Source organism: Nocardia cyriacigeorgica, assembly GCF_010868145.1.
Classification (GTDB): Bacteria; Actinomycetota; Actinomycetes; order Mycobacteriales; family Mycobacteriaceae; genus Nocardia; species Nocardia cyriacigeorgica_D.
Map to the genome: position 1 here is coordinate 266,245 of NZ_JAAGUY010000002.1, position 57,671 is coordinate 323,915.

The following is a 57,671-nucleotide window of genomic DNA, read 5'->3' on the forward strand; positions in this document are numbered from 1 at the left end:
GTCCTGGATGGACGCCCCGCCGCTGTGCTGACTCGGGAAGGTCAGTTCCAGTCGCCGAGGCCGTCACCCTTGTTCAGGGTGCCGCCCGCGGTGTTCTGCACGACCACCGCATCGCCCTTCTTCACGTTCTCGAAGAACCACTTGGCGTCCTCGGTGCTGACGTTGAGGCAGCCGTGGCTGACATTCGCCACGCCCTGCTGCCCCACGGACCACGGCGCGGCGTGCACGAAGATGCCGCTGTAGGAGATACGGGTGGCGTACTCGACGTCGAGCTTGTAGCCCTCGGGATCGTCGATCGGCACACCGTAGGTGGAGGAGTCCATCACCATCTCGCGACGCTTCTCGCCGACGATGTAGGTGCCGTTGGGGGTCTCGTGATCGGTCTTGCCCATCGACGTCGGCATGGTCTTGACCACCTCGCCGTTGCGGGTGACCGTGATGGTCTTGGTGTTGTCGTCGGCGGTGGCGATCAGCGACTCACCGATCCGGAAGGCGCTGCGGCTGCCGCCCGCCTCCACCACCACGTCGGTTTCGGCCGGCCAGAACTCGTTGGGCCGCCAGCGCACCTGCTTGTCGTTGATCCAGTAGAAGTGGCCGTCGGCCGGGTTGGACGAGGTGATCTTGATGGCCCGCTCGGCGGCTGCCCGATCGCCCACCGGCTCCTTGAAGTTGATGATGATCGGCTGCGCGACACCAACGACCTCACCCTCACCGGGGTTGAGGCTCGGCGGCGCGAAGTTCGCCTGCGGCGGCACCGGCTCGGTGGCCATCTCCGCCGAACCCGAGGGCAGGTGGGGCGCGGCCTGGGCAGGAGCGACGAGCAACGCACCCGCGGCGGCGATCGCCGCGGTCAACAGGACGCCCTGGCGGAGCCGGTGCGCGCCACGGCGGCGCGCTGTCATCGACTCGGTGGTCTTGGCGGCATACATATGTTCTTCGTCCATTCCATCTCTCGGTCGCACCTGACGCACCGTGGATTGCACGGCACGGTCGTGCGCGACCTGCGGAGCGGCCCGGCGACTACTCACCGAACCTGCGGAGCACCCCACGGATCGGCATCGAACATGCGCGGCACCCGCGGCGAGCGCATCGATCTCGGCGCACCGACGGGTTCGTGGAGCCCGGAGCGGCCCCGACCGGGTATCCGCGGATCCGCTGTCGATGATGACGGCGACCCTGGCGGCTACACCTACCGCTCCGCCGACCATTCCTACCGTCCACGCGCCGACGTTTCCAGCCGGGTCCGCCGGTCATAGGCAGTCGCCACCGGTTGTTCGATGGCGCATGCCGTGCGACGACCGAAAGGCCCACCGCGAAACGCCCCGCTCACAACGGTGAGTCGCGCCCGGTGCGGAAATCCTGCCGCGCGGTCGGAGATCGGTGACGCCAAACATGTTGGTGAGCTAAATCACGCGAGGACCTCGAACCGAACCCGACGGCCGGGTCCGGTCGCGATTCCGCGCGGGACGGCGCGGGGCAGTCCACCGCGGCGCAGCGGGGGCGTGAGTCGCAGTTCGGTCCGGGCAACGATCGTCGCCACGGCGATGCGCAGTTCGAGTTCGGCCAGGGCGGCGCCGACACAGCGGCGATGGCCGCCGCCGAACGGCGCGAACTCGAACGGGGTGTAGCGACGCTCGATGAAGCGTTCGGGCTGGAACCGGTCCGGCTCGACCCATACCGCTGGATCCGAATGCAGCAGCGGCACCGCGATACCCATGATGGCTTCGGAGTCCAGCCGCACACCGCGCAATGTGAACGGTCCGGTCAGCCTGCGCAGCACGATCGGCACCGCCGGATGCAGGCGCAGAGTCTCCTGGCAGACCGCGTCGAGGTAGGGCAGCCGCGTCGGATTCTCCCCATCCGCCGCCCGCAGTTCGGTGCGCAGCCGCTCCAGCACAGCAGGTTCGCGGTGTAGCCGTAACAGTGCCCACACCAGCGTGTTCGCCGTTGTCTCATGTCCCGCGACGAGCAAGGTCCGCAGTTGATCGCACAGATCGCTGTCGGAGATCGCGCTGCCGTCCTCGTAACGGGTGTCGAGCAGAGTCGAGAGGATATCCGCGCCGCCGCCACCGTCGCGTCGCTCTGCGATATCGGTGAGCAGCAGCCGATCCAGTTGTTCGCGCGCCGCGACGAATCGGTCCCACGGCGCCTGGCCGAACAGGCCGTGACGGAGTGCTGGTAGCAGCATGAGCGGCCCGGAGAAGCTACCGAGGAACGCGCCGATCGCGGCGGCGTACGCGGCGCGACGTTCGCCCCCGACCCCGAATACGGCGTCCAGGATCACCCGCAGCGTGATGGCGGTGGCGGCCGAGCGTGCATCGATCACGGTTCCCTGGCGCCATCGGTCGACCTCGAACCGCACCGATTCCTCGATGAGCTCGCTGTATGCGCGCACCCGCGACCCGTGTAATGCCGGTGCGAGCAGGGCGCGGTCACGGCGGTGCCGTTCACCGCCGGTGAGGATGAGCGATGCGGTGCCGACCAGCGGTTCGATCGGATTGGGCCGCGGCGGCACCAGCGCGGGGACCGGGGCGCGGAACAGTTCCCGCGCGCCCTCCGGGGTACCGGTGAACACCGCTTCCCCGAGTCCGGGGAAACGCAGCAGGAACGGATCGCCGTCCCGCTCGCGCCGCCTGCGGAAGTACCACTGGAAATCGATGCCCGCGGCCGCGGCATGCGCCAGCGCCGGGCGTGGGCGCCGTAATGCGACCGCGCCGCCGCGGGAGGTCGAGTCCATACCGCTGGATACGGACCGTGGCCGGTGGCGGTTCAGTGTTCGTGGATCGCGTCGAGGTCGTCGACCGGTCGTTCCTTACGGACCGTATTGCGTGCCATCGCCGCCAGCCGTGCCAGCCGTGCGTCGCCGAGTGCGGTGACCGCGTTGCCGAGCCGGTTGGTGACGAAGGCGACCGACATCCCGAGCAGCGGATCCGCGTAGGCGCCGGAACCACCGATGCCATAGTGCCCGAACGCCTTTCGTGGCTGCTGTTTGGTCATCAGCACGGGACGGTGATAGCCGAGGGTGAAGCGCAACGGAAACCCGAGCACGTAATCCCGGCTCTCGGTCGGCTGCACCTGATTGACCTTCTCGATGGTCTCCGGTTTCAGAAAGCTGATCATGCGCCCGCTGTCCGCGCCGAGCCCGGCGACCTGCCCGCCATTGGCGAGCGCGCCGTACATCCTGGCCAGGGCCCGCGCCGAGAACACCCCATTCCAGCCCGGCATCACCGCATCGTGCACGCGCGGATCGCGCACCAGTTCATCGAAACTCTCCGGCATTCCGGCCTCGGCCAGCCCGCGCACCGGCCGCACCCAGGACAGCACCGACGACGCGGTGTTCCAGCGGATGCCGGGCGGCGCAAGATGGGGGAAGGTCTTGGCGATTCGATAGCGCTCGGATTCCGGCACCCGGAACCAGAATTCGTCCATCCCGAGCGGGACCGCGATCTCACGCCGCAGCACATCGGTGAACGGATCGCCGGTCACCCGCTGCACCAGTTCGGCGACCAACCAGCCGAATGTGATCGCGTGATAGCCCGACGTGCGGATCCGTCGCGGATCCGGCGGGCTGTCGGCGAGGGCGCGCACCACCGACCCGTAGTCGAGGATGCCCTCGCGTCCGGGCACCAGCCCGCGCACCCGGTGCAGGCCCGCGCGATGGGAGAGCACATCGCGGACAGTGATGTCTTCCTTGCCATGGGCGGCGAACTCCGGCCAGTACTCGGCTACCGGCGTCTCGTAGTCGATGAGGCCGCGTTCGGCCACCCGGTGCAGCACCGTCGAGGCGACACCCTTGCCGGTGGAGAACGCCAGCGCCACGTTCTCGCCGTTCCAGCGCTTGTCCTTGGCGGCCCAGCCTGCCCAGATATCGACGACCGGTTCGCCGTCGAGATAGATCGCGAGCGCGCCGCCACCCCGGCTCGGCTGGGTGAACATGGCGAAGAAGTGGTCGGCCAACCGGATGAAGCGAGGGTCGACGAGCATCTCGCGCGGTGCCGAGAAACCGCGCGCCGGTTCTGCCGTGCTCACGATCGCTGCCAGCGGCCCACCGGAGTCGCCACACAGGCATCCCCCGTACCGGCATTCCAGGCGAACGCCGCGACACCGAGGCACACCACGGCATCCTCACCGGAGAGGACTTGCGCGCGCGATCCGTCCAGCGCCAGCGAGACCGCCACCGCCGAGGAACTCGGCGCATCGCCAACCGGCAGCACCGACGTCAGCGCGACAGCATCGGGTCCGAGGCCGACCGCGATCGGCACGCCGCCGACCCCTTCACTCGCGCCGAGGCCACCGTTCGCGCCGATCCCGACGGCCGTGGCACCGGAGGACGCTATGGCGTAACCGATGCCGTCCACTCCGGCCGATCTGGCCTTGCCGACCTCACCGGTGCGCGCGCGACAGCCGTGGTCGCCGTCGAGGATCATGATGTCGGCGCCGTTGTCCGCAGCACATTGCACAGTATTTGCCGAGGCGACCGTCGGTGCCGCGAGGCAGGCTCCGGCTGTCGCGGTGGCGCAGACGATCGCACTGATCAGCTTCATGTCCGACTCCTCTCGCACCGGCCTTCTCACCATAGGCGAGATTGTTGCTGCGGGGGCGGTTCCCGCGCTCTCGGCGACGCGCGCCGCGCCGTCCGACTCGACCTCGTCGAAGCTGTGGTGTATTCATTTCGAGGTATTTCATGCACAGTTGTGGACTTCGGATTCTGCGGGGGTATGAGTTCGGCGTTGCTGCTCGGGAGGACTTTTCGTGTCAGGTCGATCGAACCTTGCCCATCGCGCGCTCGCGGCCTGTGCCGTCGCGGCGACGCTCGTCGTACCCTTTGCCGCCGGGTGTAGCAACTCGATCTCCGGCACGGCACAGCCCGCGCTCGACAACGCGGTCTCGACCACGAGTAGCCCCGAATCGTCCTCCGATTCGGAGCCGACGAGTACCCGCACCCCCCGCTCGACCACGAGTACCGCACCCACCGGCGGCACCACCTCGTTCGAAGCCGAGATCGGCGATTGCGTGACCCTTGGCGGCACCACCACCGACGCCGAGATCGACAAGGCCTCCTGCGGCAGCCGCGCGGCCAACTACAAGGTCATCGGCAAGGTCGCCAAGCGATCCGAATGCGTCACCGACGCCGACAGCTACTACGCCGAGACCGTCAACGGCGTCGAGCAGGGCGCGCTGTGCCTGGATATCGACTGGGTCGTCGGGGGATGCATGGATGTCGGTGGCGAGGACCCCAAGCGCGTGGACTGCACCGAAGCGACCATCGACGGGGTGAAGGTGCTCTCGATCGAAAAGGACGCCGACGACGCCAACGCCTGTGGTGACGGCGGCAGCGGCTACGTCTATCCGGAACGCCGTTTCGTGGTGTGCGTCGAGGAGCTGTAGAACAGCCGTATCTTGGGTGCGGTGAGCACCACTGAGCTGCCACGTCTGAGTTCGGGTACCGGCCGCTGGATTCTGCTGGCCACCGTGCTCGGGTCGTCGGTGGCGTCGCTGGACGCGACCGTGGTCAATATCGCGCTGCCGCGCATCGGCACCTCCCTCGACACCGATGTCGCTGGCCTGCAGTGGACGCTCAACGGCTACACGCTGACCCTGGCCTCGTTCATCCTGCTCGGCGGTTCGCTCGGGGACCGGTTCGGCCGGCGCAAGGTATTCGTGTGGGGCGTCATCGGATTCGCGATCACCTCGGTGCTGTGCGGTGCGGCGGTGAACATCGAAATGCTGGTCGCCGCGCGAGTCCTGCAGGGGGTCGCCGGCGCGATGCTCACCCCTGGCAGCCTGGCGTTGATCTCCTCATCCATCGATTCCCGTGATCAGGGTGCGGCGATCGGGCTGTGGTCCGGTTTCGGTGGGGTGGCCGGTGCGTTCGGACCGCTGTTGGGTGGGTGGTTGATCGAGCTGGCCGGATGGCGATCGATCTTCTTCCTCAATGTCCCGCTGACGGTGATCGTGGTGCTGGTGGCCCTGCGGCATGTACCGGAGAGCCGCGACCCACAGGCCGACACCAGGCTCGACATTCCCGGTGCGTTCGTCGTCGCGGTGGCCCTCGCCGCGCTCACGCTCGGTTTGATCGATGCCATGCCGTGGCTGGTGGTCGCCGGTGCGGTACTGCTCGGCGTGTTCGTGGTGATCGAAATGCGCAGCGACCATCCGCTGGTGCCGCCCACCTTGTTCGCCTCGCGGGTGTTCACCGCGGCGAATCTGGTGACACTGGTCGTCTATGCCGCGCTGGGCGGCGTGTTCTTCCTGCTCGTGCTGGAACTGCAGGTGGTCGCGGGATATTCGCCGTTGCAGGCTGGGATGGCGACGGTACCGGTCACCATTCTGATGCTGCTGTTGTCCGCGCCCGCGGGCCGGTGGGCGCAGCGGCACGGTCCACGGTTGCCGATGACGGTCGGGCCGATACTGGCCGCGCTCGGGCTGGTGCTGCTGATCGGCATCGGCTCAGGCACCAAGTACCTGGTGGATGTGCTGCCCGGCGTGCTGCTGTTCGGTCTCGGTCTCGCGGTGCTGGTCGCCCCGCTCACCGGCGCGGTGCTCGGTGCCGTCGCACCGAGTGAGGCGGGCATCGCCTCCGGGGTCAACAACGCCGTCGCCCGCACCGCGCAATTGCTCGCGGTGGCCGCGCTGCCCGGTCTGGCCGGAATCTCCGGAGCCCTCGGCGATCCCGCGGAGTTCGACTCTGGTTTCGGGGTCGCCATGTGGATCTGTGCGGGCTTGCTGCTCATCGGCGCGCTGCTCGCCGCGGTGCTGCTGCGCGAGCCGAGCAAGCGCGCGCCGACGTTGGACAATGTCGATTGCATGCCGCAGTGCGGTGTGTCCGCCCCCGCGCTGGCTCCGGCCGTCGATCGCAGCGGGTAGCCACGCTGGTCGCGGGAGCACTCCCCCTGAAATGCCGAATGAGCGGGCATTTCTGCCCGCTCATTCGTCAACGATCTCGAGTCCGAAGGACTAGATCGGCCGGAAACCCGCTCCCGCCCCGCCACGCGCGTTGACGTCGTCCATGATCGCGGTCAGGTTGGTGCCGACCTCGGGACCGAAGCAGGCGATGGCGAGGTAGGCGTTCACCATGCCGACCAGGGTGGACCCGACGACGACCGGTGCGCCGGAATCGCCCTCGACCACGCACATCTGGGCCCAGGTCTCGTAATTGGTCTGGAAGATATCGCCCCAGGTGACGCCGCAGGTATTGCCGGTGGTGCGGCCTTCCTTGCAGACGATTGTCGGGAACTGCGGCGGCGCGCCGATCCCGGTGATGGTGACGTTGCCGATCCGGTTGACCGGGGTGATGCGGTTCGGGTCGAACTGGATGACGGCGTAATCGAGTTCGCGGTTGGAGAAGACGAACTTGCCGATCGGGCCGTAGCCGCGGTCAACCTCGGCGTATACCTGTGCGCCCGCGTCGCCGCAGTGCCCTGCGGTCAGCCCGACCAGGCGTCCCGCCGCATCGTGGCCGACCGTGGTCACCGTGCACTCGAACTGATTGTCGATGACGATTCCAGATCCACCGCCGATGACCGGCGCGCCTGGTGCGGCGCCGGCGGCGCCCGCGCCGGTCCCGAGCAGCGCCGCTCCGATGGCGACGGCGAGGACGGCGTTGGCCGCCTTGGCGAGTTTGCTGAACATGTCCCTCCAGACGTCGGAAGCCCGCACGATATCAATCTGTGGCACCCATCGTGTCAGTATTTGCGCTCGGGCGCGTCACCGGCTTCGCGGTGCCCGCCGAGACGTCGATTTCAATACATCGCGATTGATTTGTCTCATTCTAATGAAATAGCGATTAGCTATCAATGCTCGCATTATTTCCATCGAACTTTACAAACCGGGTGCGATCATGGTCGGTCGTCCAGAATTGAATCCGCGCAATTTGGATGAATGGTTTCCCTATTAATAAGGAACAACCCTCCGCGCCGGGTCCGGCGTTCGCGCAGGTGAACTGTAACTCGTTCCAGTTCTTTTCCATGAAAGATTGGGATCAATACCAACCCGAGATCGATAACTCAGTGGTCGCGGTGGATAGTGACAACGGTCTATGACCGCAATCACATGTCTATGGTGTGTTCTGCGCTACTCCGTAGTAAGGTGCGTCAAGCAAACAAGTCGTCGGGGCAGGTAAACCGACGTCGAGAGGGGTTAGTCAGTGCAGTCGACCAAGAGTCCACCAGCAGGTTCGCGGTTAAGCGATGCGGTCGAGTGGACGAAGGACTACTGGCGCGACCATCCCAAAAAGTCGCTGGAAACGCTCGGCCGGCAGATGACCATGGGCGCGCAGGCGATCACGGAACTCGTCGTCGCCATCTTTCGTCGCCGGTTTCCCTTCGGTGAGTTCATTCGACAGTGCGCGTTCATGGCCAGTGTCGCCGCGGCGCCCACGTTGCTCGTTGCCATCCCGATCGGTGTCATCGTTTCGATTCAGGTCGGTGCGGTTGCCAGCCAGGTCGGTGCCACCTCCTTCATCGGTGCGGCCAATGGTCTCGGCATCATCCAGCAGGGCGCGCCACTGGTCACCGTGCTGATGATCGCCGGCGCCGTCGGTTCGGCAATCTGCGCCGACCTCGGATCCCGGACCATCCGTGAGGAAATCGACGCCATGAAGGTGATGGGCGTCGATCCGATGCGTCGGCTGGTCGCCCCCCGGCTCGGCGCCGCGATGATCGTCAGCGTGCTGCTGTGCGGCTTCGTCGTCTTCGTCGGCTTCCTGACCGGCTACATCTTCAATATCTTCGCCCAGGGCGGCACACCGGGCTCCTATATCGCGACCTTCTCCTCGTTCGCGGTCACCCTGGATCTGCTGGTGGCACTGATCAAGTCGCTTCTGTTCGGTCTGCTCGCCGCGATCATCGCCTGCGACACCGGGCTCAACACCCGCGGTGGTCCCGGCGGTGTCGCGAACTCGGTCAACACGGCCGTCGTCATGTCCGCGGTGATGTTGTTCGGCGTGAACGTGATCTTCACGCAGGTCTACAACACCCTCTTCCCCCCGACGGTGGTGTAGCCGGTGTCAGCAACCTATGTGCCGCCCCTGCTGCGGCCCTTCCAGAAGCTCAAGTCCGCGGCGAATGCGCCAAAGGACATGCTGGCCCGCCTCGGCCACCAGGTGTTCTTCTTCCTGCGCTCGCTCGGCTCGATGCCGTTGGCGTTCAAGCAGTACCCGAAGGAAGTCTGGCGGCTGCTCTCCGATGTCACCTGGGGCAACGGCAATCTCGTCGTCGGTGGCGGCACCATCGGCGTCATCCTGATCCTGTCCGCCTTCGGCGGTATGACCGTCGGTATCCAGGGCCACACCTCGCTCAACCTGCTCGGTCTGAGCCCGATCACCGGCGCCATCTCGGCCTTCGCGACCACCCGTGAGCTCGGCCCGCTGCTGGCGGCGCTGGCCTTCGCGGCACAGGCAGGCTGCCGCTTCACCGCGCAGCTCGGCGCCATGCGTATCTCGGAAGAGATCGACGCGCTCGAATCGGTCGCGATCCGCCCGCTGCCCTACCTGGTCAGCACCCGGATGATCGCGGCGATGATCACCATTGTCCCGCTGTACTGCCTTGGCCTGGCCATGGCCTACATCTCCTGCGCGGTCACCGTGCAGTTGATCGGCGGCACCGACAGCGGTACCTACATGCACTACTTCTACCAATTCCTGATACCGACCGACGTGCTGTATTCGCTGCTCAAAGCGATCATCTTCGTCGCGATCACCACGTTCATCCAGTGCTACTACGGCTTCTTCGCCTCGGGCGGACCCGAGGGTGTCGGTGTGGCAGCGGGTCGCGCGATCAAGATGTGCATCATCGTCGTCGTGTTCGCCGACCTGTTCATGACCTTGGCCATCTGGGGTGTCAACCCCGGCATCAGGATCTCGGGGTAGGCAATGATCATCGATCCGAGTGGGCGCGGGCCCACCATGCGGCAGCTGCTCATCGCCGGCGTGTGCGGGCTCATCGTCTTCGCGGTCATCCTCGGCTTCCTGATGGCGCGCTATCAGGGCTACTTCGTACCCAAGGTGCTGGTCACCGCGAACCTGACCACCACAGGTGACGGGCTGCCCCAGGACGCCGACGTCAAGTTCCGCGGTGTCCTGGTCGGCGCCGTCGACAGTGTCTCGGTCGCCGCCAAGGGTGAACTGCAGGAAGTCCATATCGAGCTGAAGCCGGAGTTCGTCGACGGCATCCCGGACACCGTCACCGCGCGCGTGGTACCGAGCAACCTGTTCGCGGTGACCTCGGTCGAGCTCGTCTTCAACGGCACCTCCGACGGGCACCTCGAAGAGGGCTCGGTCATCGAGGAAGACACCAGCAAGGGCACCGTCGCGCTACAGGACACCCTCACCACGGTGCAGAACATCCTCGACCAGATCGACCCGATGCAGTTCGGCCGCGTGCTCGGCACCCTTTCCTACGCGCTCGACGGCAGCGGCAGGGTCCCCGGCTCCACCATCGAACGCCTCGATCGCTGGCTGCTCACGGTCGACGAGTCCATTCCCGATCTCGGTGCGCTGCTGGGTGATTTCTCCGCCTCGGCGCACGCGCTGAACCAGTCCGCGCCCGAACTGATGGACGTGCTGGCCAGCTCGGTCACCACCGCACGCACCATCTCCGACCGCCGGTCCGATCTCGCTGCGCTGATCAGCGGGGCCTCGGCCACGATGGACAAGGTCAACGGACTGTTCGCGGCCAACCCGAACTCGGGTAAGGAAGTCACCGCGGGTCTGAACGCCACCATCGGCGCGCTCGCCTCGGACCCCGCCGCGATCACCAACTCGATCGCCAACCTGAACAGCTCCACCCGGAAGCTGAACACGGTCTTCACCTGGGGCCCGCAGCGGCAGATGGTGTGGAATGCCGGCGTGACCTTCACGCCGTGGAAGCCGAACACCGTTGCGGACTGCCCGCGCTACGGTGATCTCGCAGGCCCGAGCTGTGCCACCGCGCCCGTCGTCGCCGATCCCGGTGTGCTGCCGGAATCGATGCGGCCCGGCCGGTTGAAGTCGGCCGACGGACTGCCCGTGCTGCCGCCGCTTCCTGGTATGCCCGCCATCCCCGGGGTGACCACGCAGGCCACCGCGCCCGCACCGGCCGCACCGACGGCGGCCATTCCGAATCCGTTCGCGGGCACCCCGCTCGAGGGCCTGTTCCCGAACCTGCTGCCGCCCGGTGCGCCCGCGCCTGCCGCGCCGCAGCCGGATACCGCACCCGCGGCACAGTCCGAGCAGGACACACCGGCACCCGAGGGTGACACCCAGCGTCCCGGTGTGAAGCCCGCAGCCAGGCCGATCGCCTACACCGACGATCCGGCGCTGACCGCGATGCTCGGCCGGCGGGCCTCCACCCTCGAGTACATGATGTTGAGCACGATCCTGGAAGGCGGCACTGTGCAGGTCACCGGAGAGGGGGCCGGCCGATGAGTATCCGCAAACCGCTGATCGGCTTCAGCCTCTTCGCCCTGGTATCGGTTCTGGTCACCGTGGTCATCTGGAACACGCTGGCCCGCACCGTCGACGGCGATACCAACACCTACTCGGCGACCTTCACCGATGTACTCGGCCTGCGTGAGGGCGACGACGTCCGCATGGCGGGCGTGCGGGTCGGCAAGGTCGAGAAGATCGAACTCGACGACAACAACGATGCCCATGTCTCGTTCATCGTGCAGGACGAACAGACCCTGTACGGCAACACCAAGGCCCTGGTCCGCTACCAGAACCTGATCGGTCAGCGTTACATCGCGCTGGCGCCGGGTACCGGCGGAGACGCGATCCCGTTGGAGAACAACGCGACCATCCCGTTGGAGCGCACCGAGCCGTCATTCGATATCTCGGCGCTGCTCAACGGATTCCAGCCGTTGTTCCAGGCGCTCGAGCCCGAGCAGGTCAACCGCCTGTCGGAGACGTTCGTGTTGGCATTGCAGGGTGATCGGCTCTCGCTGAGTGCGTTCATCACCCAGGCGGCGACGCTGGCCACCGATTTCGAGCGCAGGGACGCGATTCTCAGCGATGTGATCACCAACCTCAGCGGCATCATGTCGGGGTTGGCAAAACGAGGGGACGAATTGGAGACGCTGATAACCCAGACCCGGGCGCTGATCGGCGGGCTCTACGAACAGGGCCAGTCGCTGCAGCAGTCCACCGTGCAGATCGCCGACGCCACCACAGCTCTGGTCGACATGGTCGGCACCATCCAGCCGAAGCTGGACGCCGCGCAGAAGTCGACCACTGACGCGCTGACGCTGCTGCTGGCCAACGGTGCCAAGCTCGACCAGGCCGCAATCGACCTGCCGTCGGTGCTCGCCGATGTGGGCCGGTTCACCTCTGAGGGTGCCTACGCCAACGCCTACATCTGCCGCCTCGATGTGTCCCTCTACGGAATCCTCTTCCCGCGCGGGCTGTTCTCGCAGATCGGCGGCAACGGACAGTCGGCGGTGTGCCGCCCATGACCAAGCTCAAAACCTGGTTCAACGCCAACCGGTACTTCGGGCTCGGCATCATCGGTGCCGCGCTGGTAGCGCTGCTGGTGATCGTGTCCTCGGGCTTCCAGAGCCTCGGCCTCGGTGAGCAGAAGATCAAGGCCGAGTTCGTGCAGGCCGCCGGTATCAAGGTCGGCGACAAGGTCGACGTCGCCGGTGTTCCGGTCGGCCGGGTCGCAGGCGCCGAGCTCGAGGGCGACCACGTCGTGATCACCCTGCAGATCAACGACGATGTGAAGCTCGGCCCGGACGCGCACGCCTCCATCAAGATGGCGACGCTGCTCGGTGCCCGCTATGTGGCTCTGGAGCCGGGCGACGGCTCCGGCCTCGAGGGTGACCGGATCCCCAAGTCCAACACCACCGTTCCCTACAACCTCGCCGATGTCGTGCAGCGCGGCACCCCGAAGTTCGAGGAACTCGATACCGCCAAGCTGGCCGAATCGCTGAATCTGTTCAACCAGCAGCTCGGTGGTTCGCCGGAACTGATCTCGCAGGCGCTCAACAGCGTCGGCGCGCTGGCCAAGACCATCGACTCCCGCAAGACCCAGGTCGACACGCTGCTCAAGGATCTGGATCGGGTCACCACCATCCTGGCCGACAACCGCAACAGTGTGCTGCTGGTGGTCACCCAGGGTGAGGCGATCGCCAGCCGGGTGATGGAACGGCAGAACTTGCTGCGCCAGCTGCTCGACAACGTCGCCACACTGACCGCGCAGCTGCAGCAGATCGGTGCGCAGAACGACAACCAGTTCTCGGGCACCCTCGACCAGCTCAACACCATGGCCGCGGGCTTGCAGAAGAACAAGGACAACCTGGACCGGCTGCTGTCGATCATGCCGCCGGCGGTGCGTTACCTGGCCAATGCCTGGGGTAACGGCAACTACGCCGAGGTCGGCATCCCGTGGCTGTTCCCGGACAACTGGTTGTGCTTCGCCCAAGTCGCCGAGGGGTGCGCGTGATGAGACTCAAAACGATCGCCCAGTCGATGTTCGTCGGTGCCACAGCGCTTCTGGTCGGCAGTTGCTCACTGCTGCCCGGCCCGTTGAACAACGACATCAAGATCACCGCGGACTTCGAGAACATCGCGGGTATGTACGAGGGCAACAGCATCCAGGTACTCGGCATCGATGTCGGCAAGGTCGACAAGATCGTGCCGCGCGGCACCTTCGTCGAGGTGCATATGACCCTCGACGGTGATGTGAAGTTCCCCAAGGACGCCATGGCCGTGGTGATCTCGCCGTCGATCGTCACCGATCGGCATATCGAGATCACCCCGCCCTTCACCGAGGGCGAGACACTGTCCGACGGCGATCATCTGCCGCTGGACCGCACCGATGTCCCGGTCGAACTCGACACGATGATCAAGACCATCGATCAGTTCGCCGCCGCGCTCAAGCCGGAAGAGGGCCAGGAGGGGCTCGGCCCGCTCTCGGGCCGCGTGCTGTACCCGATGCTCGACGGCAACGGTGGGAACATCCGCGACACCTTGAACGCATTGTCGAGTGCGCTCAAGGTCGGTCTGGACAACAAGGACGCGATCTCGACCATCATCATCAAGCTCAACGAGCTGACCACGATGCTGGCCGAAAACGATCAGTCGGTACGGGATTTCAGTAACCAGGCCACCCAGATGACGACGCTGCTCGCCGAGCAGGCGCCGGGTCTGCAGGCCACGCTGAACCAGCTCAACAGCTTCCTGACCAACACAAGCTCGATCTTCGCCGAGCATCAGGACCAGATCTCCGACACTCTGACCAGGATGACCGCGGTCACCGATCAGCTGCGTCAGAACGCGCGCGGGCTCACCGAAGTCATCGACGTCGCGCCGATGCTGTTGCAGAGCATCGACAAGTCGATGAACAAGGAGCTCGGCTACATCCGGCTGCACGGCCTCGTCGGCACCACCCTCGCAGGCGAGCAGATCAGCCTGTTCTGTGAGCGGATCCAGATGCGAGCCGACGGATGCCGCACCGGCCGCATGGAGGACTTCGGCCCCGATTTCGGACTCACCGCCGCACTGCTTGGACTGACGAAATGATGAATCGAATCAGCAGACGAGCCCGCCGCAGCATGGTCGCGGTCGCGGCGGTCGGGGCCATGTCGGTGACCTCCGGCTGTGGCCTCACCGTGGAGAAGCTGCCGCTGCCCAAGCCGGGCGCCTCCGGCGACACCTACTCCCTGACCGCCGTGTTCGACAATGCGCTGAACCTGCCCGACCAGGCGAAGGTCAAGGTCGGTGGCTCCGACGTCGGTGTGGTCACCGGGATCAAGACCTCGAACTTCCAGGCGATCGTCGATATGGATATCAGCACCGATATCCAGCTCCCGGTCGGCAGCACCGCGGAACTGCGCCAGGCCACCCCGCTCGGTGACGTGTTCGTCGCGCTGTCCATGCCGCCTTCCGAACCCGGCACGCAGATGATGCAGAGCGGTGACACACTGCCGTTGGAGCAGACCTCGGCGGGTGCCACCGTCGAGGAACTGCTGCTGTCGGTGTCGCTGATGTTCAACGGCGGCGGTATCGCCCATCTCGCCAGGCTGGGCGCGGAACTCGACTCCATCGTCGGCGGGCGCAGCGATCAGGTGGTGCATCTGATCAACGAGATGACCGGCGTCGTTACGAGCCTGAACGATAATTCCGCCCATATCGACAGCGTGTTGTCCGAATTCGGCGCGCTGGCCACCACTCTGGAGTCCAGGCGCTCGGATCTCGGTCAGGTCGCCGACACCCTGCCGAACATGATCGGCGCGGTCGCGGAGAACAACAAGGCCATCGGCGATCTGCTCACCAAGATCAGCACCGCCAGCGCTGCCCTCGGCGACTACGCCAACACCTCGGGTGGCGATCTGGCCGGCCTGCTCGACAACCTGGACAAGTTGATGGGGGCGCTGGCCGCCACCGGTGACAATTTCGGCGCGGTGCTCGACGCATTGCACGAGATCAAACCCGGAGTCAACTCGACCTTCCGCGGCAACAGCCTCGCCGCGCAGGTCAACGTCACCAACCTCGACATCGCCTTGCTCACCGCCCCCGGCACCAGCAAGTTCTTCGATCTCAACGATCTGAACGACTTCGCAGGCAGCCTGGTCCAGGTGCTCCAGGTCGTTTACGGCCGGGTGACGGGAGGCCACCGGTGAAAAACCACAAGATCCTCTACTCGACCGCGGGCCTGGTACTCGTCCTGATCATCGGTGTGGCATACCTGATGGTCAACGTCATGCGGATCAACCCTTTCCGCGGGACCTACTCGGTCACGGTGACGCTGGACCGCTCCGGCGGTTTGCAGCCGGGCAACGATGTCACCCTGCGTGGTTTCCGGGTCGGTAAGGTCGATTCGATCAAGCTGATCAACGGCGGCTCGGCCATCGCGGCCACCGCCGAGATCGACGACCGCTACGACATCGCGGTGGACACCATCGTCGCGGTGCAGGCGCTGTCGGCGGCCGGTGAGCAGTACATCGACTTCCGTCCCGATACCGATCAGGCGCCGTTCCTGACCGACGGTTCGGTGATCGAGTACAACCCGGAGACCGTGCACACCCCCACCCCGGTGTGGGCGGTGCTCGATGACACCAGCGCGCTGATCGCGCAGGTCGATCCGAAGCATTTCGATGTCATCCTGAATGAGCTCGATATCGCGCTCAGCGGTGGCCCGGATCAGCTGCGTTCGCTCATCGACGGTGTCAGCCTGGTGGTTGCGGGCCTGGATTCGTTGCTGCCGCAGACCGCGAACCTGATCGCGAACTTGCGGACCATCGCGGCGACGACGTCGAATGCCCAGCCCGACCTCGGGACGCTGACCCGCAACTCGGGTGTGCTGTTCGAGCAGTTCAACAATGCCAACGCCGAGCTGCAGTCGGTGCTCTCGCAGGCGCCCGCGCAGTTCGCCAGCCTCGGCGCGGTGCTCGATACGACCACCGATCCGATCACCGGGCTGGTCAACAACTTCGTCGCCATCACCAAGGCGGCGCAGCTGCGCACCCCCGCCATGCAGGCGCTGTTCCCGTCGCTCGAACTCGGCGGTGCGGCGCTCGGCGTGCCCGCGCACGACAACGAATTCCACACCATCCTCGACATCTGGTTGCGGCCCTACTGCCAGTACCAGTCCATTCCGGCCAGCCCGCAGGTCGTCTCCGACGGGACCATGCCGATGTGGAACTACTGCGAGAACCCGGCGCCGGGACAGCAGATTCGGGGCGCGGTGAACGCACCGCGGCCGAACATTCCGAACAACGGCTCGCATATGCCGCCGGGTGTGGATCCGAACGAACGGACCATGCCGCCGGTGCGGTAACCCCGACCGGCTGATCGGTATCGCGTGCGCCGGGGCATACTCGCAGTTGAATGCCTGCGGCCCGGCGCGCGTGGCCGGACGAAATACACGGCGCACTCGAATGTGCGCCGGGAAGGTGTGAACAGTACTCATGTCCAAAGATGACGCCGCTTCCGACGCGGACGCCGTGAAGGATGGCGCGACGACGGGATCGGCGGGCGACGCCGAACCCGCCGAGGCGACCACACCGGCCGCGGACGTCGACGCCGAGTCCACGGACGCTACTGAGAGTGGTGCCGACAAAGCCGAGGATTCCGGCCAGGACGAGGGCGACGCGGCGGCCGAGAACGCCGAGTCCGGCGCCGACGAGACCGTGAAGGCCGACACCGCCGCTGCCGAGTCGAAGACCGAGGCGGCGGACGCGGATGACACCGTGAAGACCGACAAGGCCTCGGACGCCGACGCGACGGTCGAGACCGGCAAGTCGGACGCGGATGCCGCCGACGACGCCGACAAGACCGTCAAGGTCACCAAGGCGGCCAAGAAGGACAAGGCCGCAAAGGCCGACGACGCCACCACCGTCAAGGTGCGCACCCCCGCCGCCGCCAAGGCCGCCGAAGCCTCCGGCCGCCGCAATCCGATGATCATCGCCGCGGGCGCGGCACTCGTGCTCGCCATCGCCGCCGCGATCGCGGGCGTGGTGTTCTTCTTGCAGTCGGGCAGCCGCGAGGACGAGCTGGACACCCGCGCCGCCGCAACCAAGGCGGCCTGCGATTTCGGTAGCCAGTTCGCCACCTACAGCGGCGACAAGGTCGACGACTATCTCGCCCGGTTGAACGACACCGCCACCGGTGAGTGGAAGCAGATGGTCGGCCAGCTCGGCCCGGATCTGAAGGCCAGGTTCGAGGGCAGGCAGGTCGACTCGAGGGCCGATGAGGTCATGTGCGGTTTCGCCTCGGGTGACGACACCAAGGCGACCGTGGTTCTGGTCATCGACCAGGCCTTCTCCACAGCGGATATTCCGAACTCCCCCCCTGGCAAGGTCCGGGTGGCGGCCAATGTCGAGATGGAAGAGGTCGACGGGCGCTGGCTCGTGGCCAAGTTCGACTTCCCGGCAATGCGATAGCCGACCGGCGTGATGAAAGAGAGTGGGACCGGACCTATGGTCGAAGACGCCAACAACAGCGGCGATGAGCGCGGTCTGCTGCCCGTCGTCCTCGCGTTCGTGGCGGGTGTGGTGCTGGTGGCATTGGTCGTCACCGCCGTCGTGTTCTTCATGCAGTCGAAGGAGCGCGGCGATGAACTGGCGGCGCAGGACGAGTCGAGCCAGGCGGCCTGCGATTTCGCGCGGGTGACCAACACCTACGACTACACGGGCAACCTCGACAGCTTCCTCCCCGAGCTCAAGGGCCGGGCGACCGAGAACGTGGTCTCGGATCTGGAGCAGAACTGGGAAGTGCTGCGCGGGATGCTCGGCGAGAACCAGGTCAAGGCGTGGGTGGACAAGTCGACCTGTGGTTTCCGTTCCGGTGACGCGGAGAACACGCAGGTGCTGGTGAACCTCAGTCTGATGAATACCAACAAGGCCACCCCCGAGCCCAAGCGCCTGGACATCGCGGTCATCGCCGGTATGGAGAAGTCGGGTGACAAGTGGCTGGTCAACAAGTGGGAGCTGGCCATGCTGCCGGGTCTCGATCCGAGTGCCACCGAGCAGCAGCCGGCCCCACCGGCTGATCAGCCCGCGCCGGAGCCCGGTAACTGATCTGAAGAAAGCGACCCCCGGCGGTGGGTCGAGCCACCACCGCCGGAGGTCTATTCAGGTGGTCGGTACGGCGCTCAGAACAGCGTCAGTGCCCCAGCGGCCGGCTGCTTCGCGATTTTTCGCGTGGCGGCCGGCTTTTCGCTTCGCAGGGGCTTGTCCGGCCGTTTCGGCGCAGGGATCGAGGCGCGCATCGCCGGGATCTCGACGGTCGACGGCTCGACGGTGGCGGGATCGACGGTCGCCGGCTCGCCGGTAGTGGGATCCGCTGCGACCCGCCGGGCGGCTTGACCTGCCAGTGTGTCGGCCTGTTCGTTGAAATAGTTGCCGACATGTCCACGCACCCAGCGGAACCGGACGGGGCCCGGCCGGGAGGCGATGGCTCGGTCGATTCGCTGGATGAGCTCGGCGTTCTTGACCGCCCCGCCGGTGGAGGTGCGCCAACCGTTGCGCCGCCAGCCCGCGATCCACTCCGAGGCGCATTTGATGGCGTAGAGCGAATCGCTTTCGATCAGTAGTGGCTCATCGCCGGGGTGGGCGAGGATCGCCTCCAGTAGCGCCCGCAGCTCCGCGATCTGATTCGTGCCCGACGCGGCTCCCCCGCTGTCGGCGGGTCCCTGGTGATTGACCCATGCCCAGCCGATGGCGCCGCCGGGATTGCGCAGGCAGGATCCGTCGGTGCTCACGATGATCATGCCTCGCACCCTACGCAATCCGCCCGACAAGATCGGTACCGTGGAATTGCTCTATCTCCCTTCGTAACCGGGACTCCGTGCGGCGCAGCGCCGAGCGGACACCTGATTCGATGGGGCGCGCGAGCATGCGCCCGGTGATCCCGCGCGGTGGTGCGTACTCGATTTCCGAGGTGAGCACCGAGCGGCCGTAGCCGAGGGGATCGAATCGCAGTGTCAGAGTGCCGGACAAGCGTCCACGCAGCGTATACCCGATCACGATGTTGCGCCGGTACTCGGTGATCTCGCAGGTCAGTGTGGTGCGCAGCAGGCCGAGTCGGGCGCTGGTGTGGAAGCGTGCGCCGAGCCCGCGGTCGACATCACCACTCGGTTCGAACTCGGCGACGCCGAACATCCAGTCCGGTACGAACAGGTGGTTGTCCGTGTAGGTGAAAGCGACCTCGACAGGTGCGCCGACGTCACTGGCATATCTGATGCGGCCCATGGGCCCTCCCTCCACGGCTCCGACAAAAGTACTACAGCTTTCCTCTTTATTGGAGGGTTGTGTCCAGATTTGGCGAGCGGGATTGCCAGATTGCTACCGACTGGTTGCTTGGTCGCCGGGCACCTGGAGCAGGTCGACGATGTGATCAGCGATCGGCAGCGCCGAGGTGGCCGCCGGTGACGGCGCGTTGAGCACATGCACCATTCGCGGTGTCCGTTCGACCAGGAAGTCGTGGATCAGGGTGCCGTCGTGGGCCACGGCCTGCGCACGAATCCCCGCCTCCCGCGGCCGCAGATCGTCCAGGGTCAGCTCCGGGCAGTAGCGACGGCATTCGGCCAGGTAGCCGCGTTTGAACAGTGAGTTGCGCAGCTCTCGCAGCCCGGTGCGGACATTGGCCTTGGCTACCCGGTGGAATCCCGGATAGCCGAGGATCTCGCGGGCGTCGCGCAGGTCGAGGCTGCCCTTGCGATAGCCCTCCCGTGCCAACCCGAGGACCGCGTTCGGGCCGACCGTGAGATCGCCGTCGATGGTCGGGCTCAGGTGTACGCCGAGAAAAGGCAGGTCCGGATCCGGGATCGGATAGATCAGCGTGCGGACCAGCCCGGCGCGCGAGGCAGGCAGCTGGTAATACTCGCCACGGAACGGCACGATCCGGGTATCGATACGTAGGCCCGCAAGCCTGGCCACCCGATCTGCCTGCAAACCGGCACAGGCGACCAGCGCGCGTGCGGTCCAACTGCCTGCCGGACCGGTGGCGGTGACGCCGGAATCGGTCTCGGTGACGGCATCGATCTGCGCGCCGAGCACGATCTCCCCGCCTGCCGCCCGGACCTCATCGGCCATCGCCGCAGTGATCCTGCGGTAATCGACGATTCCGGTGTCCGGGACGAACAGTGCACCGACCCCGCTGATCCGAGGCTCACGCCGGGCAAGCTCCGCGGCGTCGACGAGCTCGACGTCGACCCCGTTCACCGTCGACCGCTCGTGCAGCGCAAGCATTCTCGCGTGTTCGGCGGCGTCGGTGGCCACCAGCAGCTTGCCGCACTCCTCGAATGCGATCCCGTGCGCGGCGGCGAACTCCTTGGTCGCGCGGGCGCCCCGCCTGCACAGCGTCGCCTTCAAACTGCCCGGCGGATAGTAGATGCCCGAATGGATGACGCCACTGTTGTGCCCGGTCTGATGGGTACCGAGCGCATCCGCCTTCTCCAGCAGCACCAGACTCACACCCGGATGCCGCTGAAGAATCCGGTAAGCAGTGGCCACACCGACGATGCCGCCGCCGATCACGCAGTAGTCGTACATGCGGGGCGCTACCAGCCGAACAACAGCAGATGTACCCCGCCGACGAGGAGGCCGAGTAAGCCGCCGTGGACGTAGAGCAGCCAGGCGTCCTGTTCGACGGAGGCGTAGAACATTTCCATGAACTCGCCGGGTGTCAGTTGTTTGAGTTTGCGGGCGGCGAACTCATCGATCTTCTTGGCCTGTTCTTCGGTGAATTCGGCGTCCTGCACCATCGTCGGGGCGAGGCCGACCGCGGCGCCGGCGGCGCCGACCTTGAGATTGTCGAACTGACGTCGGCCGAAGGCCGCGCGCACCATCGAGGTGGTGCGGCCGAGCTGGCGGTGGATCTCGTCGGAGATCAGCCGCTCCAGCAGTTGACGGGTCTTGTCGCCGTTGGGGCCCTCGAGCAGTTCCTTGGACAGGTTGGGCAGGGTGAGCACCTGGTAGGCCAGGATGTGGGCCAGGTCTACGGCCGCCTGCGGCTGGCGTTTGGCCAGTAGGGCCTGCCGCCACAGGTACTTGTACCGCGGCTGTGGTTCACCCGGCTCGAACACCATCTTGATCGCGATCAGGTTGACAAGCACGCCGATGCCCGCCGACACCAGCAACACGATCACCCACGCGGGCACCCAGCCGAGCACCGGGATGCTGCTGTGCACATGCAGATACAGCGCGAGCAGCAGGCCGAAAGGTGCACCGAGCAGGCCGATCCGGACCATGAACTTCAGCTCGGGTGCTGCGATCGTGGTGGTCAGGTCCTTGAGGATGATCGGATTTTCCTGCAGGTACCGGATGACGAAACCCTTGACGTCGATCAGCTGGTCGACGTTGTCGCCGAGGGATTCGAAGGCCCTGCGGCACAGAGTCGGCAGTTCCCGATCGACCCGCTGATAGACCAGCTGCTTCATCGCCCGCGGCAGCGACCCCCACAGTTCCGGATTCTCCCGGTACATCACATCGTCGACGATCGCCCGGACCTGCTTGTGCGCCATCTCGGCGACGTAGTCGGCGATCCCGTCGAGATCCAGTTCATGGATGAAGTCGCGTGGGCTGCCGATCCGCATCAGCGCCTTGTCGACGCAGATGCTGGCCATTTTCTCCGCGCGAGCAGGGATGAACCCTTGGAACCCGAACTGGGAACCGTCCTCGGAGAAGACGGGCAGCACCTGCACCCGGCGCGGCAGATAGGGATAGAGCACCTTCAGGCCGGGGACACGGACGCCGCGGAATTGCAGCGGCCAGAACAGCATCAGCACGCCGGTCCAGTTGGTCAGCCAGCCCGCGATTCCGGCGAAGATCGGAAAGCTGATCAGGTCGACGACGAACTTCGACTGCCCGGTCATCTGCTCCCAGTCGATGAACACACCGGATGCGAGTGTGATCACGCGGGCTCTCCCTAGGCCGGCCGGTACGAGTGCCCGGAATGGTTGTCTGAGACATCGAATGAGACTCGAGGTCCCAACATTCTCATTGCCCCGTAGAGGTGTCAACGATTCGGGGCATCGCCGCGGTAGCGCCTATCGGATCACGATCCCATCGCACTGCGGGCAGGTAGGGCGGCGACCGCATGTTCGGCCGCGACCAGGGCACACGGCCCGGGCATCGACGTCTCTCTGCACAAGGAGAATCCATCGACACGGCCGACAGGCGCTACCGCGAAGACGTTCATTGATCGTCACCGAACGGCAGAAGGGAGAGCCTCGCAAATACAAGCACGCATGCTTGCTTCTTTAATTCGAAGCTGCGATGCTGAAATCGCGACGTCACAGTCCGTGGCGCTCGGCAAAGACGGCGCGGGGCAAGGAAACCATGGCTGACCTCGAAGGACTGCTCGGCGATCTGGCCGATGAGAGCAACGACCTGGAGCAATTGGTCGCCCCGCTGGCCCCCGGGCAATGGACAACGCAGACCCCGGCGGAGGGTTGGTCCATCGCGCATCAGATCGGGCATCTGGCCTGGACCGACGAGATCGCCACCATCTCGGCGAGCGACGGTGAGCGGTTCGCGAAGCTGGTTGCCGAGGCCGGGCCGCGGGTGCTGACCTTTGTCGACGAGGCGGCCGAGGAGGCTGCGGCGGAAGAGCCCGCACAACTGTTGCAGCGGTGGCGGCGCAGCCGGGCCGAATTGTCTGATGCGCTACGTGCGGTGCCCGAGGGCACCAAGGTGCCGTGGTTCGGTCCGCCGATGAGCGTGGCATCGATGGTCACCGCGCGCACCATGGAGACCTGGGCGCACGGTCAAGATGTGGCCGATGCGCTCGGTGTCACCCGCACCCCGACCGCCCGTTTGCGGACCGTCGCGCATATCGGCGCGCGGACCAGGAACTTCGCCTACATGGTTCGCGGCAAGCAGGCGCCGGCCGAGGAGTTCCGGATCGAGCTCACCGCGCCCGACAGCAGCTTGTGGACCTGGGGTCCGGAGGACGCCGCGCAGCGTGTGACCGGACCCGCGCTGGATTTCTGCCTGTTGGTCACTCAGCGCAGGCATCGAGATGATCTGGCGTTGACGGCGGTGGGTGAGGATGCGGCGGAATGGCTGACGATCGCGCAGGCGTTCGCCGGTCCCAGCGGAGAGGGCCGCGCCGCGGGCCAGTTTGCCTGATCCGGCCGGCCCGCGTCGCTACGCAAAGCGGGCGAGCGCCAGTCTTGGGTGCGTCGTGACGACGATCGGACGTCGTTGGCCGGGTGTCTCGATGTGGCAGTCGAGAATGACGCTCGCCAGCCACCTGGGAATACCCAGGCCTCGGTGGCCCGAAACCTCCCGGATGCGGGCGGTTCACCACCGCGTCACGCAGGCGCGGCGATGACGCACAGACCCTGTGACGCTGCTCTCAGCAATGCGGCACGCCAACCTTTCACACCGTAACCTGGACGAGCGTACGGCTTTCAACGATGCGGGCCGTCGACCCCAGGGAAACCAGGGCGGAGGGAAAGGGAACGCATCGTGTCAGTATTCGAGTCTGCCCAGATCGTTCGTCATACCGCGATCGTGCTCGCCGGCGCGGCCAGCCTCAGTCTCACCGTTGTCTCCGGCGCCTATATCGCCACGAACATGCCCAACCTCGAGCGTCCAGGACAACTCGCCGCGCCGTCGGCGCCGATCATCCGGGACGGAACGCCGCGTGTCACCCCTGTGCAGCGCACCGGGGCAGGCCTGCTCGGCGATGGTTCGGGTCAGGCCGCTGTTTACCGTGACCGGCCCGTCGTCACACCCGACAGCATCGCTGATCCCCCGATCACCACATCCGCCGAAACCCGCGCCGCGGATCGTGCCGGCGTCGGTGGCCGCGTAGGTCTCGGCACCACATACGTCGGCGCTCGCGTCGCACCGGTACACACCAACACCGTGTCCATCACCGTCGACACCAACGCGCTGACGGTGCTGAGTGGATTCCTCATGTCGGAACCGGTCCGGGAGCGGCTCGGGGTGTCGACCGATCCGGCCGGCGTCACCCAGATGCGTACCGATGTCGATACCCGCCGCGGCGAGGTGACGTTGATGTTCTCGGATCCGACTCTTGGCGATCACGCGCTCGAACTGGACCGCAACCCGGCACCGGGTGATGCGGGACGGCCCGAGGCCGGCGTTGCCGATTCCAGTGCGCAGCCCTCGGATGGAGAGCGGCCCACACCCGATGCGCGCTTGGTTCCGGCAGCCGGAAGCGACGTCGTCACAACCTGATTCTCCCGACCGGGTTCGGGCGTCGGACCCGTGAGGGCGCGTACTGCGTCGTGCATATGGAGGCGGCATATCGCTGCTGCTGGAAGACGACGGCTGGCGATGACTGTGCAGACCCTCTACCGCAACGCCTCGCCGATATCGGCGGCCGCGGTCATGACGACCAGTAGCGGAACGACCTTCGGGGCCGGGATCCGGTAAGCCCCGCGGGTGTGCTGTTCGATGACCTTCGCCGAGGTGAGGGCTCGGATGTGGTGGTAGAGCTGGCCTGCTGAGGTGAGCGAAACTGCTTCTGCGAGTTCGGTGCCCGTGCGTGGGCCGTCGAGCAGGGTTTCGACCAAGGCTCGGCGGACGGGATGGCCAAGCGCTGCGAGGACATCGACGCGGGCTTGGGCGGGGAGTTGCGGGACGGCGGCGGCGCTGTAGCGGATCGTCCAGTCGATGGGGCCGCCGCCCAAGTCGACGCTGCCGCTGTAGTCGATATAGCCGCGCGCGGAGTCATCGATGTGGCGCCGGCCTTCCAGCTCCTCGATCCGCGCCTCCAGTTCGGCCAGTTTGGCAGCGACATCGGTCATGTGGCGCATGCTAACCGGCGCCACATCGCCGGTTCCGTCATGGCCCTGACCAGTACCTCCTGCTGGCTCAGCGTCGCGAGAGCGGAAGCAAAGGTGGCCTCGGGCATGCGGCGGTTGAGCAGGACGGCGGTCGCGACGGTGCCGTCGGCGCGGCGCAGGTAGATGGCATCGGCCAGGACGCCGGGATAGGAGCCGCCCTTGAATCCGATCGCGGCGAATCCGGCAGGCGGCTGCTGCCATTCCACGTGGGCGCGCGCCACCTCGCTGCCCGGTCCGAAGCTGCCGGTCGCGATGGCGCGATGCATCGACGCCAACTGGCGAGCCGATCCCGTCGCGGTCGTTTCGGCCCACGCCCATTGAATGTCCAACGGCGGCATCGTCTTCGACTGGATGGTTGTGCGGTAGTCGGCGTCGTTCGTATAGCGCTCGGCCAGCGCCCACTCGTCGTCGCTACCGGGATCGAGCAGGCCGATCATCTCGCCGAGCTTGCTGCTCGGGGTGTAGTCGTGCCACCCGCCGGCGGCTGCGGCATCGATGAGCGCCTGGTCGCCGAGGCGGTGGCGCAGGTAGTCGGGGGCGGCATTGTCACTTTCCCGGATCATCGTGCTCACCAGCTGATCGAGCGTGACCGTCTCTCCGGTGAGTCGTGCGCGTGCCGCTGGATGTGCTCCGCCATCGGTCCCTGGCAGGTACCAGCGTTCCCAGTCGCTGACGGGCACCGGTTCGTGTGGGTCGAGCGCGCCTGCCGCGACCGCGCGGGCGTATGCCGCCAGCGACACCACCTTCACCGCCGAGGCGATGGGCTGCTGGTCATCGGCCCGGCGTTCGATCGTGTGCCCCTGCCCGTCGTCGATCGCGAGGGAGATGTTCGCCGGGTCTGCGTGGACCCGGCCCAACCATTCGTCCGCCGTCGCTACCCCTGCCGCCGGCGCCGGCTCGCACGACTCATCGGCAGCGCTCGGGCTCGAGCACCCCGCGATCAGCGGAATCACCGCGGCCACGACCATCGCCAACCTACGTACCACAGCTTCTCCTGAATTCCGTAATTCCGTAAAAACGAACATTCGCAACGTTAGCCGTGGTCGGCGGACCTGTCGAGCCGCTCACTTCGCTGTGAGTGAACGGCGCCACTCGGCTGGAACAAACCCGAATACCCCGGGGTTGAGTAGGCATCGCTCAACTTTGAAAGGGTCGAAGAAGTGACTACAGCTCAGAACTTGCCGGTGCTGTTCCTGACCGATCCGATCGTGCTGCCGGGCATGGTCGTGCCCATCGAACTCGACGAATCGGCGCAGGCGGCCATCGACGCCGCCCGCGCCGCGAACAAGGATCAGGTCCTGGTCGCGCCCCGGCTCGATGAGGGTTACGCCGCCTACGGTGTCGTCGCCACCATCGAACAGGTCGGTCGGATGCGTGGCGGCGCGCCGGCCGCGGTCTTGAAGGCGGAGCGGCGCGCCAAGATCGGTCACGGCGTCACCGGGCCGGGTGCCGCGCTGTGGGTGGAGGCCGAGCCGGTCGACGTCACCCCCGCCGACGGCCGGACCAAGGAACTCGCCGCCGAATACAAGAAGCTGGTCGTCTCTGTGCTGCAACGCCGCGAGGCCTGGCAGGTCATCGACGCGGTCAACCAGCTCAGCGAGCCGTCCGCGATCGCCGATACCGCAGGTTACGCCCCGTACTTGAGCATCGAACAGAAGCGGGAACTGCTGGAAACTCCCGAACCTGCCAAGCGACTGGCCACGCTCATCGAATGGACCAAGGCGCATATCGCCGAGACGGAGGTTTCGGAGAAGATCAGCGAAGACGTCCGCGAGGGCATGGAGAAGAGCCAGCGCGAGTTCTTGCTACGCCAGCAGCTCAACGCCATCCGCAAGGAACTCGGCGAGGACGAGCCCGACGGCGCCGACGATTACCGCACCCGCGTCGAGCAGGCCGACCTGCCCGATTCGGTGCGCGAGGCCGCGCTGCGTGAGGTTGGACGGCTCGAGCGGGCCAGCGATCAGAGTCCGGAATCGGGCTGGATCCGGACCTGGCTCGACACCGTGCTCGAGCTGCCGTGGACGGTGAAAACCACTGACAGCACCGATGTCTCGGCCGCCCGTGCCGTGCTCGACGCCGATCACCACGGTCTGGACGAGGTCAAGGACCGGATGGTCGAGTACCTGGCGGTGCGTTCGCGGCGTGCCTCCCGAGGCCTAGAGGTCGTGGGTGGACGTGGGTCCGGCGCGGTGCTGGTCCTGGTCGGCCCGCCCGGTGTCGGTAAGACATCGCTTGGCGAGAGTGTCGCCAGGGCGCTGGGCCGCGAGTTCGTGCGCGTCGCGCTCGGCGGTGTGCGCGACGAGGCCGAGATCCGAGGTCACCGGCGCACCTACGTCGGCGCGCTGCCCGGACGGATCGTGCGGGCCATGAAGGAAGCCGGATCGATGAATCCGGTGGTGCTGCTGGACGAGATCGACAAGGTCGGCTCCGATTTCCGTGGCGACCCGGCCGCTGCACTGCTCGAGGTGCTCGATCCGGCGCAGAACCACACCTTCCGCGACCACTACCTGGATCTGGATCTGGACCTGTCCGATGTGCTGTTCATCGCCACCGCCAATGTCATGGAGACCATCCCAGGCCCACTGCTGGACCGGATGGAGCTGATCACCGTCGACGGCTACACCGAAGACGACAAGGTCGCCATCGCCCGCGACTTCCTGGTCCCGCGCCAGCTGGAACGCAACGCGTTGACCGCCGAGGAGGTCACCGTCACCGACGGTGCGCTGCGCGAGATCGCGGCGAACTACACCAGGGAAGCCGGTGTCCGGCAGATGGAGCGGTTGATCGCCAAGGCATTACGCAAGGCGGCCACCAAGTTGTCGGAGGGCGGTTCGGTGATTACCGACTCCGTGCCGTCGATCGGTCTCGGCTATGACGCCGAGCTCGGCTATGACGACGTGGTCTTCGAAAAAGATACGGTTGCAGTGCGTTCCGGACAATCACTGACCATCGGCGTCGGCGATCTGAAGGACTACCTCGGCCGTCCGCGGTTCACCCCGGACTCGGTGGAACGCACCGCCGTCCCCGGCGTGGCGACCGGACTGGCGGTGACCGGCCTCGGCGGCGATGTGCTCTACATCGAGACCAACGCCGTCGATGGTGAGCGCGCACTGACCCTGACCGGCCAGCTGGGTGACGTCATGAAGGAATCCGCGCAGATCGCGTTGACCTACGTGCGGTCGCACCTGGAGGAGATCGGCATCGAACCATCGGTGCTGGATCGCAATATCCACGTGCACTTCCCGGCGGGTGCGGTGCCAAAGGACGGCCCGTCGGCCGGTGTCACCATGGTCACCGCACTGGTTTCCTTGGCACTGGGCAGGCAGGTGCGCTCGGATGTCGGGATGACCGGTGAGGTCACGCTGAACGGGCGGGTGCTGCCCATCGGCGGCGTCAAGCAGAAGCTGCTCGCCGCACAACGGGCAGGTCTGAAGACGGTGTTCATCCCGGCCCGCAACGAGCCGGACCTGGACGACGTCCCGGCCGAGGTACTCGCGGCACTGGACGTCCGGCCCGTCACCGATGTGGCCGACATCCTGGCCTACGCCATCGAACCGGTTGTGGAACCGGCATTGGACGGACGGGCGTTGGCGGCTACCGCCTGATAGGTGCGGGGCCGCGCCGGCCGAACGAGCTGTGTCCTGATTCATGGGGCGCAGCTCGTTCGGCTGTTCGGAGTCGCGCGAGGCCCGCTGAAGCGGCCCTGGGACGGGTAACCCGGTAGCGCATCGCACGTGTCAGTGCAGCGTGGCAGGGGCCTATCGCTGTGACAGCGCGTTTTCGAGTTCGGCGAGATACTCATCGACGGGTCCGGCCGTGAGGATCCCGCTGCCGGCACCTGCGATTTCTCCTGCGGCGGGGGCCAATCGGACACGGGCCCGCGTCATCGTCGCCTGGTTGCCCAGCGCGATCGCGGCGCGCGCGATGAGACACCACAGCGCCTCCAACAGCAGATCCGGTGGTGGTTCCGGAGCTCGGCGCAGCGCTTCGGCCGCTTCCTCGCGTCGGCCTTCCGCGATCAGCAGTAGCGGCCGAGCCCACGGCTCATAGGGACCCCACTCGGTATCAGCCGCGAAATCCGCGGGCGCACCATGCCATACCCGCAGGCACAGCAGCGCCAACGGCAGCACACCCCGCTCGAACCCTGGCATGCCGCAGTCTCGGAACCGCTGTGCGACTGTGCGATAACCCGATTCGGCCTGCTCGATCGTTGCGCCGGTCGCGGCGGCCCGCATAGCGCGATACCACTCGGTGAACACCGCTACCAGCGGACGCTCGTGGCGAGCGCCGAGCCGGTCGGCGGTCTCGGCATGAGCATCGGCCGCGCCGGCGTCGCCGAATGCGCTGCGTGCCTGCATACGAACAAGATGGCCGAGGATCTCGAACGGCACCAGGTCGTGACGGCGGGACAGTTCCACCAGTTCCCGCCCGATCTCGTCGCGTTCGTGAGCAAGACCGGTGCGGTGGCAGGTCTGCAGGAACAGGCCGTTCAACGCGAAAGCGAGTAGGGCCGGATCATCCAGTGCGCGTGCGAGTCCGGTGGCCGCGCGGGCAGCCTCGTAGCCTCGGCCGGTGCGGATTCCGCGTGATTCGATGGCGATGGTCGTCAGCAGTCGGGCGCTCAGGCCCGCGGATGCATCCTCGGTCAGCCTGGCGATCGTGCGTTCGGCGGCGGCAACGATCTGCGCCGCCTGGGCGGGATCATCGGAGCGGGTCCAGATCGCCGGCACGTCGTAGCTGCCGATAATCCGTGCGGTGAGCTGCGGATCGTCGTGTTGTTCGGCCGCGGTCACGGTGTCGAGGCGTTGCGCTCGGGCGGCGGCGAGGCCTTCGCTGCCGGTCATGGCGAGACTGTTCAGCAGCCCGACCGTCGATTCGAGCCGGGCGGTGGCGCCCCCGGCGACCGTGCGGTCGTATGCCGCAGTGGCCTCGGCCCACATACGGTCGGCCGCGTCGTCGAACCCGGTATCCCGGCGCAGGATGCCGGACTCGGTGGCGGCAAGCCGCAGGCCGGGATCCAAGCCCAGCTCATCGACGAGAATGCCACGCGCCCTGCGTAGTACCGCGAGAGCATCACCCTGGCGTCCGGACCGGTACAGGGCGAGTGCGAGCAGTCGCCACCCCTCTTCTCGCCATGGATGAGTGCTGACCATGGCATCCAGATCCGGCACCGCGTCGGCGGCGCGGCCGAGCGTCAGCCGCGCCTGCGCCTGACGTTCGGTGGCCATCAGGCGCAACTCCTCCAGCCGGGCGGATTCGGCACGTGCCCAGGCCATATCGGAGAAATCGGCGTAGGCCGGACCGCGCCACCACCCGAGGGCTGCCGACAGCGACTCGAGGGCGCGGGCAGGAGCGAGATCGGCCGCATCGCGCAACACCTGTTCGAAGCGCCACGCGTCGACCGTGTCCCGGTCGGCCCGAAGCGCGTATCCGCTGCCCTCGGTGACCAGCAACCGGGCGGCGGTTCGGGCCGGGCGCTCCGGTTCGAGGGCTCGACGCAATGCGGCGACGAAGGTCCGGACGGCGGCTTTGGCGCCGTCGGCCGGGTGCTCCCACAGATCGTCGACGATGACCTCCACCGGCACGACCCGTCCCCGCGCAACGATCAGCCGCGCGAGGACCGCCCGATGCCGTGGACCCTTCAGCTCGACACGGCCGCCCTCGGCGTCCCAGGCGAGCACGGGTCCGAGCACGCCGAACGAGACAGTCACGCCCTCACGGTATAGCGCACTCATTCGATGCTCATCGGGCCACGCCACGCTGGACACCGTCAGCGAACCGATCAAGGAGAAACCCCAGATGACCTCGACGATCCCCGGATTCGACTACCATCACGTGACCGTCGCCGACGGAGTCGCCCTGAATGTCGCCGTCGGTGGTTCGGGCAGTCCGATCGTGCTGCTGCACGGATTCCCGCAGACCCACCTGATGTGGCGGCATGTGGCCACCGAACTCGCCGATCAGCACACCGTCATCTGCCCCGACCTGCGCGGATACGGCGCCAGCGACAAACCCGCCGAACGTGACCATGAGGTGTACTCGAAGCGGACCATGGCCGCCGATATCGTCACCCTCGCCGAATCGCTCGGTGTCGACCGTTTCGCACTGGCAGGCCACGACCGCGGTGCCCTCGTGGCGATCCGTGCCGGGCTCGACCACCCGGGCCGCATCACCCATCTCGCCTCGCTGGACGTGCTGCCGACCCTCGATATGTGGGAGGTGCTGCACGGTGCCGATGCGGCCGTCGCGTTCCACCTGTATCTGATGGCGCAGCCCGCCGGTCTGCCCGAGCAGATGATCGTGGGCAGCGCGGACGCGTTCTTCGGCTATTTCCTCGACGCCTGGACTCGTGACGCGACGGCCATCCCCGCCGAGGTGCGCGCCGAGTATCTGCGCGCGTCGCGGGAAGCGGTGCCGTCGATCGTTGCGGACTACCGTGCCTCCGCGGGGGTGGATATCGAACACGATCGGAAGGATCGGGCGGCCGGAAACCGGCTGACCATGCCGGTCACTGTTATTCAGCAGGACTGGGGCGCCGCGCTCGGCTTCGACGCAGTTGGCCTATGGCAGAACTGGGCCGTCGACCTCGACCACACCACGCTCGACGCGGGCCACTTCATGGCCGAAGAAGCGCCGGGCGAGATCATCCGCGCGCTGCGCGAACTGCTCGCCCGATAGCTCAGCTTCCGTTGCCGAGCTCTCGGTCGACGGTGCGCGTAGTGCCCTGCGCGACGGCGCACAGCACCGCAGCACCGTCATCGCCTTCGGCATAGATCTCGCAGCTGACCACCGCCTGCCGCCGCGTCGACCCGGTGACCTTCGCCTCGGCCCGCAACAGGTTCCCGCTCGCCGGCCGCAGATAGGTCACCGAAAACCCACCCGTCAGCACATTCGCCCCCAGCACCGTCCCTGCCGCGAAGGTGATCGCATTATCGGCCGCATACGCCAGCACCCCACCGTGCACGAACCCGAATTGCTGTCCCAACTCCGACCGCAAGGCGATCTCCAACGTCGCCGCCCCACCCCCGAACGCGGTCAACTCCGTCCCGACCAACTTCGCAAATGGCTGCGCAGCCAACACCTGCCGCGCTTGCTCGATATCAAGTTCTGGGGTGGTCATCAGCAGTTCTCCTCCGGCCGACAGTGATTACAGCAGACCGAGTTTCAGTATGAGGGTGCCGGTCGGCGGCGTCGAGAGCTCGACCGTGCGCTCACGCAGGAAGCCCAGTCGCGCGTGCCGTTCGACCGCGGCGCGCAACGGCCCCACAGCGGCTCCCCCGCAGCGAATTTCGTCGCTCCGATGTCCAGTGCGAGCATCGTCAACGCCGCCACTCCCTCGTGCCGAGCCGGCGGACGCTCGCTGTGAGACCTCACAGGAATGTGGTACTCGACACTTTTACTACTGATTGGTACGCGCGACCCAGTTTGTTGGATACTTCATCCCGGGTCGGGTCTTGTCAGTTGGGCAGCACAACTCTGATGAAGGATAGCTGTGTCGAAATTTGTTGTACTGGTGGTGAGCTTGCTATCGGTGGGCTTCCTTGCCGCGCCTGCGGGGGCGAACCCGTTGTATCCGACGCCGGACCCCGATCCGTTCTTCGCGGCGCCGAACGACATCGGGGAGTTCTCCCCCGGTGACGTGGTGCGGATCCGGCGCATCGACAGCTCCCTCTACGTCGGCACCGAGGGCTGGCAGGTCGCCTTCCGGTCCACCAACTCGGCGGGCAACCCGATCATGGGCGTCACCACCGTGCTGATGCCGATCGGGGTGAAGAACCCGCCGCTGGTGTCGTACCAGGCGCTGATCAACTCCATCGGCACCCGGTGCAACCCGTCGAAGTCGATGTTCAACGGCGAACTACAGGACGCGGCGGGCGCGATGCTGCCGATCGGCCGCGGCTGGGCCGTCTCGGTGCCCGACTACCTCGGCCCCACCGTGGCCTACGGCGCCGCGAAGATGAGCGGCATGGTCACCCTCGACAGCGTGCGCGCCGTCCGGAAGGTCGCCGAACTCGGCGTCGGCAACACTCCGGTCGCCCTGGCCGGGTACTCGGGTGGCGGCATGGCCACCGCCTGGGCGGGCGCACTGCAGCCGACCTACGCCCCGGAGCTGAAGCTCGACGCGGTGGTCACCGGCGGCATCCCCGCCGACCTCGAACTGATGGCCGATGCGCTCGGGTTCGCCCCGCATCCAGGCTTCGGTCTCGCCTTCGCCGCCGCCATGGGCATCGAGCGCGAGTACCCGGACAAGGTGCCGGTGTCGGACTCGCTGAATGAGAACGGCCTGTGGTTCCGTGAGTTCACCAAGGACGCCTGCCGGCGCTTCCTGCTCTTCCACGGCATCTTCCGCAATGCCGAGCAGATGGCGGCGTCGAAGGAACTGATGAACAGCGAGGTCGCGCGCGGCGTGCTGCGGGAGAACAGCATTGTCCACTACGAGGGTGCTCCCACCGCACCGACCTATGTCTTCCAGGGTAAGTACGACATCCTGACCCCGTACTCCCCGGTGAAGGAGACCATCGAAGGATGGTGCGCGGCTGGATCCCCGGTGCAGCTGGAGACGATCGAGATCTCCGAGCACATGACGGCCGCGGTGGCCGGTTTCGTCGACGCGTGGAACTACGTGGAGTCCCGCTTCCGGGGTGACCCGGTTCCGTCGAACTGCTGACCCGCTTCCGGCGCCGCCGAACCGCGGATGCGCCGGATGGGACTTATGAAACAGGGCCTAGCTGTGACGCCCACGACCTCGCTCATCGTGGCCATGGGCGGAAAGCGGCGGCGAAATTGGCCCCTGCTGGTGTTTGTGCAAGACCTGGCCGCTCGCCGAGCGGCCAGGCAGCATGAGCCAGGAATCTCCTCCCTCCCGGGAGGGGAGGAATCAATCCACCCCCATGAATCGCTGGATCGCCAGTAGCCATCAGCGGTCCTCCTCGAGGCTGATAGTGACTACAGCAAGCCGAGTTTCGACGTCATGGCCACGATCACGGTCATCGCGTTGTCCCCTCGCTCGGTGTCAACGGCATCGTAAGAACGTGGCCGATGCGGCGAGGTCAGGTTCGCATCAGCCCGCGATGCGGTAAGACGGACATATGCCCAGGTGGCTGTTGCATGTCGATCTCGACCAATTTCAGGCGGCGGTGGAGTTCCGTCGTCATCCGGAACTGCGCGGACAACCGGTGATCGTCGGCGGGAACGGTGACCCAGAGGAGCCGCGCAAGGTGGTCACCTGCGCCTCCTATCCGGCGCGCGCCTATGGCGTGCGGGCAGGCATGGCATTGCGCACGGCGGCTCGCAAATGTCCGGACGCGATATTCATGCCGCTGGACATGGCAATCTATGAGGAGGCATCCGACGAGGTCATGGCCGTATTGCGGACCTTCGGCCCGGTAGAGGTGTGGGGCTGGGACGAGGCGTTCCTTGCCGCCGACACCGACGACCCGGAGGCGCTGGCCCGTGAGATCCGCGCCGCCATCGCCGAACTGGACCTGACCTGCTCGGTCGGCCTCGGCGACAACAAGCTCACGGCCAAGCTCGCCACCGGTTTCGCCAAATCCTCCGGTAAGGATTCCGCGCAACCGGGTGCGGGCGCCGAGGCCGGCATGTTCCGGCTGACCGCCGCCAACTGGACCGAGGTGATGGCGCACCGTCCGACCAGTGCGCTCTGGGGTATCGGCAACCGGATCGCCGCCAGGCTCGCCGAGCTCGACATCAATACCGTCGGCGACTTGATGGCATCGGATCGGCATCGCCTGGCCGACGTTTTCGGCCCGAGCACCGGCCCGTACCTGTGGGTGCTCGGCAAAGGCGCAGGCGATACCGATGTCGTCACCGAGCCGCGAATCCCCGTTGGCCGCAGTAAATCCGAAACCTTCCCGCACGATCTCACCGAACGCGAGGAGATCCGCGCCCAGGTCGAGCGGCTTGCGGGCGAGGTAGCCGATGAGATGTCCGCCGCAGGCCGCGTCACCATCCGGGTGTCGGTGACCGTGCGCACGAATACCTTCTATACGCGCAGCAAGCAGTCCAAACTTCCCGAGCCGACCACCGACCGCGCCGCCATCATCGAGACGGCGCTGCGCATCATCGACCGCTTCGAACTGGATCGGCCGGTTCGGCTGCTCGGGGTGCGGCTCGAATTGGTGCCGGTCTGACCTCGCGGACGGGTCACGCTCGTATGCTCGGGCACATGGAATTCTGGGCGATGGTGGCACACGAATCGGACAACGGCGTCGTGCTCGCGCGACAGGAGGTCGGGGCGGAGTTCCTCGGGCCGGGTGCGGTGACGATCAAGGTGCACTACTCGAGCGCCAACTTCAAAGACGGGCTCGCGATCACCCCTGGCGGTGGTGTGGTGCGCAATTATCCGATCGTCCCTGGCATCGATATCACCGGCGAGGTCGTGGAATCCGAATCCGACGACTTCGCCCCCGGCGATCAGGTGGTGGCCCACGGCTACGAGATCGGCGTCTCGCACAACGGCGGTTTCGCCGAATACGCCAGGGTGCCCGCCGAATGGGTGGTGAAGCTGGACGGTCTGTCCACCCGAGACGCGGCGGCTCTCGGCACCGCCGGTTTCACCGCGGCATTGAGCGTGCAGGCCCTGCTCGACCGCGGTCTCACCCCCGATGACGGCGCCATTTTGGTGACCGGCGCGACCGGCGGGGTCGGCAGCGTCGCCATCGACATCCTGTCCGGGCTCGGCTACGAGGTCATCGCCTCCACCGGCAAAACCGACGCCGCCGATCACCTGGCCGACCTCGGCGCCAACGAGGTGATCGGGCGGTTGCCGGAACCGGATACGAAGGTGCGCCCGCTGTCGAAGGCCCGCTGGGCGGGTGCCGTCGACAGCGTCGGCGGTGCTTCGCTCGCCTACGTGCTGAGCGCGATCGGCTACGGCGGAGCCGTCGCGGCCAGCGGCCTGACCGGCGGCACCGACGTCCCGACCACTGTCATGCCGTTCATCCTGCGCAATGTGGCGCTGCTCGGTATCGACTCGGTCAACCACCCGATCGACAACCGTCGTGCGCTGTGGACCCGGCTGGCCAACGAACTGCGGCCGCGCCATCTGTCCGATATCGAGAACTTCGCCCCGATCACCGACGCCGAGCGGGTGCTGCGCTCCATCAAGGACGGCACCCACTCGGGTCGGACGGTCTTCGGCGTCGCCGGCGAGTTCTGAACGTTCAGGCAGTATTGGATTTGCCTGTTCCGGAGGGCCTGCGTGGTGACGCTCCGCTACCGCCTCCGGCCCTTGACCGGGTCAGGCGGCGACCGGAGCGGGTTCCTCGGCGAACTGCGTCCGGTACAGCTCCGCATAGCGACCGTTCGCGGCGAGCAGCTGCGGATGGGTGCCGCGCTCGACGATGCGCCCGTCTTCCAGCACCACGATCAGGTCGGCGGCGCGAACGGTGGACAGCCGGTGGGCGATGACGAGCGCGGTGCGGCCCTCCAGTGCTTCGGTCAGCGCTTCCTGGACCGCGGCCTCCGAGGTGGAGTCCAGCGAGGCGGTGGCTTCGTCGAGGATGACCACGCGCGGTTGCTTGAGCAGCAGCCGGGCGATGGTCAGCCGCTGACGTTCACCACCGGAGAGCCGATAGCCACGCTCGCCGACGACCGTGTCGAGCCCGTCGGCCAGCGAGGTGATCAGATCGCGCAGCCGAGCCCGTTCCAGGGCATCCCACAGCTCGGCCTCGGTCGCCTCCGGCCGGGCCAGCAGCAGGTTGGCGCGGATGGTGTCGTGGAACAGGTGCCCGTCCTGGGTGACCAGGCCGACGGTCTGCTGCAGCGACTCGGTGGTCAGCTCACGCACATCGACGCCGTTGATCCGGACCGCGCCGTGGTCGACATCGTAGAGCCGCGAAACCAGCTGCGCGATAGTCGATTTACCGGCGCCGGAGGAGCCGACCAGCGCCACCAGCTGGCCCGGCTCGGCCCGGAGCGAGATGTTGTGCAGCACCTCGACTCCGCCGCGGGTGTCGAGGGTCGCGACCTCTTCGAGCGAGGCAAGCGACACTTTGTCCGCCGACGGGTACCCGAAGCGCACCCCGTCCAACTCCACCGCGGCGGGCCCGTCCGGTACCGCGACGGCGTCGGGCGCTTGCTCGATCAGCGGTTTCAGGTCGAGCACCTCGAACACGCGCTCGAAGCTCACCAGTGCCGACATGATCTCCATCCGCGCGCTGGCCAACGCCGTCAGCGGCGAATACAGGCGGGTGAGCAACAGTGACAGCGCGACCACCGCGCCCGCATCCAGCTGCCCGCGCAGGGCGTACCAGCCGCCCAACCCGTAGACCAGCGCGATCGCCAGCGCCGAGACCAAGGTCAGCGAGGTGACGAAGATGGTCTGCAACATGGCCGAGCGCACCCCGATATCGCGCACCCGCCGGGCCCGCAGCGCGAACTCGTCGGATTCCTGGTGGGGACGGCCGAACAGCTTGACCAAGGTCGCGCCGGGTGCGGAGAACCGTTCGGTCATCTGAGTGCTCATCGCCGAGTTCAGGCCTGCGGCCTCGCGCTGGATATCGGCGAGCCGGTCACCCATCCGCCGCGCCGGGATCACGAACACCGGCAGCAGCAGCAGGGCGAGCAGGGTGATCTGCCAGGACAGCTGGATCATCACCACCAGCGTCAGCGCGACCGTCACCAGATTGGCCACCACTCCGGACAGGGTGTCGCTGAAGGCGCGCTGCGCGCCGATCACATCGTTGTTCAACCGGCTGACCAGCGCACCGGTGCGAGTTCGGGTGAAGAAGGCGATGGGCATCTTCTGTACGTGATCGAAGACGGCGGTGCGTAGATCGAGGATCAAGCCCTCACCGATGCGGGCCGACAGCCAGCGGATCACCAGTCCGAGCGCGGCGTCGACGACGGCGATCGCACCGATGGCCACCGCGAGCAGGACCACCACCCGCGGCGCCGCACCGTCGACGATGTCGTTCACCACCCGTCCCGCCAGCAGCGGTGTCGCGACGGCAAGCAACGCCGACACCACGCTGAACAGCAGGAACGCGCTCATGCGCCGCTTGTGCGGTGCGGCGAATCGCAGAATCCGCCGGGCCGTCGCCATACTGAACGGTCGCTGCTCCTCGGGCGCGTTGATCCGCCGATATATCTGGCTCCGCGCCACCGATTCGATGCTCACCTCGGTATGTCCTTCCACTCCCCGCCAGTCAACCTCAGGCCACCGACACTAAGACCTCAACAAAGGTTGAGCGCAAGTTGTTTCCTCGGGTAGATCGGGTCACCAGGCGGGCGGCATAGGGTGGACACCGTGACCGACGAGGACGGGCGGGTTCGGCTGGCGCGGGCATTGCGTCCGCGAATCGGCGGTGAGGTCGACGTTTCGGATCGGCGTCGCGCCGAGTACTCCTCGGATGCCTCCAACTATCGAGTGCTGCCCACCGCGGTGGTGTTCCCGCGCGAGGATGCCGATGTGGCGGCCGTACTGGAATTCGGGCGGGCCGATGGCATCCCGGTCACGGCGCGCGGTGCGGGAACATCGGTGGCGGGCAATGCCATCGGGCCCGGCATCGTGCTGGATTTCAGCCGGCATATGGACGCCGTACTGGAGCTGGATCCCGTCCACCGCACCGCCAGAGTGCGGCCAGGCCTCGTGCTGTCGGGTTTGCAGCGCCGGGCCGCGGCGCACGGGTTGCGATTCGGCCCCGACCCATCGACCCAGAACCGCTGCACGCTCGGGGGCATGATCGGCAACAACGCCTGCGGCCCGCACGCCCTGGCCTGGGGTCGCACCGCGGACACCGTCCGCGAACTGCGCGTCATCGATGGCACCTGCACCGAACGACGACTGGCGGGCGATCTGGCCGCCGTACCCGGCCTACCCGAATTCACCAGGGACGCACTGGCTGTGTTGCGCACCGATCTCGGCCGATTCGATCGGCAGGCCTCCGGCTACGGGCTGGAACATCTTCTGCCCGAACGTGGTTCGTCGGTCGCCAAGGCGTTCGTCGGCACCGAGGGCACCTGCGGTCTGCTGTTGGAAGCGACGGTCGAGCTGGTGCCGGTGCCGTCGGCGACAGTCCTCGCGGTGCTCGGCTACCCAGATATGGCCACCGCTGCCGACGATATCGCCGCGGTCACCGCGTGCGCACCGATCGCGGTGGAAGGTATCGATGCCCGGCTCGTCGATATCGTCCGCGCGCACCGCGGCACCGTGCCCGACCTACCCCGCGGAACAGGCTGGCTGTTCGTCGAACTCGCGGGCGAGACCCCGGAACACGCCTATGCCGCCGCGATGACGCTGTGCCGTTCGGCAGGCGCCCTCGACTCCACGATCGTCACCGATCCCGCTGCCACCGCGGCCCTGTGGCGCATCCGCGCCGACGGGGCCGGGCTCGCGGGCCGCGCCCCCGGCGGACAGCCCGCGTGGCCCGGCTGGGAGGACGCCGCCGTCCCGCCGCAACATCTCGGCGCCTACCTGCGTGATTTCGCCGACCTCACCGCCGAGCATCAGGTCGACGGGCTGCTCTACGGCCATATCGGCGACGGTTGCATCCATGTGCGGCTCGATCTGCCGATCGCCGATGCACCACAACGGTTCCGGAACTTCCTGTTCGACGCCGCCGAGCTGGTGGTGCGTTACGGCGGGTCGCTGTCGGGTGAACACGGCGACGGCCGTGCTCGCTCGGAACTACTCCCCCTGATGTACTCCCCTGCGGTACTGGTATCGTTCGCCCGATTCAAGGCACTGTTCGATCCGGATGGCGTGCTGAACCCGGGAGTCCTGGTCGATCCAGCGCCGATCGATAGGGATCTGCGCCTGACCGGACTTCCGCAGGTCGCGGCCGACGGTGGCTTTTCCTATCCCCACGACGGCGGCGATCTCGGCACGGCAGTGCACCGCTGCGTGGGTGTCGGAAAGTGCCGGGCCGATACCAGAGCCGCAGGTGGGTTCATGTGCCCGTCCTATCTGGCGACTGCCGATGAAAAGGACAGCACGCGTGGTCGCGCCAGGGTCCTGCAGGAGGTGGTGCGCGGCGCACTGCCGTGGTCGTCGCCTGCCGTCGCGGAATCGCTTGACCTGTGTCTGTCGTGCCGGGCCTGTCGTTCGGATTGTCCGGCCGGTGTCGATATCGCCACCTACAAATCCGAAACCCTGTATCGCCGGTACCGGCACCGTCCGCGGCCGATGGACCACTACACGCTGGGCAGGTTGCCGCGCTGGCTTGCACTGGCGGGCCGCGCGCCGAGGTTGACCAATGCCGCCGCCGCGGTCGGGCCGCTGCGCCGGTTCGGTCTGCGTGCCGGTGGAATGGATCCGCGTCGTGAGGTGCCGTCGCTGGCACCGCGGAGCTTCCGGCGGATCTGGCGGGACTCGCGACCGCATGCGGCGCCGGCCGACGGTCCCGAGGTGATGCTGTGGGTGGACACCTTCACCGACGCCTTCGATCCCGAGATCGCACTGGCCGCGGTGCGGCTGCTGGAGACACTTGGCTACCACGTCCGGATTCCCGGCAAGCGGGTCTGCTGTGGGCTGACCTGGATCAGCACCGGTCAGCTCGACGGCGCAAGGGCACGGTTACGCGCGACGCTGGACGCGCTCGACCAGCATGTCCGCGCCGGCGGCGTCGTGCTCGGCCTCGAACCCTCCTGCACCGCCGCATTACGCGCCGACCTGCCCGAACTACTCCCCGACGATCCCCGCGCCGCGTCGACGGCGGCGGCGGTGCGCACGCTCGCGGAGTTTCTGGCCGAGCATCCGGACTGGACGCCACCGGACCGTTCCGGACAGACGGTGGTGGTGCAGCCGCATTGTCACCAGCACGCGGTCCTCGGCTTCGAGGCCGATCGCCGAATATTAGCCAGAATGGATACTGCGGTGACAGAAATCGCCGGATGCTGTGGTCTTGCCGGAAACTTCGGTATGCAGAAGGGCCATTACGACATTTCGGTCGCGGTGGCAGGAAACGGACTGTTACCGGCGCTGGAACGAGCCGGCGACGATTCGATCGTGGTCGCCGACGGCTTCTCCTGCCGCACCCAGGTTACGCAGCTGGCCGGGCGTCGGAGCAGGCATCTGGCCCAGTTCATCCTGGGCGACTGACGCTTTCGCGTCGTCGGGTTCGTGGGCCCGACCACGCGAAAGCGTCAGTAACATGCTCAGCTGCCGAAGGGTAGGGTCCCCGGCGGAATCTGGTAGCCCGAGCTGCCCGCGGAAACTCCACCCCAGGCGTTGAGCAACCAGTTGAGCGCGTTGGTGATCATTGTCGAAAACCTCCGTAGTGGCGACTGCCAGCTGTTTGCCAATTCGGGTTCATATCGCCTGATATTCCGAAACTGTTACAAACGTGTCCTGACCTGCGGGTACGTCGACATCGGAACGTGATGGCGGCGGCCACGCCCGTCGGTGGTCCCGTCATGTCCACCGGCCGACCGCAGACGAGGCCTCGCGATCGATTCACCCGGCGGCATCGTCCGATCCGGTCGTCGCTCGCCGGTCCATGAGCACCCGTACCGCGCTCGCGGGACATCGGAGCGCACAATGAACCCGTGCGTGATGTGACTGCCGACCGGGAAACGAGCTCCGCCGGCTCGGCCCGCACAGTGACCGCCGACCGCCCGGTCGATCTCGCGCACACCCTCGCACCGCTGAGCCGCGGCCCCGGTGACCCCTGCTATCAGGTGACCCGCGACGGCGCGCATTGGCGCACCGCCCGGATGCCCTCCGGCCCGGTCACCTACCGGCTCGCGCAGGCCGATCCGTGCGCCGTCGACGCCCGCGCGTGGGGGCCGGGCGCGCAGGAGTTCCTCGACCGTTTGCCATGGATGCTGTGCCTGGACGAGGACCTGTCCGGCTTCGTGCCCACCCATCCCAAGATCGTCGAGGCACATCGCCGCCACCCCGGACTGCGCATGCTGCGCACCGGACTGGTGTTCGAGGCGCTGGTGCCGGCCGTGCTGGAACAGAAGGTGCACACCGTCTCGGCGCATGCGTCATGGCGGCGACTGGTGCGGCAGTTCGGCACAACACCGCCGGGCCCGGCGCCCGACGGTATGCGGGTGGCCCCGGACGCCGACGGCTGGCGCTGTATCCCGTCCTGGACCTTCCACCGGGCGAACGTGGGTCCGCAGCGTTCGCAGACCATCGTGCGTGCGGCCCGAGTGGCGCAATCGCTGGAGCGTTGCACCGAGATGGAGCCCGCTGCGGCGGCCCAGCTGCTGCGCAGCGTGCCGGGGATCGGCGAGTGGACGGTCGCCGAGATCTCACAACGGGCCTTCGGCGATGCCGACGCCCTGTCGGTGGGTGATTTCCATCTCGCGGCGATCGTCGGCTGGACCCTGCTCGGGCGTCCACTCGACGATGCCGCGATGGTGGAGTATCTGGAACCGCTACGGCCGCACCGTTATCGCTCGGTCCGGCTGTTGTCGGTCAGTGGTCAGGCGCGCAAACCGAAGTTCGGCCCGCGCACCCCGATCACCGACCATTCCTGGCACTGATCACCGAGCGGCGACCGTGCGCTGCCCCCTCACTACCGCAGCGCTCGATCATCGAGGACGCACCGGCCCGCTTCGACCAGTGTCGCCCGCGCGCGCCGTCGTACCCGGCATTCGTCGACTGTGCAGTCCAGATGTAACTGCATTGCCGCGTGGGCTTGTTCGGAGGTCATGACGCCGGGATCGTTACCGCACGCGAGTAGTGACGCGACGTGCATGTTGAGATTGGTCAGCTGCATTTACGCGACCTCCGTCCACGCGGCGCGGTGGGCGTCGGGGGCGGCTCGGTCGCTGGACATCGGCGACGACTCGGTGAGGTGTACGGTCATGACTCTCCCCGTTCTGCGTGCGATACCTGGTGCTCGACTACCTGTTCTTTCGTGATCCCTTGTGCGAGGCAATCTTCCGGCCTGGCACACTTCCAGCACACCACCGCCGCCCACCCGAGAAGCGGTAGTTCTCGGACTTCTCTACTTTTCGCGCGAATTCCCAGCACAAGATCCGTTCTGGAGTGCAGGATTCTCCATAGTGGACGAAAGATCCATAAGCCCAGGCGAAGTGTGACGGGGGACCGCGCTCGTGGCTCCCCCGGATCGACGGCGCGGGGCCCATCCCAGAGCAGAACGGAGCATGCGGTGCCAGCTGGTTCGGTGAGTTCGGGAAGCAAGACCACGAGTCTGCCGCGACGTCAGCTCGGCCGGTATCTGCGCGATATGCGCACCCAGTCGGGGCTGACGATCGCCCAGGCGGCTCGGCTGATGGAGTGGGGTGCCAGCACCCTGCAACGGTTGGAGAAGGGGCAGGCCGACCGGATCCGCACCATCGATATCCGGGAGCTGTGCCGAATCTACGGCGTCCCCGATCCGCTGGCCGAAGGGCTGGCAGGGCTGGCTCAGCAGGCCGACACCCCGAGTTGGTGGCATGCCTTCGGCGACCTCATTCCCGAAACCTTCGACGTCTATGTGGGTTTGGAGGCCGCAGCGGAGGGGGTCATGGCCTATCAACCCGAGATCGTTCTCGGGCTGCTGCAGACCCCGGACTACGCGCGGGCGCTGTATCGCCTCGCCCATCCCGGGGACACGGACGCCGCGCTGGAACAGCGGGTCCAGGTCCGGCTGCAACGTCAGGCGTTGATCACCCGCAGGGTCGCACCGGCCACGGTGGATGTGGTCCTGCACGAATCGGTACTGCGCCGGATCGTCGGTGGCACCAAAGTGATGTCGGCTCAGTTGCGTCATCTCGCGGACGTCGGCACCCGGGGCAATGTGACCGTGCGGGTGCTGCCGTTCGCCGCGGGCGTCCCGCTCGGCGTGGGGACCGGAGCGTTCACCATCCTCGATTTCGGCACCGATCGCGCGGGCAGGCCTCTGGAACCACCGGTGGTGCATGCCGAGGGTCTGACCGGGGATCTGTATCTCGAACGGCCCGCCGATGTTCGCCGGTACCATCGTGCGCACGAGAACCTCCGGCAGAGTGCGCTGGACGGTCAATCCAGTAGGCACCTGCTGCGGCAGCTGGCGAAGGAGTTCCTGGCATGAGTATCGACAAGGGCGCCGAGATCGATCTCTCCGGCGCCACCTGGCTGCGGGCCGGCGAGGGCGAGGGTGGCGACAGCGTCGAGGTGGCACTGCTGGCCGATGGCCACGTCGGTATGCGAGACGGCAAGGATCCCGACGGCCCGGCATTGATCTTCACACCCGGTGAATGGGCCGCCTTCACCGCCGGTGTGCAGGATGGCGAATTCGACCGGCCGGGCCGTTCCTGACTCCGGTCCCGAGAGCCCACGGCCTGCCTGGGGTTTGACTGCTCAGATAACGGGTAGACAACAACTTGTGGACCGTGGGCTGAAAAACTCCCACCCCTTGTACCGCAGATTGCGGCCGCATGATTGGGTCGAATGGCTCATCATCGCGCTGCTCTTCGCGGTGTCGGCGGTGGGTATCTATGTACTCACCGGCTCGTTGGCGTCGGCATTGTTCGTCGGCGCACTGGTATGGCTGGTGGCAGCGGGCGTGGTAGCCCTGCTCTGAATCGGCTCAGCGACGAAACAGCTTGTTGCCCAGCCAGACCAGCGGATCGTACTTCCGATCGACCACCCGTTCCTTCATCGGGATGAGCGCATTATCGGTGATCTTGATGTGTTCGGGGCACACCTCGGTACAGCATTTGGTGATATTGCAGTAGCCGAGACCATGTTCTTCCTGGGCCATATCTCGACGGTCGGCGACATCGAGCGGATGCATCTCCAGTTCGGCGATGCGCATCAGGAAACGCGGACCGGAAAATGCATGCTTGTTGTCCTCATGATCGCGCACGACGTGACATGTGTTCTGGCACAAGAAACATTCGATGCATTTGCGGAACTCCTGCGACCGCTCCACATCGACCTGCTTCATGCGATAGTCGCCCGGTTTCAGATCCGCCGGCGGAGTGAACGACGGTATCTCCCTGGCTTTCTCGTAGTTGTACGACACGTCGGTCACCAGATCCTTGATGACCGGGAAGGTTCGCATCGGCGTGACGGTGATGAGCTCGGCCTCGGTGAAGGTCGACATCCGGGTCATGCACAGCAGCCGCGGCCTGCCGTTCACCTCGGCCGAACACGAACCACATTTGCCTGCCTTGCAATTCCAGCGCACCGCGAGATCGGGCGCCTGGGTGGCCTGCAACCGGTGGATGATGTCGAGCACCACCTCGCCCTCGTGCACGGGCACGGTGAAGTCGTGCAGCTCGCCGCCGTCGATATCGCCGCGCCAGATGCGGAACCTGGCGTCGTAACCCATAGTCAGGCCTCTCCGTCGGTGGAAACTCCGGTCGCCGGATGTCCGGCGAGTTCGGCTGGGGTGTAGTACTTCTCGAGCTCGGAAAGATCGAACAGTGCCAGCAGTTCGGGCCGCATCGGCACCTGATCCTCGACCGTCACCGCCACACCCGGCACGACATCGTCGGGTCGAGCCGGATCCAGCGCGCAGACCAGAAGTTTGTTGCGCCACGCCGGATCCATGGCCGGATGATCGTCGCGGGTATGCCCACCGCGGCTCTCGGTACGCAGCAGCGCTGCCTCCGCGACACATTCGCTGACCAGCAGCATGTTGCGCAGGTCGAGTGCGAGATGCCAGCCCGGATTGAACTGGCGGTGCCCTTCGACGGTCACCGTTGCGAATCGCGTGCGCAGTTCGGCCAGCTTGTCGACGGCCTCACGCACCTCGTGTTCCTTGCGGATGATGCCGACCAGATCGTTCATGGTCTGCTGCAGATCGGTGTGCAGGGTGTAGGGGTTCTCGCCGGTGCCGGTGGCGGGTGGATCGAACGGCGACAGCGCGATCTTCGCGGCCGTGGCGATATCGCCGTCGGCGATGGACGGCCGACTCTCCAGGCCTTCCACATAGGCGGCCGCACCGAGTCCGGCTCTGCGCCCGAAAACCAGCAGGTCCGACAGCGAATTGCCGCCGAGCCGGTTCGAGCCGTGCATACCGCCGGAACACTCACCCGCCGCGAACAACCCGGGGACTCGCGCGGCACCGGTGTCGGGGTCGACCTCGATGCCACCCATCACGTAATGGCAGGTCGGGCCGACTTCCATGGGTTCTTTGGTGATGTCGACGTCGGCCAGCTCCTTGAACTGGTGATGCATCGACGGCAGCCTGCGTACGATCTCGTCGGCGGGCATACGGGAGGCGATATCGAGGTAGACCCCGCCGTGTTCGGTACCGCGACCGGCCTTGACCTCTTCGTTGATGGCGCGGGCCACCTCATCGCGCGGCAGCAGGTCGGGGGTGCGGCGCGCGGAATCGTTGTCGCGCAGCCACTGGTCGGCCTCCGCCTCGGTTTCTGCGTACTGTCCCTTGAACACGGCCGGGATGTAGTCGAACATGAACCGCTTGCCGTCGGTGTTCTTCAGTACACCGCCGTCGCCGCGCACACCCTCGGTGACCAGGATGCCCTTCACACTCGGCGGCCAGACCATCCCGGTCGGATGGAACTGCAGGAACTCCATATTGATCAGGGCGGCGCCTGCCCGCAGCGCGAGGGCGTGACCATCGCCGGTGTACTCCCAGGAGTTCGAGGTGACCTTGTAGGACTTGCCGATGCCGCCGGTCGCCAGCACCACAGCGGGGGTCTCGAAGAGAATGAACCGGCCCGATTCGCGCCAGTAGCCGAACGCGCCGCTGATCCGGTCGCCGTCCTTGAGCAGCTCGGTCACCGTGCATTCGGCGAAGACCTTGATCCGCGACTCGTAGTCGCCGGTCTCGGCGAAATCCTCCTGCTGCAACGAGACGATCTTCTGCTGCATCGTCCGGATGATCTCGAGGCCGGTCCGGTCGCCGACATGGGCGAGGCGCGGATACGTGTGGCCGCCGAAGTTGCGCTGACTGATGCGACCATCGGGTGTCCGATCGAACAGCGCGCCATAGCTTTCCAGCTCCCACACCCGGTCGGGTGCTTCGCGCGCGTGCAGTTCGGCCATCCGCCAGTTGTTGAGGAACTTGCCACCGCGCATGGTGTCGCGGTAATGGGTCTCCCAGTTGTCCTTCTCGTTGGCGTTGCCCATCGAGGCCGCGCAGCCACCTTCGGCCATGACGGTATGTGCCTTGCCGAACAGCGATTTACACACCACCGCTACCGACAAACCGTGTTCACGTGCCTCGATTACCGCGCGCAGTCCGGCGCCACCGGCACCGATCACGACGACGTCGTATGCGTGCCGTTCCACTTCTGGCATAGCCGCGAAAACTCCTCAGTCGATGAATCGAAGATCCGAAATCGTCCCGCTGGCAACCAACATCACGTAGAAGTCGGTCAGCATGAGCGTGCCGAGAGTGGTCCAGGCCAGGGCCATGTGCCGGGTGTTGAGCTTGGAGATCTGGGTCCAGAACCAGTACCGCACCGGGTGGGCGGAGAAGTGTTTGAGCCTGCCTCCGGCGATATGCCTGCAGGAATGGCAGGACACGGTGTAGGCCCAGAGCAGGATCACGTTGCCGGTGAGGATCAGGCTGCCGAGGCCCATCCCGAATCCGCCGGTCGCGCCGTGATAGGCGCCGATGGCGTCGTAGGTGTTGATCACCGAGATGATCACCGCGACATAGAAGAAGTAGCGGTGCACGTTCTGGATGATCAGCGGCAGCCTGGTTTCGCCGCTGTAGGTCTTGTGCGGTTCGGCGACCGCGCAGGCGGGCGGTGACAGCCACACGGACCGGTAGTAGGCCTTGCGGTAGTAGTAGCAGGTCAGCCGGAAACCGAGCAGGAACGGCAGCGCCACGAACCCGAGCGGAAGGATCGCCGGGATCTCGCCGAACGGCGTGCCGAAATGGCTGGATCCCTCGACACAGGAGGTGCTCAGGCACGGTGAGTAGAACGGCGTCAGATAGTGGTAGTCGGCGACCCAATATGCCGTGCGCACATAGGATCTGACCGTCGCATAGATCACGAACGCGGCAAGGCCGAGCACCGTGAACAGTGGGGGCACCCACCATCGGTCGGTACGCAGCGTCTGCTGCGAGATCCGGGCCCTGGTCCTGCTGAATACGCCGGTTCCCGATTCGGGGGTCACGGTCGGTGCGGCACTCACCGGTCGATCCCTCGCTGATCCGCGGTGCGGGTGGTCATCATTACCTCCGCGATCGAATGTGATGAGGAGCACCATACGCCGCAGGTGCTATCGCATGAGCAGGGTCTCGCCAACGCGGCCCCCGCTACATGCGGGTGATTTGTATCACAGTCGACCGCCGGCGAAGCTCTGCGCACCGGTGCGGTGAACCGGCGGCAACTCGTCGATGCGGGAACGAATCCGGAGGTGAACGCACGACGTCCGCCCGCGCGGGGCGGGCGGACGTCGGCAGGGCTACTTCGTTCGGGGACGCGAGTGGAAGCCGAGGCCTTCGTCCTGCGCGCCCATCCAGGCGGCCTCGTCGGACTTGCTGTCCGGGACGTAGATGGGAGCCTGTGAGCGCTTGGGCACCACCGGCGGTGGTGACTGCTCGAGCTCGTCGGTATCGATGGCGAGTCGCTCCAGATCGTTCTCCAAGCGGCGCACCGTATTGGCGTCGCCGTAGTTCGCGCGCAGTGCCTCTATGGACTGCCGGAGTTGGCCGACGGCGTAGCGGAGATCCGCGAATTCGCTGCGTGTCATCGATTCCTCCTGAGTTCATACCCGGTCATCCGGATCGGCTACCGCGCGGACCTCGCTGGCCGCGTGACGGCGTGTCGTTGTGACCGACCACACATCGTGATCTACAACACAGTAGCTCGAGTTCTCGGATTCGGCTCGTCGGATACCGGTGAGTAGCCGAACGATCATCCGGCGACCGCGTAGTCCCTGCTGTGTCCGCGTGCCGCTGTGAACGCGCGCTCGACCAGACCGGCAACCGAGGCGGCGACCTCCTCCGAGCGTTCGAGGATCACGCTGTGACCGGCCCCTTCGAGCCGGACCAGTTCCGAGCTCGACAGCTGCGAGGCGAGTACGACCGAGTGTGTGAACGGCACCATGATGTCCGCGGTGCCCGCGAGCACCAGTGCGGGGATCGCGCCGAGCCGATGCAGCACGGCCGTCTCGTCGAAGGCCATCAGGGAGGCGAGGAATCCGGCCATGGTGAGTAGTGACGTCTCGTTCAACATGGCCGTCGCGAGGGCGACCAGACGCGGATTCACCTTTCTGGTACCGAAATTCGCCTCTCGGAGGATAGGTTCGAGGATTCGCCGCGACAGGCTTTTCGATGCCTGCAACAACCGGGGTGCCCGGCGCACCGCGAAATGTAGCGAGTTCACCGCATGCCGGTTCAGGAGTCGGCCGAGCCCGACCTCGGTGAGACCATTGGCCGCGCCCGAGATGAGCCCGACCCCGACGACACGGGTGCCGATCGCTTCCGGGAAGAGCCGGGAGTAGGCGAGCACCACCATCGCGCCCATGGAATGACCGACCAGCACCACCGGACCGCGTGGGGCCACCGTCCGGAGCACGGTGTCGAGGTCGCGGCCGAGCTGTTCGATGGTGTAGGTCGCATGGTCGCCTGCACCGGATTCGCCGTGGCCGCGGTGGTCGTAGAACACCATGCGGGTGGCTTCGCCCCACTGGCGCAGCAGGTGTTCGCGCAGGAAGGACCACGATTCGGTGCGCAGGCAATGTCCGTGCGCGAAGACAACGGTCAACGGTGCGTCGTCGGAGCCGAAGGTGCGTACGGCGAGCGGGACGCCGTCGTCGGTGGACACGGTGAGACGGTGGCCGTCGTAGTCGGCGGCCCGGCGGGGGCGGGTCATCGTGGACATGACTTTCTCCTGTCTGGCCCCACCGTCGGGCGTGCACCCGCACCGTGGTCGGAGTGTTCTTGCCGGGTTGTCGCTGTGCCTTTCCGCCTCGTTAGCTGCTCGTACCTGGTGTTATGCACACGTTGCCGAACCGAGTCCGGTGGTCGATCTGGGGTGGGAGCCGAGATCGACAGGAAAATCTCGCGTTGTCTAGTAATTCGGCTAGAGATATTAAGAGAGTGCTGAGCTGAGACGCCAGGCTTCTATTCGCAAATCGAGCAGATTTGCTAGATTGCCGAAGATTGTCATCGCATCGCTCGCCTGGTGGCTGCGCGGGTGCCGTGATTCCATTCTCGAAAGCGCGAAAAGTCTTGTAGCGTATGCGAACCGGTAGATCGCCGTCGCTCGGCCGGGTCGTTTCGTGCGAATCCGGCCCTCGGGAACTCAGGGGACGACACGTGGTACTGCGGTTGGGTGAACCGTTCGCCGATTACCGGATCGAGCAGGAGCTCGGTGCGGGCGGCATGGGCGTGGTCTACCGCGCCACGCACCCGCGGCTACCGAGGACGGTGGCGCTGAAGGTGCTCGACCCGGCGAAGGCGGGCAGGCGCAATATCCAGCTGTTCAGCCGGGAAGCCGACCTGGTGTGCGGGCTCTCGCACACCAACATCGTCATGATCCTGGATCGGGGCGAAACCGACGGCGTCTGCTGGATCGAAATGGAGTACGTCGACGGCCCAAACGCCGCCGAGCTGCTGTCGCGCGAACCTCATGGGCTCGACCCCGATCGCGCCGTGCACATCATCGGCGACGCGGCCGCCGGGCTCGATTACGCCCACCGCAACAACGTCGTCCACCGCGATATCAAGCCGTCCAATCTGCTGGTCGCGACGGTCGACGGTCGCGAGCGCACCCTGGTCGCCGATTTCGGAATCGCCCGCAGCCTCGCGGACGGGGCCACCCTCACCAGGGCGGGGATGCGCGAATACACCCCGCACTACGTCGCGCCGGAACGGTTCGTCAGCTCCGTGCCCGACCATCGATCCGATATCTACTCCCTCGGCGCGACGCTCTACCAGCTGCTGACCGGCTCGGTGCCCTACCCGAGCCGCGGTGATCAAGAGCTGATCAACGCCCATCGCAACGAGCCGGCCCCGGTCCCGACACTGATACGTCCCTCGTTGCCCGCCGCCATGGACGAGGTCATCGCCAAGGCCATGGCGAAGGATCCCGGCCAGCGGTTCCAGTCCTGCGGCGAGCTGACCGCGGCTGCCCGCGCGGCGCTCGGCGGTGCGCCGCCATACCCGGACGAACCGAGCGGAAACCCGGCGCCGGCTCGCATGGCTCCGAGCGACCCCGCTCATGCCGGGTCGGGCGACGCCTCGCCGCACGATACGACGAGCACCACGCGCGAATCCGTCGCCCTCGCGACAACCACCGCCGATCCGACGCCTCCCGATACCGCCGAGCTGCCGATCACATCCGGTGTCGCGGCCAGCGCCGACCCGACGAATGCCGGGGTAGACGGTGCGGTAGCAGTCGCCGGCGCGGCCGCACCCGTGACGCCGGAGGCGGCCGAGACCAGTCGTGGACCAGCTGCGCCGCGCGAACAGCAAGATTCGGCGACCTCGGCTGCCGGTGCGAATGGGATGGCCGATACCAGCGCCGAGAAGCACGCGAACAGCTCATTCTCATGGCGAGCTGTTCCGCGTCGGCTATGGCCTATCGCCGGGACTGTGGTGGTGGGCGCGGTGGCGGCAGGCGTAGTCCTGTTCAGTGCGGGAACCGAACCCGGTACGCCCGCCGAACCAGGCGCCGGCACGTCGACGGGAGCGGCCGCGGAACTCGGCGGGCGCATCCGGGAACGGTGCTACTGGCCGATCCGTATACCCGCCGATAACGGCACGTATTTTGAGCTGCCCAGTCGCGAACAAGGCCACGTCGACGCGCAATGCATCCTCAATCAGGGCGACCGTGGCGATGGCGTCGCCGCCGTCCAGCGTGCGCTGACGCTGTGCCACTCGATTCCACTGAGCGTGAACGGGATCTACGACCACCCAACCATGACGGCTGTCCGCCATCTGCAACAGGAGAGAGGCGTCAAAGTCGACGGCATCTACGGCCCGCAGACTCGGACCGAGGTGCTCGAATGGCCGGTCTTTCGCGAGTCGGACGGTGAGTTCGACGGCACCTGCGGGCGGTCGGATTGAACGCTGTGGTGGACGTCCGTCTGCTCGGACCGGTCCGGCTACTTGTCGGCGGCCGACCGCTCGATATTCGTGCGAACCTGACATTGACCACTGTGGCCGTGCTGGCCGACGCCCGCGGCGTCGCACTGTCGCCGGAGCAGCTCGGCAACCACATCTGGGACGACAATCCACCGCAGACGTACCGGAAGGCGCTACAGAACCGGATCGCCGAGATCCGATCGGCCCTGCGCGCGGCCGGAGTGGCCGATACCGAGCTCCTGCGCACCGACAATGGCTGCTACCGGTTTGCCATCGGCCGAGATCAGTGCGACGCGAGCCGTTTCGCGGACACCCGTGTGCGTGCCGCACAGGCCCGCGACCGTTGTGACTATCCGCGTGCCGCAGCACTGTTCCGGCAGGCACTCGACGAATGGTCCGGGTCGGGATTGGACGGGCTGGCGCCCTCGAAGTTCGTCGACATGTTCGTCGCGCAGGTCGGCGAGGAACGCAAACAGACCCTCGCCGACCGGATCGATATGGACCTGATGTGCGGGCGCGCGGCCGAGATCATCGGTGAGCTGCGGGTGCTTGCCGAGGCCGCACCCACCGACGAAGCGGCCTGGATCCGCTTCGGAACCGCGCTATATCGATGCGGCAGAGACGATGAGGCATTGGATGCTTGCCGGGCCATCCTGAACCGACGCCGTGCGGAGGGGAAGGATGCCGCTCCGGCACTGTGGGCGTTGCAGGAACGGATCCTGCGGCACGAGCCGTTGCCTGAGGTCGCGGGCGTAGTGCTCGCGCAGCGTGCGGTCGCCGATCACGCCACCGTCCAGGAGTCGCCGGGTGCGGTCGTGCTGGCCACCGCCGATGGTCAACGCTTCGAAGTGACCGCCGCAGGCCTCACCATCGGGCGCGGCGCCGATAACGACATCCGCCTGATCGATCCGAAGGTCAGCCGCAACCACGCTCGCGTCGACACCGACGGTGAGGTCGCGCGGATCGAGGACCTCGGCTCGTCGAACGGCGTCTACGTCAACGATCGCAGGCTGAACCCGTCCGGGGTCGTCGAGCCGGGTGACCGGATCCGGGTCGGCTCCACCCTGCTGCGGGTCTGTCCGGCGGGCGCACTGACGCCGGACTGGTGAGTGCGGCATTACCGCGGCATTACCGGGGCGTTGGCGTCGGTTCCTACATTCGGTTCATCGGATTCGGAGCAGGTCCGAATCACTTGCCCAGCAAGGGAAGACGAGGAGACAGAGATGAACCGACTGGTGCGGATGCGACGCAACGGGACCCGGCGTGTGCTGCGCGCGGTGATGATCGCGGCGGTGGCGTCGAGTGCGTTCGGCACAGTCGCACACGCTTCTCCCGGCAATGCGTCGCCAGGCGCTGACCCGGCGGGGCCCGGTGCGGCCGCGTCGGCAGGGACGCTGGTCGACTGCGCCGTGGAGGAGACAACGCTGCGATCGGGTTCGCGTGGCGACTGTGTCTCAGCGGTGCAGGCATTCGTCAGCGGGTACTACGGCAACGGCACCATCTCCATCGATGGCAAGTACGGCGACGACACCGCCGAAGCGGTACGTAATTTCCAGCGCTACAGCGGTATCCGCGCTGACGGCGTCGTCGGTCCCGACACCTGGCGGCTGGTGATGCACAGCTGCGGCAAGCGCGGGGCCTGCTGACCGTCGCGCCGTCGACCCGTCAGGTCCCTACCCCGCGGGTCGACGGCAGGAACGGGCGCAGCAGGTTGGTTTCGGTGGACGGCCCGAATTGCCATTCGGCGATCCACGGGCCGGTGCCCTCGCTCTGATCGAGCACACCGTCCTCGAGCCAGTCGTGCTGACCGTCGAGGATGCCGCTGGTGAGGGTGCGGTCTTCGTCGTCGGTGTTGTCCCACAGCGCGTCGAACAGCGCACGCACCCGCAACCGCGACTGCCGGCAGAAGGTGTCGGCGAGTTCGGTGGCCGACCGTGCCTCCACCGCGCCGGACGTGCGCAGGTCCTGGGCCCGGACGCAGGCCGCCGACATAGCGAACAGCTCCGCGCCGATATCGACGATGCGGCCGAGGAAGTTCTGCCGGTATTCCAGACCGGCCTGCCAGCGTCCCATCGCATACATCAGCGACCGTGCCTGCTTGCGGGCATTGCGTTCGACGAAACGCAGGTGCCTGGCCAGCGGGCCGAATTCCGGATAGCTCGCGGGTACCGTGCCCGCGCCGACGGCCAGCTGCGGGAACCATTTGGCATAGAAACCACCCGCGCCGACCGCGGCCTTGGCCTTGTCCTTCAACTCCGCATTGCGGTCGACCAGCGCCCCGGCGGCGGACATATGCGCATCGGCCATCTCCCTGGCGATCAATAGCCGCATGATCTCGCTCGACCCCTCGAAGATCCGGTTGATCCGCAGGTCGCGCAGCACTTGTTCGGCGGGCACGGCGCGTTCTCCGCGCGCGGCCAGCGATGCCGCGGTTTCGTAGCCGCGGCCGCCGCGGATCTGGACCAGTTCGTCGACGACCTTGCAGCTCATCTCGCTGGACCACAGCTTCGCCAGCGCGGCCTCGATCCGGATGTCGTTGCGTCCCTCGTCGCACATGGTGGCCGACAGATCGAGCACCGCTTCCAGCGCGAAGGTGGTGGCGGCGATGAACGACAGTTTGGCCCCGACGGCGGCATGCTCGCCGACGGGCCTGCCCCACTGCACCCGCTGGGTACTCCATTCGCGGGCGATCTTGAGCGACCACTTCGACGCCGCCGTGCACAATGCGGGAATTGCGAGCCTGCCCGCGTTCAGGGTGGTGAGCGCGATCTTGAGGCCGTCGCCTTCGCGACCGATCAGATTGCGTGCCGGCACCCGGACGTTGTGCATCCTGGTCACACCGTTCTCGATACCGCGCAGACCCATGAACGTATTGCGCCGCTCAACGGTCAATCCCGGCGAATCGGCCTCGACGACGAAGGCCGAGATCCCACCGCGATGGCCTTCGCTCTTCGGCACCCTCGCCATCACCACAAGCAGCTCGGCGACGACACCGTTGGTGGTCCAGAGTTTCACCCCGTTGAGTTCGTACGCCTCACCGTCGTCGGTTGGGGTCGCGGTACTGGCCATGCGAGCCGGGTCGGAACCCACATCGGGCTCGGTGAGCAGGAATGCGCTCACGGCGCCTGCGGCGCAGCGCGGCAGGAACTCGGCCTTCTGCTCGTCGGTGCCTGCGAGTTTGAGCGGTTCGGGTACGCCGATGGACTGATGCGCCGACAGTAGGACCCCGAGGCTTGGATGGGTCGAGCCCACCAGCATGAGGGCCCGGTTGTAGCCGTATTGGGACAGTCCCTGCCCGCCGTAGTCGCTCGGAATCTTCAGCCCGAAGCAGCCGAGGCGTGCCAATGCGCTGACGTAGTCGTCGGGGATCTTGGATTGCTCCTCGATCACCGCGCCGTCCATGGATGCGCAGACCGGCCGTAGCCTGGCCAGGAATTCGTCGGTGCTGTCGGCGTCCTCGGCGGTGGGCCGCGGGTAGGGGTGGATCAGATCGAGCCGGAATCGCCCGAGAAACATCTCCTTCGCGAACGATGGCTTGGCCCAGCCGGTTTCGCGGGATTCTTCGACAAGTGCCCGGGCCTGTTCCTCGGTGGCGTCGACTTTCGCGGTGGTGGCCATATCTGCTCCTCGGAAGTGATCGGGATCACATTCGAGTGTAGGAAAGTTAGTTACCCGCCGGTAGGTCTCGAGCTCACGTATTTCTACAGGTTTCTAATGATCTTGATAGAAGAGCGAATGGCGGGCAATCAGACGCTGCGCAGATAGCGGCCGAAATGTGGCACGGTGAACCCGATCGTGCCGCGTTCGGCCGAGTAGATCAGGCCTTTCTTGATCAGGCCGTCCCGCGCCGGTGACAGTGACGCCGGTTTGCGGCCCAACTCCGAGGCCACCGCCGAGGTCGCGACCGGGCCGTCGTCACCGGACAGGTCCGCCATGGCCCGCATGTATTCGCGTTCGGCCGGCGTCGCGCGTTCGTAGCGTGAGCCGAAGAATCCGACCGCGAGCTCCTCCTCCGCCGTCGGCGCGGCGACCTCCACGTCTTCGGCGGTGATCGGGCTGCCAGGGGCCTGATCCCAGGTCGCTTTGCCGTAGGCCTGCACGAAATACGGGTAGCCGTCGGCCTTCTGGTACAGCGCGTGCAGCGCCTCGTCGGTGAACTTCACCTCCTCGCGTTCGGCGGGTGCGATCAGCGCCTGATCAGCCGATTCCCGGTCCAGCCGGTCGATCCGGTGATAGCTGAACAGCCGCTCGGAATAGCTCTTGGACGCCGAGAGCACCGCGGGCAGATGTGGCAGCCCGGCTCCGACCACGATCAGCGGCGCCGCATCCTGGCTCAACTCGTGGCAGGCGCCGCAGATGGCAGAGATATCGGCGGGGCTGAGATCCTGCATCTCATCGATGAAGATGGCTATCCCGACGCCGATATCGGCGGCAAGTGCGGCTGCTTCGACCAGCAGTTCCACCAGGTCGATCTCGATATCTCCGGAGTCGGCGCGGCCGGTCACCGCGGGTACGTCGATGCCCGGCTGCCAGCGTTCCCGCATGCCCTTATCCGCGGTGGAACGCAGCGCGAATGCCTTGAGAATGCCGAGGAAGTCGTCGACCCGTTCGGGATTGCGGTGCGACATGGCGATGGCCCGCACCGCCATATGCAGTGCCGAGGACAGTGGCCGGCGCAATTCCTGGTCCGGCCTTGCCTCGATCTTGCCGGTACCCCAGCCGCGCGAGACCGCCGCGGAACGAAGCTGGTTGAGCAATACCGTTTTCCCGACGCCGCGCAGTCCGGTGAGCATGACGCTGCGTTCCGGCCTGCCACGCGCGATCCGTTCGAGCACGATATCGAAGGCGTCGAGTTGTTTGCCGCGCCCGGCCAATTCGGGCGGGCGCTGACCGGCGCCGGGGGCATACGGATTGCGCACGGGGTCCATACCCCGACACCGTAGCGCGTTCGGTCATCGATATCTGGGCGTCTCTACGGCGTGTCCTAGATATGGCTATCGGATCATCATCGCGGAGCGGCGGCCGCGGCATTGATACCGCCGAAACTAAGCTGGGTCTCCCGCGAGGATTGGAGACAACTATGTCCGGCGATGAGGACATCCCCTCCGGCACCGCCGAGGTCGTCGAGTCATGGGAGGTCCCGGCCGGATCGGTGGTGGCGAGCCGGATTCGTGCCAATATCCTGGTCGCCATCGAACGCGGCTACGACGATCCGCAGCTGGTCGCCGACCTGGCGGTCGGTCCACTGGTGATGGCGGTCGGGCAGCTGGAAGTCGAGCTGGCGGCCGCACGCCGTCGTATCGAGGAACTCGAGCGTGCCGTCGCCGATCGTTCAGGTGGATCGGCGCACGCCTGACGCAGCGCGACCCGCACTCGGCGCGACCGGTCCGGCATCGGCTGGATAACGGACCTCTTCGGTGATACCGCTCCGTTATCCGGCGAATGGTCGGTCAACTCTCCGGGTTTTCACTGTGTTTGCCGCCGTAATGCACCTCGAGGAAAGTCC

General features: G+C 66.5%; 51 protein-coding genes. 29 read left to right on the forward strand and 22 right to left on the reverse strand.

The window, feature by feature from the left end:
* Nucleotides 1-41 precede the first annotated feature (41 nt).
* Nucleotides 42-902 carry a L,D-transpeptidase gene (locus GV792_RS05185; protein WP_163822698.1) on the reverse strand — a complete coding sequence of 287 codons (861 nt, stop codon included), beginning with the start codon at nt 900-902 and terminating at the stop codon, nt 42-44.
* A gap of 162 nt (nt 903-1,064) precedes the next feature.
* Between GV792_RS05185 and GV792_RS05190 the strand changes: the two genes are divergently transcribed.
* Nucleotides 1,065-1,256, forward strand: coding sequence for a hypothetical protein (locus GV792_RS05190; protein WP_163822471.1), 192 nt, complete (start codon nt 1,065-1,067; stop codon nt 1,254-1,256).
* Between the two features lie 152 nt (nt 1,257-1,408).
* Here GV792_RS05190 and GV792_RS05195 read toward each other — a convergent pair whose 3' ends face one another.
* From GV792_RS05195 to GV792_RS05205, 3 genes are read right to left on the reverse strand one after another with little or no spacing between them, the layout of a single operon-like run.
* Complete coding sequence (locus GV792_RS05195) at nt 1,409-2,737, reverse strand: cytochrome P450 (protein WP_163822472.1); 1,329 nt, start codon at nt 2,735-2,737, stop codon at nt 1,409-1,411.
* Nucleotides 2,738-2,769: 32 nt separating this feature from the next.
* Nucleotides 2,770-3,984 carry a serine hydrolase domain-containing protein gene (locus GV792_RS05200; protein ID WP_163822699.1) on the reverse strand — a complete coding sequence of 405 codons (1,215 nt, stop codon included), beginning with the start codon at nt 3,982-3,984 and terminating at the stop codon, nt 2,770-2,772.
* A gap of 41 nt (nt 3,985-4,025) precedes the next feature.
* On the reverse strand, nt 4,026-4,544 hold the full coding sequence (locus GV792_RS05205) for a DUF6764 family protein (protein WP_163822473.1): 519 nt from the start codon (nt 4,542-4,544) through the stop codon (nt 4,026-4,028).
* A 208-nt stretch (nt 4,545-4,752) separates the two neighbouring features.
* On the opposite strand from GV792_RS05205, the gene lppU reads away from it, so the two are divergent.
* Together lppU and GV792_RS05215 are read left to right on the forward strand one after the other, a co-directional pair.
* Complete coding sequence (gene lppU, locus GV792_RS05210; protein WP_163822474.1) at nt 4,753-5,388, forward strand: LppU family putative lipoprotein; 636 nt, start codon at nt 4,753-4,755, stop codon at nt 5,386-5,388.
* 21 nt (nt 5,389-5,409) lie between these two features.
* Entirely contained in the window at nt 5,410-6,867 is a 1,458-nt protein-coding gene (locus GV792_RS05215; protein WP_163822475.1) for an MFS transporter, read from the forward strand.
* A 90-nt stretch (nt 6,868-6,957) separates the two neighbouring features.
* Here GV792_RS05215 and GV792_RS05220 read toward each other — a convergent pair whose 3' ends face one another.
* Nucleotides 6,958-7,632 (reverse strand): S1 family peptidase, encoded by a 675-nt coding sequence (locus GV792_RS05220; protein ID WP_163822476.1) that lies wholly within the window; start codon nt 7,630-7,632, stop codon nt 6,958-6,960.
* Between the two features lie 514 nt (nt 7,633-8,146).
* On the opposite strand from GV792_RS05220, the gene GV792_RS05225 reads away from it, so the two are divergent.
* The 10 genes from GV792_RS05225 (at nt 8,147) to GV792_RS05270 (ending at nt 18,495) form a co-directional block, all read left to right on the forward strand.
* Nucleotides 8,147-9,001, forward strand: coding sequence for an MlaE family ABC transporter permease (locus GV792_RS05225; RefSeq protein ID WP_163822477.1), 855 nt, complete (start codon nt 8,147-8,149; stop codon nt 8,999-9,001).
* Nucleotides 9,002-9,004: 3 nt separating this feature from the next.
* Nucleotides 9,005-9,868, forward strand: coding sequence for an MlaE family ABC transporter permease (locus GV792_RS05230; protein WP_309138456.1), 864 nt, complete (start codon nt 9,005-9,007; stop codon nt 9,866-9,868).
* Between the two features lie 3 nt (nt 9,869-9,871).
* Nucleotides 9,872-11,404 (forward strand): MlaD family protein, encoded by a 1,533-nt coding sequence (locus tag GV792_RS05235; protein WP_163822478.1) that lies wholly within the window; start codon nt 9,872-9,874, stop codon nt 11,402-11,404.
* Nucleotides 11,401-12,429, forward strand: a complete 1,029-nt coding sequence (locus GV792_RS05240; protein ID WP_163822479.1) for an MCE family protein — start codon at nt 11,401-11,403, stop codon at nt 12,427-12,429. The genes GV792_RS05235 and GV792_RS05240 overlap by 4 nt, the downstream gene beginning before the upstream one ends.
* The gene (locus GV792_RS05245; protein ID WP_163822480.1) at nt 12,426-13,418 is read left to right on the forward strand and encodes an MCE family protein; all 993 of its coding nucleotides are present in this window, start codon (nt 12,426-12,428) and stop codon (nt 13,416-13,418) included. Before GV792_RS05240 ends, GV792_RS05245 begins: the two co-directional genes overlap by 4 nt.
* Nucleotides 13,418-14,497, forward strand: a complete 1,080-nt coding sequence (locus GV792_RS05250) for an MCE family protein (RefSeq protein ID WP_163822481.1) — start codon at nt 13,418-13,420, stop codon at nt 14,495-14,497. Before GV792_RS05245 ends, GV792_RS05250 begins: the two co-directional genes overlap by 1 nt.
* The gene (locus GV792_RS05255) at nt 14,494-15,597 is read left to right on the forward strand and encodes an MCE family protein (protein WP_256667983.1); all 1,104 of its coding nucleotides are present in this window, start codon (nt 14,494-14,496) and stop codon (nt 15,595-15,597) included. Before GV792_RS05250 ends, GV792_RS05255 begins: the two co-directional genes overlap by 4 nt.
* The gene (locus GV792_RS05260; RefSeq protein ID WP_163822482.1) at nt 15,594-16,754 is read left to right on the forward strand and encodes an MlaD family protein; all 1,161 of its coding nucleotides are present in this window, start codon (nt 15,594-15,596) and stop codon (nt 16,752-16,754) included. Before GV792_RS05255 ends, GV792_RS05260 begins: the two co-directional genes overlap by 4 nt.
* 130 nt (nt 16,755-16,884) lie before the next feature.
* Nucleotides 16,885-17,859 (forward strand): hypothetical protein, encoded by a 975-nt coding sequence (locus GV792_RS05265; RefSeq protein ID WP_163822483.1) that lies wholly within the window; start codon nt 16,885-16,887, stop codon nt 17,857-17,859.
* A gap of 36 nt (nt 17,860-17,895) precedes the next feature.
* Nucleotides 17,896-18,495, forward strand: coding sequence for a hypothetical protein (locus GV792_RS05270; RefSeq protein WP_163822484.1), 600 nt, complete (start codon nt 17,896-17,898; stop codon nt 18,493-18,495).
* Between the two features lie 74 nt (nt 18,496-18,569).
* Here GV792_RS05270 and GV792_RS05275 read toward each other — a convergent pair whose 3' ends face one another.
* From GV792_RS05275 to GV792_RS05290, 4 genes are all read right to left on the reverse strand, one after another.
* Nucleotides 18,570-19,187 (reverse strand): ribonuclease H family protein, encoded by a 618-nt coding sequence (locus tag GV792_RS05275; RefSeq protein WP_163822485.1) that lies wholly within the window; start codon nt 19,185-19,187, stop codon nt 18,570-18,572.
* Between the two features lie 10 nt (nt 19,188-19,197).
* Nucleotides 19,198-19,668, reverse strand: a complete 471-nt coding sequence (locus GV792_RS05280) for an SRPBCC family protein (RefSeq protein WP_163822486.1) — start codon at nt 19,666-19,668, stop codon at nt 19,198-19,200.
* Nucleotides 19,669-19,761: 93 nt separating this feature from the next.
* Nucleotides 19,762-20,970, reverse strand: coding sequence for an L-2-hydroxyglutarate oxidase (gene lhgO, locus GV792_RS05285; RefSeq protein ID WP_163822487.1), 1,209 nt, complete (start codon nt 20,968-20,970; stop codon nt 19,762-19,764).
* A gap of 8 nt (nt 20,971-20,978) precedes the next feature.
* The gene (locus GV792_RS05290; RefSeq protein WP_163822488.1) at nt 20,979-22,334 is read right to left on the reverse strand and encodes a hypothetical protein; all 1,356 of its coding nucleotides are present in this window, start codon (nt 22,332-22,334) and stop codon (nt 20,979-20,981) included.
* Nucleotides 22,335-22,758: 424 nt separating this feature from the next.
* Between GV792_RS05290 and GV792_RS05295 the strand changes: the two genes are divergently transcribed.
* The gene (locus GV792_RS05295; protein ID WP_163822489.1) at nt 22,759-23,550 is read left to right on the forward strand and encodes a TIGR03084 family metal-binding protein; all 792 of its coding nucleotides are present in this window, start codon (nt 22,759-22,761) and stop codon (nt 23,548-23,550) included.
* Between the two features lie 342 nt (nt 23,551-23,892).
* Nucleotides 23,893-24,630, forward strand: a complete 738-nt coding sequence (locus GV792_RS05300; RefSeq protein WP_163822490.1) for a hypothetical protein — start codon at nt 23,893-23,895, stop codon at nt 24,628-24,630.
* 116 nt (nt 24,631-24,746) lie between these two features.
* Here the strand turns inward: GV792_RS05300 and GV792_RS05305 are convergent, their stop codons facing one another.
* Together GV792_RS05305 and GV792_RS05310 are read right to left on the reverse strand one after the other, a co-directional pair.
* Nucleotides 24,747-25,202, reverse strand: a complete 456-nt coding sequence (locus tag GV792_RS05305) for an ArsR/SmtB family transcription factor (RefSeq protein ID WP_163822491.1) — start codon at nt 25,200-25,202, stop codon at nt 24,747-24,749.
* On the reverse strand, nt 25,199-26,227 hold the full coding sequence (locus GV792_RS05310) for a serine hydrolase (RefSeq protein ID WP_309139076.1): 1,029 nt from the start codon (nt 26,225-26,227) through the stop codon (nt 25,199-25,201). Before GV792_RS05310 ends, GV792_RS05305 begins: the two co-directional genes overlap by 4 nt.
* Nucleotides 26,228-26,401: 174 nt before the next feature.
* Between GV792_RS05310 and lon the strand changes: the two genes are divergently transcribed.
* Nucleotides 26,402-28,846: an endopeptidase La gene (gene lon, locus GV792_RS05315; protein WP_163822493.1), complete on the forward strand. Its 2,445-nt coding sequence runs from the start codon at nt 26,402-26,404 to the stop codon at nt 28,844-28,846.
* Nucleotides 28,847-28,999: 153 nt separating this feature from the next.
* Here lon and GV792_RS05320 read toward each other — a convergent pair whose 3' ends face one another.
* Entirely contained in the window at nt 29,000-30,952 is a 1,953-nt protein-coding gene (locus GV792_RS05320) for an AfsR/SARP family transcriptional regulator (RefSeq protein ID WP_163822494.1), read from the reverse strand.
* Between the two features lie 88 nt (nt 30,953-31,040).
* Here GV792_RS05320 and GV792_RS05325 point away from each other — a divergent pair, with 88 nt between their 5' ends.
* Complete coding sequence (locus GV792_RS05325) at nt 31,041-31,919, forward strand: alpha/beta fold hydrolase (RefSeq protein ID WP_163822495.1); 879 nt, start codon at nt 31,041-31,043, stop codon at nt 31,917-31,919.
* Between the two features lies 1 nt (nt 31,920).
* Here GV792_RS05325 and GV792_RS05330 read toward each other — a convergent pair whose 3' ends face one another.
* A complete protein-coding gene (locus GV792_RS05330) occupies nt 31,921-32,361 on the reverse strand; it encodes a PaaI family thioesterase (RefSeq protein WP_163822496.1) in 441 nt (146 codons plus the stop codon).
* A gap of 372 nt (nt 32,362-32,733) precedes the next feature.
* On the opposite strand from GV792_RS05330, the gene GV792_RS05335 reads away from it, so the two are divergent.
* From GV792_RS05335 to GV792_RS05345, 3 genes are all read left to right on the forward strand, one after another.
* The gene (locus GV792_RS05335; protein ID WP_309138454.1) at nt 32,734-33,909 is read left to right on the forward strand and encodes a lipase family protein; all 1,176 of its coding nucleotides are present in this window, start codon (nt 32,734-32,736) and stop codon (nt 33,907-33,909) included.
* A gap of 421 nt (nt 33,910-34,330) precedes the next feature.
* Entirely contained in the window at nt 34,331-35,392 is a 1,062-nt protein-coding gene (locus tag GV792_RS05340; RefSeq protein ID WP_163822497.1) for a DNA polymerase IV, read from the forward strand.
* Between the two features lie 35 nt (nt 35,393-35,427).
* The gene (locus tag GV792_RS05345; protein ID WP_163822498.1) at nt 35,428-36,420 is read left to right on the forward strand and encodes an oxidoreductase; all 993 of its coding nucleotides are present in this window, start codon (nt 35,428-35,430) and stop codon (nt 36,418-36,420) included.
* Between the two features lie 81 nt (nt 36,421-36,501).
* Here the strand turns inward: GV792_RS05345 and GV792_RS05350 are convergent, their stop codons facing one another.
* Nucleotides 36,502-38,382 (reverse strand): ABC transporter ATP-binding protein, encoded by a 1,881-nt coding sequence (locus tag GV792_RS05350; RefSeq protein WP_163822499.1) that lies wholly within the window; start codon nt 38,380-38,382, stop codon nt 36,502-36,504.
* 129 nt (nt 38,383-38,511) lie between these two features.
* Between GV792_RS05350 and GV792_RS05355 the strand changes: the two genes are divergently transcribed.
* A complete protein-coding gene (locus tag GV792_RS05355) occupies nt 38,512-41,304 on the forward strand; it encodes an FAD-binding and (Fe-S)-binding domain-containing protein (RefSeq protein ID WP_163822500.1) in 2,793 nt (930 codons plus the stop codon).
* Between the two features lie 446 nt (nt 41,305-41,750).
* Complete coding sequence (locus GV792_RS05360) at nt 41,751-42,698, forward strand: DNA-3-methyladenine glycosylase 2 family protein (RefSeq protein WP_163822501.1); 948 nt, start codon at nt 41,751-41,753, stop codon at nt 42,696-42,698.
* Nucleotides 42,699-42,730: 32 nt separating this feature from the next.
* Here the strand turns inward: GV792_RS05360 and GV792_RS05365 are convergent, their stop codons facing one another.
* Complete coding sequence (locus tag GV792_RS05365) at nt 42,731-42,934, reverse strand: hypothetical protein (RefSeq protein WP_163822248.1); 204 nt, start codon at nt 42,932-42,934, stop codon at nt 42,731-42,733.
* Between the two features lie 396 nt (nt 42,935-43,330).
* Here GV792_RS05365 and GV792_RS05370 point away from each other — a divergent pair, with 396 nt between their 5' ends.
* The 3 genes from GV792_RS05370 (at nt 43,331) to GV792_RS05380 (ending at nt 44,725) form a co-directional block, all read left to right on the forward strand.
* On the forward strand, nt 43,331-44,233 hold the full coding sequence (locus GV792_RS05370; RefSeq protein WP_309138453.1) for a helix-turn-helix domain-containing protein: 903 nt from the start codon (nt 43,331-43,333) through the stop codon (nt 44,231-44,233).
* A complete protein-coding gene (locus GV792_RS05375) occupies nt 44,230-44,460 on the forward strand; it encodes a DUF397 domain-containing protein (protein WP_163822502.1) in 231 nt (76 codons plus the stop codon). Before GV792_RS05370 ends, GV792_RS05375 begins: the two co-directional genes overlap by 4 nt.
* Nucleotides 44,461-44,557: 97 nt before the next feature.
* Complete coding sequence (locus GV792_RS05380) at nt 44,558-44,725, forward strand: hypothetical protein (RefSeq protein ID WP_163822249.1); 168 nt, start codon at nt 44,558-44,560, stop codon at nt 44,723-44,725.
* A gap of 6 nt (nt 44,726-44,731) precedes the next feature.
* Here the strand turns inward: GV792_RS05380 and GV792_RS05385 are convergent, their stop codons facing one another.
* The 5 genes from GV792_RS05385 to GV792_RS05405 form a co-directional block, all read right to left on the reverse strand.
* A complete protein-coding gene (locus tag GV792_RS05385) occupies nt 44,732-45,478 on the reverse strand; it encodes a succinate dehydrogenase/fumarate reductase iron-sulfur subunit (RefSeq protein ID WP_163822503.1) in 747 nt (248 codons plus the stop codon).
* Nucleotides 45,479-45,480: 2 nt separating this feature from the next.
* The gene (locus GV792_RS05390; protein ID WP_163822504.1) at nt 45,481-47,418 is read right to left on the reverse strand and encodes a fumarate reductase/succinate dehydrogenase flavoprotein subunit; all 1,938 of its coding nucleotides are present in this window, start codon (nt 47,416-47,418) and stop codon (nt 45,481-45,483) included.
* 15 nt (nt 47,419-47,433) lie between these two features.
* Nucleotides 47,434-48,264: a hypothetical protein gene (locus GV792_RS05395; RefSeq protein ID WP_163822505.1), complete on the reverse strand. Its 831-nt coding sequence runs from the start codon at nt 48,262-48,264 to the stop codon at nt 47,434-47,436.
* A gap of 273 nt (nt 48,265-48,537) precedes the next feature.
* Complete coding sequence (locus GV792_RS05400) at nt 48,538-48,825, reverse strand: hypothetical protein (RefSeq protein WP_163822506.1); 288 nt, start codon at nt 48,823-48,825, stop codon at nt 48,538-48,540.
* Between the two features lie 164 nt (nt 48,826-48,989).
* Nucleotides 48,990-49,949 carry an alpha/beta fold hydrolase gene (locus tag GV792_RS05405; protein WP_375154282.1) on the reverse strand — a complete coding sequence of 320 codons (960 nt, stop codon included), beginning with the start codon at nt 49,947-49,949 and terminating at the stop codon, nt 48,990-48,992.
* A 458-nt stretch (nt 49,950-50,407) separates the two neighbouring features.
* Here GV792_RS05405 and GV792_RS05410 point away from each other — a divergent pair, with 458 nt between their 5' ends.
* From GV792_RS05410 to GV792_RS05420, 3 genes are all read left to right on the forward strand, one after another.
* A complete protein-coding gene (locus tag GV792_RS05410) occupies nt 50,408-52,147 on the forward strand; it encodes a serine/threonine-protein kinase (RefSeq protein WP_163955494.1) in 1,740 nt (579 codons plus the stop codon).
* A 5-nt stretch (nt 52,148-52,152) separates the two neighbouring features.
* Complete coding sequence (locus tag GV792_RS05415) at nt 52,153-53,274, forward strand: BTAD domain-containing putative transcriptional regulator (protein ID WP_163822509.1); 1,122 nt, start codon at nt 52,153-52,155, stop codon at nt 53,272-53,274.
* Between the two features lie 114 nt (nt 53,275-53,388).
* Nucleotides 53,389-53,811: a peptidoglycan-binding domain-containing protein gene (locus GV792_RS05420; RefSeq protein WP_163822510.1), complete on the forward strand. Its 423-nt coding sequence runs from the start codon at nt 53,389-53,391 to the stop codon at nt 53,809-53,811.
* Between the two features lie 19 nt (nt 53,812-53,830).
* On the opposite strand, the gene GV792_RS05425 is transcribed toward GV792_RS05420, so the two are convergent.
* Both GV792_RS05425 and GV792_RS05430 read right to left on the reverse strand, forming a co-directional pair.
* Nucleotides 53,831-55,783 (reverse strand): acyl-CoA dehydrogenase family protein, encoded by a 1,953-nt coding sequence (locus GV792_RS05425; RefSeq protein ID WP_163822511.1) that lies wholly within the window; start codon nt 55,781-55,783, stop codon nt 53,831-53,833.
* 128 nt (nt 55,784-55,911) lie between these two features.
* Entirely contained in the window at nt 55,912-57,093 is a 1,182-nt protein-coding gene (locus GV792_RS05430) for an AAA family ATPase (protein WP_163822512.1), read from the reverse strand.
* A gap of 152 nt (nt 57,094-57,245) precedes the next feature.
* Between GV792_RS05430 and GV792_RS05435 the strand changes: the two genes are divergently transcribed.
* The gene (locus tag GV792_RS05435) at nt 57,246-57,521 is read left to right on the forward strand and encodes a hypothetical protein (protein ID WP_163822513.1); all 276 of its coding nucleotides are present in this window, start codon (nt 57,246-57,248) and stop codon (nt 57,519-57,521) included.
* The last annotated feature ends 150 nt before the right edge of the window (nt 57,522-57,671 follow it).

Coding starts and splice junctions, on each gene's coding strand:
- GV792_RS05185 (WP_163822698.1), bottom strand. CDS start 902: ATGACAGCGCGCCGCCGTGGCGCGCACCGGCTCCGCCAGGGCGTCCTG.
- GV792_RS05190 (WP_163822471.1), top strand. CDS start 1,065: ATGCGCGGCACCCGCGGCGAGCGCATCGATCTCGGCGCACCGACGGGT.
- GV792_RS05195 (WP_163822472.1), bottom strand. CDS start 2,737: ATGGACTCGACCTCCCGCGGCGGCGCGGTCGCATTACGGCGCCCACGC.
- GV792_RS05200 (WP_163822699.1), bottom strand. CDS start 3,984: ATGCTCGTCGACCCTCGCTTCATCCGGTTGGCCGACCACTTCTTCGCC.
- GV792_RS05205 (WP_163822473.1), bottom strand. CDS start 4,544: ATGAAGCTGATCAGTGCGATCGTCTGCGCCACCGCGACAGCCGGAGCC.
- GV792_RS05220 (WP_163822476.1), bottom strand. CDS start 7,632: ATGTTCAGCAAACTCGCCAAGGCGGCCAACGCCGTCCTCGCCGTCGCC.
- GV792_RS05235 (WP_163822478.1), top strand. CDS start 9,872: ATGATCATCGATCCGAGTGGGCGCGGGCCCACCATGCGGCAGCTGCTC.
- GV792_RS05240 (WP_163822479.1), top strand. CDS start 11,401: ATGAGTATCCGCAAACCGCTGATCGGCTTCAGCCTCTTCGCCCTGGTA.
- GV792_RS05245 (WP_163822480.1), top strand. CDS start 12,426: ATGACCAAGCTCAAAACCTGGTTCAACGCCAACCGGTACTTCGGGCTC.
- GV792_RS05250 (WP_163822481.1), top strand. CDS start 13,418: ATGAGACTCAAAACGATCGCCCAGTCGATGTTCGTCGGTGCCACAGCG.
- GV792_RS05255 (WP_256667983.1), top strand. CDS start 14,494: ATGATGAATCGAATCAGCAGACGAGCCCGCCGCAGCATGGTCGCGGTC.
- GV792_RS05265 (WP_163822483.1), top strand. CDS start 16,885: ATGTCCAAAGATGACGCCGCTTCCGACGCGGACGCCGTGAAGGATGGC.
- GV792_RS05270 (WP_163822484.1), top strand. CDS start 17,896: ATGGTCGAAGACGCCAACAACAGCGGCGATGAGCGCGGTCTGCTGCCC.
- GV792_RS05275 (WP_163822485.1), bottom strand. CDS start 19,187: ATGATCATCGTGAGCACCGACGGATCCTGCCTGCGCAATCCCGGCGGC.
- GV792_RS05280 (WP_163822486.1), bottom strand. CDS start 19,668: ATGGGCCGCATCAGATATGCCAGTGACGTCGGCGCACCTGTCGAGGTC.
- lhgO (WP_163822487.1), bottom strand. CDS start 20,970: ATGTACGACTACTGCGTGATCGGCGGCGGCATCGTCGGTGTGGCCACT.
- GV792_RS05295 (WP_163822489.1), top strand. CDS start 22,759: ATGGCTGACCTCGAAGGACTGCTCGGCGATCTGGCCGATGAGAGCAAC.
- GV792_RS05305 (WP_163822491.1), bottom strand. CDS start 25,202: ATGACCGATGTCGCTGCCAAACTGGCCGAACTGGAGGCGCGGATCGAG.
- GV792_RS05325 (WP_163822495.1), top strand. CDS start 31,041: ATGACCTCGACGATCCCCGGATTCGACTACCATCACGTGACCGTCGCC.
- GV792_RS05330 (WP_163822496.1), bottom strand. CDS start 32,361: ATGACCACCCCAGAACTTGATATCGAGCAAGCGCGGCAGGTGTTGGCT.
- GV792_RS05340 (WP_163822497.1), top strand. CDS start 34,331: ATGCCCAGGTGGCTGTTGCATGTCGATCTCGACCAATTTCAGGCGGCG.
- GV792_RS05345 (WP_163822498.1), top strand. CDS start 35,428: ATGGAATTCTGGGCGATGGTGGCACACGAATCGGACAACGGCGTCGTG.
- GV792_RS05365 (WP_163822248.1), bottom strand. CDS start 42,934: ATGCAGCTGACCAATCTCAACATGCACGTCGCGTCACTACTCGCGTGC.
- GV792_RS05375 (WP_163822502.1), top strand. CDS start 44,230: ATGAGTATCGACAAGGGCGCCGAGATCGATCTCTCCGGCGCCACCTGG.
- GV792_RS05385 (WP_163822503.1), bottom strand. CDS start 45,478: ATGGGTTACGACGCCAGGTTCCGCATCTGGCGCGGCGATATCGACGGC.
- GV792_RS05390 (WP_163822504.1), bottom strand. CDS start 47,418: ATGCCAGAAGTGGAACGGCACGCATACGACGTCGTCGTGATCGGTGCC.
- GV792_RS05400 (WP_163822506.1), bottom strand. CDS start 48,825: ATGACACGCAGCGAATTCGCGGATCTCCGCTACGCCGTCGGCCAACTC.
- GV792_RS05405 (WP_375154282.1), bottom strand. CDS start 49,949: ATGACCCGCCCCCGCCGGGCCGCCGACTACGACGGCCACCGTCTCACC.
- GV792_RS05420 (WP_163822510.1), top strand. CDS start 53,389: ATGAACCGACTGGTGCGGATGCGACGCAACGGGACCCGGCGTGTGCTG.
- GV792_RS05425 (WP_163822511.1), bottom strand. CDS start 55,783: ATGGCCACCACCGCGAAAGTCGACGCCACCGAGGAACAGGCCCGGGCA.
- GV792_RS05430 (WP_163822512.1), bottom strand. CDS start 57,093: ATGGACCCCGTGCGCAATCCGTATGCCCCCGGCGCCGGTCAGCGCCCG.
- GV792_RS05435 (WP_163822513.1), top strand. CDS start 57,246: ATGTCCGGCGATGAGGACATCCCCTCCGGCACCGCCGAGGTCGTCGAG.